This is a genomic window from Pseudomonas sp. FG98 (assembly GCF_057808595.1).
In genome coordinates this window covers 1-56,893 of sequence record NZ_JBMDIJ010000020.1, presented here as the reverse complement: position 1 = coordinate 56,893, position 56,893 = coordinate 1, and the positions used below count along the sequence as shown (strand labels likewise).

51 protein-coding genes (1 of these 51 cut by a window edge) are annotated in these 56,893 nt (G+C 64.2%); 15 read left to right on the top strand and 36 right to left on the bottom strand.

Annotated features, from left to right (window positions below):
• Positions 1-759 carry the 3' portion of a Y-family DNA polymerase gene (locus ACODSK_RS14980; protein ID WP_489017130.1) on the top strand. It extends 660 nt beyond the left edge of the window, so 759 of the gene's 1,419 nt are visible here — the last part of the coding sequence; its start codon lies off the left edge, out of view; its stop codon occupies positions 757-759.
• Complete coding sequence (locus ACODSK_RS14975) at positions 735-3,833, top strand: error-prone DNA polymerase (RefSeq protein WP_489017166.1); 3,099 nt, start codon at positions 735-737, stop codon at positions 3,831-3,833. Before ACODSK_RS14980 ends, ACODSK_RS14975 begins: the two co-directional genes overlap by 25 nt.
• Before the next feature lie 3 nt (positions 3,834-3,836).
• On the opposite strand, the gene ACODSK_RS14970 is transcribed toward ACODSK_RS14975, so the two are convergent.
• A complete protein-coding gene (locus ACODSK_RS14970; protein WP_489017128.1) occupies positions 3,837-4,658 on the bottom strand; it encodes an aldo/keto reductase in 822 nt (273 codons plus the stop codon).
• A gap of 121 nt (positions 4,659-4,779) precedes the next feature.
• Complete coding sequence (locus ACODSK_RS14965; RefSeq protein WP_489017126.1) at positions 4,780-5,688, bottom strand: LysR substrate-binding domain-containing protein; 909 nt, start codon at positions 5,686-5,688, stop codon at positions 4,780-4,782.
• A 107-nt stretch (positions 5,689-5,795) separates the two neighbouring features.
• On the opposite strand from ACODSK_RS14965, the gene ACODSK_RS14960 reads away from it, so the two are divergent.
• Together ACODSK_RS14960 and ACODSK_RS14955 are read left to right on the top strand one after the other, a co-directional pair.
• Entirely contained in the window at positions 5,796-6,494 is a 699-nt protein-coding gene (locus ACODSK_RS14960) for a CoA transferase subunit A (protein WP_489017125.1), read from the top strand.
• A gap of 32 nt (positions 6,495-6,526) precedes the next feature.
• Complete coding sequence (locus ACODSK_RS14955; RefSeq protein ID WP_489017123.1) at positions 6,527-7,183, top strand: CoA transferase subunit B; 657 nt, start codon at positions 6,527-6,529, stop codon at positions 7,181-7,183.
• Positions 7,184-7,411: 228 nt separating this feature from the next.
• Here ACODSK_RS14955 and ACODSK_RS14950 read toward each other — a convergent pair whose 3' ends face one another.
• A complete protein-coding gene (locus ACODSK_RS14950) occupies positions 7,412-8,338 on the bottom strand; it encodes a LysR family transcriptional regulator (RefSeq protein ID WP_489017122.1) in 927 nt (308 codons plus the stop codon).
• Between the two features lie 140 nt (positions 8,339-8,478).
• Between ACODSK_RS14950 and ACODSK_RS14945 the strand changes: the two genes are divergently transcribed.
• Positions 8,479-9,708 (top strand): acyl-CoA dehydrogenase, encoded by a 1,230-nt coding sequence (locus ACODSK_RS14945; RefSeq protein ID WP_489017120.1) that lies wholly within the window; start codon positions 8,479-8,481, stop codon positions 9,706-9,708.
• 119 nt (positions 9,709-9,827) lie between these two features.
• Here the strand turns inward: ACODSK_RS14945 and ACODSK_RS14940 are convergent, their stop codons facing one another.
• The 3 genes from ACODSK_RS14940 to xthA form a co-directional block, all read right to left on the bottom strand.
• Positions 9,828-10,823 (bottom strand): TerC family protein, encoded by a 996-nt coding sequence (locus ACODSK_RS14940; protein ID WP_489017119.1) that lies wholly within the window; start codon positions 10,821-10,823, stop codon positions 9,828-9,830.
• Positions 10,824-10,975: 152 nt separating this feature from the next.
• Entirely contained in the window at positions 10,976-12,265 is a 1,290-nt protein-coding gene (locus tag ACODSK_RS14935; RefSeq protein WP_489017118.1) for a substrate-binding domain-containing protein, read from the bottom strand.
• 186 nt (positions 12,266-12,451) lie between these two features.
• Entirely contained in the window at positions 12,452-13,264 is an 813-nt protein-coding gene (xthA, locus tag ACODSK_RS14930) for an exodeoxyribonuclease III (protein ID WP_489017117.1), read from the bottom strand.
• Between the two features lie 369 nt (positions 13,265-13,633).
• On the opposite strand from xthA, the gene ACODSK_RS14925 reads away from it, so the two are divergent.
• From ACODSK_RS14925 to ACODSK_RS14915, 3 genes are read left to right on the top strand one after another with little or no spacing between them, the layout of a single operon-like run.
• On the top strand, positions 13,634-14,284 hold the full coding sequence (locus tag ACODSK_RS14925; protein WP_489017116.1) for a GNAT family N-acetyltransferase: 651 nt from the start codon (positions 13,634-13,636) through the stop codon (positions 14,282-14,284).
• A 55-nt stretch (positions 14,285-14,339) separates the two neighbouring features.
• Positions 14,340-16,082 carry an autotransporter assembly complex protein TamA gene (locus ACODSK_RS14920; RefSeq protein WP_489017114.1) on the top strand — a complete coding sequence of 581 codons (1,743 nt, stop codon included), beginning with the start codon at positions 14,340-14,342 and terminating at the stop codon, positions 16,080-16,082.
• The gene (locus tag ACODSK_RS14915) at positions 16,079-19,759 is read left to right on the top strand and encodes a translocation/assembly module TamB domain-containing protein (protein WP_489017113.1); all 3,681 of its coding nucleotides are present in this window, start codon (positions 16,079-16,081) and stop codon (positions 19,757-19,759) included. Before ACODSK_RS14920 ends, ACODSK_RS14915 begins: the two co-directional genes overlap by 4 nt.
• A 1-nt stretch (position 19,760) precedes the next feature.
• Here ACODSK_RS14915 and ACODSK_RS14910 read toward each other — a convergent pair whose 3' ends face one another.
• From ACODSK_RS14910 to ACODSK_RS14895, 4 genes are all read right to left on the bottom strand, one after another.
• Positions 19,761-20,324 (bottom strand): DUF2589 domain-containing protein, encoded by a 564-nt coding sequence (locus tag ACODSK_RS14910; protein WP_489017111.1) that lies wholly within the window; start codon positions 20,322-20,324, stop codon positions 19,761-19,763.
• 81 nt (positions 20,325-20,405) lie between these two features.
• Positions 20,406-21,044 (bottom strand): DUF2589 domain-containing protein, encoded by a 639-nt coding sequence (locus tag ACODSK_RS14905; RefSeq protein WP_489017109.1) that lies wholly within the window; start codon positions 21,042-21,044, stop codon positions 20,406-20,408.
• A gap of 75 nt (positions 21,045-21,119) precedes the next feature.
• The gene (locus ACODSK_RS14900) at positions 21,120-21,500 is read right to left on the bottom strand and encodes a Mor transcription activator family protein (RefSeq protein WP_489017108.1); all 381 of its coding nucleotides are present in this window, start codon (positions 21,498-21,500) and stop codon (positions 21,120-21,122) included.
• Between the two features lie 298 nt (positions 21,501-21,798).
• Entirely contained in the window at positions 21,799-22,257 is a 459-nt protein-coding gene (locus tag ACODSK_RS14895) for a hypothetical protein (RefSeq protein ID WP_489017106.1), read from the bottom strand.
• A 165-nt stretch (positions 22,258-22,422) separates the two neighbouring features.
• Between ACODSK_RS14895 and ACODSK_RS14890 the strand changes: the two genes are divergently transcribed.
• Positions 22,423-22,611, top strand: coding sequence for a hypothetical protein (locus ACODSK_RS14890; protein WP_009401013.1), 189 nt, complete (start codon positions 22,423-22,425; stop codon positions 22,609-22,611).
• A gap of 41 nt (positions 22,612-22,652) precedes the next feature.
• Here ACODSK_RS14890 and ACODSK_RS14885 read toward each other — a convergent pair whose 3' ends face one another.
• Complete coding sequence (locus ACODSK_RS14885; RefSeq protein ID WP_489017104.1) at positions 22,653-22,994, bottom strand: fe2+ zn2+ uptake regulation protein; 342 nt, start codon at positions 22,992-22,994, stop codon at positions 22,653-22,655.
• A gap of 263 nt (positions 22,995-23,257) precedes the next feature.
• Between ACODSK_RS14885 and pvdQ the strand changes: the two genes are divergently transcribed.
• Positions 23,258-25,567 carry a bifunctional acylase PvdQ gene (pvdQ, locus tag ACODSK_RS14880; protein ID WP_489017102.1) on the top strand — a complete coding sequence of 770 codons (2,310 nt, stop codon included), beginning with the start codon at positions 23,258-23,260 and terminating at the stop codon, positions 25,565-25,567.
• Here pvdQ and trhP read toward each other — a convergent pair.
• Positions 25,557-26,873, bottom strand: a complete 1,317-nt coding sequence (gene trhP / locus ACODSK_RS14875; RefSeq protein ID WP_489017100.1) for a prephenate-dependent tRNA uridine(34) hydroxylase TrhP — start codon at positions 26,871-26,873, stop codon at positions 25,557-25,559. The genes pvdQ and trhP overlap by 11 nt on opposite strands.
• Before the next feature lie 254 nt (positions 26,874-27,127).
• Between trhP and ACODSK_RS14870 the strand changes: the two genes are divergently transcribed.
• Complete coding sequence (locus ACODSK_RS14870; protein ID WP_489017099.1) at positions 27,128-28,192, top strand: AI-2E family transporter; 1,065 nt, start codon at positions 27,128-27,130, stop codon at positions 28,190-28,192.
• An 18-nt stretch (positions 28,193-28,210) separates the two neighbouring features.
• Here the strand turns inward: ACODSK_RS14870 and ACODSK_RS14865 are convergent, their stop codons facing one another.
• Positions 28,211-30,286: a TonB-dependent receptor family protein gene (locus ACODSK_RS14865; RefSeq protein WP_489017097.1), complete on the bottom strand. Its 2,076-nt coding sequence runs from the start codon at positions 30,284-30,286 to the stop codon at positions 28,211-28,213.
• Between the two features lie 214 nt (positions 30,287-30,500).
• Between ACODSK_RS14865 and ACODSK_RS14860 the strand changes: the two genes are divergently transcribed.
• Genes ACODSK_RS14860 through ACODSK_RS14850 form a run of 3 tightly spaced genes read left to right on the top strand, consistent with a single transcriptional unit; the run spans position 30,501 to position 31,502 of the window.
• Positions 30,501-30,791, top strand: a complete 291-nt coding sequence (locus ACODSK_RS14860; RefSeq protein WP_489017096.1) for a helix-turn-helix domain-containing protein — start codon at positions 30,501-30,503, stop codon at positions 30,789-30,791.
• Positions 30,778-31,155: a head completion/stabilization protein gene (locus ACODSK_RS14855; protein ID WP_489017094.1), complete on the top strand. Its 378-nt coding sequence runs from the start codon at positions 30,778-30,780 to the stop codon at positions 31,153-31,155. Before ACODSK_RS14860 ends, ACODSK_RS14855 begins: the two co-directional genes overlap by 14 nt.
• Positions 31,152-31,502, top strand: coding sequence for a putative holin (locus ACODSK_RS14850; RefSeq protein ID WP_489017092.1), 351 nt, complete (start codon positions 31,152-31,154; stop codon positions 31,500-31,502). The genes ACODSK_RS14855 and ACODSK_RS14850 overlap by 4 nt, the downstream gene beginning before the upstream one ends.
• Here the strand turns inward: ACODSK_RS14850 and ACODSK_RS14845 are convergent.
• Positions 31,497-31,880, bottom strand: a complete 384-nt coding sequence (locus tag ACODSK_RS14845; protein WP_489017091.1) for a helix-turn-helix domain-containing protein — start codon at positions 31,878-31,880, stop codon at positions 31,497-31,499. The two genes, ACODSK_RS14850 and ACODSK_RS14845, sit on opposite strands and share 6 nt — an antisense overlap.
• 287 nt (positions 31,881-32,167) lie before the next feature.
• On the opposite strand from ACODSK_RS14845, the gene ACODSK_RS14840 reads away from it, so the two are divergent.
• On the top strand, positions 32,168-32,446 hold the full coding sequence (locus ACODSK_RS14840) for an Ogr/Delta-like zinc finger protein (protein ID WP_489017090.1): 279 nt from the start codon (positions 32,168-32,170) through the stop codon (positions 32,444-32,446).
• 123 nt (positions 32,447-32,569) lie between these two features.
• Here the strand turns inward: ACODSK_RS14840 and nuoN are convergent, their stop codons facing one another.
• The 22 genes from nuoN to ACODSK_RS14730 all read right to left on the bottom strand — a co-directional run bounded on the left by nuoN (position 32,570) and on the right by ACODSK_RS14730 (position 56,812).
• Entirely contained in the window at positions 32,570-34,039 is a 1,470-nt protein-coding gene (gene nuoN / locus ACODSK_RS14835) for an NADH-quinone oxidoreductase subunit NuoN (RefSeq protein ID WP_489017088.1), read from the bottom strand.
• Positions 34,040-34,046: 7 nt separating this feature from the next.
• Positions 34,047-35,579: an NADH-quinone oxidoreductase subunit M gene (nuoM, locus tag ACODSK_RS14830; protein ID WP_489017086.1), complete on the bottom strand. Its 1,533-nt coding sequence runs from the start codon at positions 35,577-35,579 to the stop codon at positions 34,047-34,049.
• A 39-nt stretch (positions 35,580-35,618) separates the two neighbouring features.
• Positions 35,619-37,472 (bottom strand): NADH-quinone oxidoreductase subunit L, encoded by a 1,854-nt coding sequence (nuoL, locus tag ACODSK_RS14825; RefSeq protein ID WP_489017085.1) that lies wholly within the window; start codon positions 37,470-37,472, stop codon positions 35,619-35,621.
• Entirely contained in the window at positions 37,469-37,777 is a 309-nt protein-coding gene (gene nuoK, locus ACODSK_RS14820; protein WP_476743321.1) for an NADH-quinone oxidoreductase subunit NuoK, read from the bottom strand. The genes nuoL and nuoK overlap by 4 nt, the downstream gene beginning before the upstream one ends.
• A gap of 4 nt (positions 37,778-37,781) precedes the next feature.
• Positions 37,782-38,282, bottom strand: a complete 501-nt coding sequence (gene nuoJ, locus ACODSK_RS14815) for an NADH-quinone oxidoreductase subunit J (protein WP_489017084.1) — start codon at positions 38,280-38,282, stop codon at positions 37,782-37,784.
• A gap of 9 nt (positions 38,283-38,291) precedes the next feature.
• Positions 38,292-38,840 carry an NADH-quinone oxidoreductase subunit NuoI gene (nuoI, locus tag ACODSK_RS14810; RefSeq protein WP_042125483.1) on the bottom strand — a complete coding sequence of 183 codons (549 nt, stop codon included), beginning with the start codon at positions 38,838-38,840 and terminating at the stop codon, positions 38,292-38,294.
• An 11-nt stretch (positions 38,841-38,851) separates the two neighbouring features.
• On the bottom strand, positions 38,852-39,859 hold the full coding sequence (nuoH, locus tag ACODSK_RS14805) for an NADH-quinone oxidoreductase subunit NuoH (protein WP_489017082.1): 1,008 nt from the start codon (positions 39,857-39,859) through the stop codon (positions 38,852-38,854).
• Positions 39,856-42,570, bottom strand: a complete 2,715-nt coding sequence (gene nuoG, locus ACODSK_RS14800; protein WP_489017081.1) for an NADH-quinone oxidoreductase subunit NuoG — start codon at positions 42,568-42,570, stop codon at positions 39,856-39,858. Before nuoG ends, nuoH begins: the two co-directional genes overlap by 4 nt.
• Before the next feature lie 133 nt (positions 42,571-42,703).
• Positions 42,704-44,068 (bottom strand): NADH-quinone oxidoreductase subunit NuoF, encoded by a 1,365-nt coding sequence (gene nuoF, locus ACODSK_RS14795; protein WP_489017079.1) that lies wholly within the window; start codon positions 44,066-44,068, stop codon positions 42,704-42,706.
• Positions 44,065-44,562, bottom strand: a complete 498-nt coding sequence (nuoE, locus tag ACODSK_RS14790) for an NADH-quinone oxidoreductase subunit NuoE (RefSeq protein ID WP_042125476.1) — start codon at positions 44,560-44,562, stop codon at positions 44,065-44,067. Before nuoE ends, nuoF begins: the two co-directional genes overlap by 4 nt.
• Positions 44,563-44,564: 2 nt before the next feature.
• Positions 44,565-46,346 carry an NADH-quinone oxidoreductase subunit C/D gene (nuoC, locus tag ACODSK_RS14785; protein WP_489017078.1) on the bottom strand — a complete coding sequence of 594 codons (1,782 nt, stop codon included), beginning with the start codon at positions 46,344-46,346 and terminating at the stop codon, positions 44,565-44,567.
• 77 nt (positions 46,347-46,423) lie between these two features.
• Positions 46,424-47,101 carry an NADH-quinone oxidoreductase subunit B gene (locus tag ACODSK_RS14780; protein WP_330077033.1) on the bottom strand — a complete coding sequence of 226 codons (678 nt, stop codon included), beginning with the start codon at positions 47,099-47,101 and terminating at the stop codon, positions 46,424-46,426.
• A 10-nt stretch (positions 47,102-47,111) separates the two neighbouring features.
• Positions 47,112-47,525 carry an NADH-quinone oxidoreductase subunit A gene (locus ACODSK_RS14775; RefSeq protein WP_009400986.1) on the bottom strand — a complete coding sequence of 138 codons (414 nt, stop codon included), beginning with the start codon at positions 47,523-47,525 and terminating at the stop codon, positions 47,112-47,114.
• 356 nt (positions 47,526-47,881) lie between these two features.
• Positions 47,882-48,547 (bottom strand): lysoplasmalogenase, encoded by a 666-nt coding sequence (locus tag ACODSK_RS14770; RefSeq protein WP_489017076.1) that lies wholly within the window; start codon positions 48,545-48,547, stop codon positions 47,882-47,884.
• A gap of 147 nt (positions 48,548-48,694) precedes the next feature.
• A complete protein-coding gene (gene aceA, locus ACODSK_RS14765; protein WP_075803220.1) occupies positions 48,695-50,020 on the bottom strand; it encodes an isocitrate lyase in 1,326 nt (441 codons plus the stop codon).
• A 527-nt stretch (positions 50,021-50,547) separates the two neighbouring features.
• On the bottom strand, positions 50,548-51,282 hold the full coding sequence (locus tag ACODSK_RS14760; RefSeq protein ID WP_489017074.1) for a secretin N-terminal domain-containing protein: 735 nt from the start codon (positions 51,280-51,282) through the stop codon (positions 50,548-50,550).
• A 141-nt stretch (positions 51,283-51,423) separates the two neighbouring features.
• Entirely contained in the window at positions 51,424-51,855 is a 432-nt protein-coding gene (locus tag ACODSK_RS14755; RefSeq protein WP_489017072.1) for a GNAT family N-acetyltransferase, read from the bottom strand.
• On the bottom strand, positions 51,848-53,017 hold the full coding sequence (locus tag ACODSK_RS14750; RefSeq protein ID WP_489017070.1) for a ribosomal protein uL16 3-hydroxylase: 1,170 nt from the start codon (positions 53,015-53,017) through the stop codon (positions 51,848-51,850). Before ACODSK_RS14750 ends, ACODSK_RS14755 begins: the two co-directional genes overlap by 8 nt.
• Before the next feature lie 82 nt (positions 53,018-53,099).
• Positions 53,100-54,470, bottom strand: coding sequence for an adenylosuccinate lyase (gene purB / locus ACODSK_RS14745; protein WP_489017068.1), 1,371 nt, complete (start codon positions 54,468-54,470; stop codon positions 53,100-53,102).
• An 89-nt stretch (positions 54,471-54,559) separates the two neighbouring features.
• Entirely contained in the window at positions 54,560-55,180 is a 621-nt protein-coding gene (gene hflD, locus ACODSK_RS14740) for a high frequency lysogenization protein HflD (protein WP_489017067.1), read from the bottom strand.
• Positions 55,177-56,301, bottom strand: a complete 1,125-nt coding sequence (mnmA, locus tag ACODSK_RS14735) for a tRNA 2-thiouridine(34) synthase MnmA (protein ID WP_489017065.1) — start codon at positions 56,299-56,301, stop codon at positions 55,177-55,179. Before mnmA ends, hflD begins: the two co-directional genes overlap by 4 nt.
• A 70-nt stretch (positions 56,302-56,371) precedes the next feature.
• Positions 56,372-56,812 carry an NUDIX hydrolase gene (locus tag ACODSK_RS14730; RefSeq protein ID WP_489017064.1) on the bottom strand — a complete coding sequence of 147 codons (441 nt, stop codon included), beginning with the start codon at positions 56,810-56,812 and terminating at the stop codon, positions 56,372-56,374.
• Between the last annotated feature and the right edge of the window lie 81 nt (positions 56,813-56,893).

Here is a 56,893-nt window from a genome sequence, read left to right as displayed (position 1 = left end):
CTCGGCCTGCGTGCCATGGCCCTGGATTGTTACCTGCCGCCGGATCGCTTCGAGGCGCGCCTGGAGCTGAATTTCGATGTGGAGTCCAATCAGGCGCTGCTGTTCCCGTTGCGGCGGATGATCGACGATCTGGCTGCCTTTCTCGCCGGCCGCGATGCCGGAGTACAGCGCTTCAGCCTGTTCCTGGAGCATGCCGAGGGCGCCGACAGCCTGCTGCAGATCGGCCTGCTGGCGGCCGAGCGTGATGCCGGGCGGCTGCTGGAGCTGGCCCGTGGTCGCCTCGAACAGTTGAGCCTGCGCGCAGCGGTGCGCAACCTGCGCCTCGTTGCCGAGGAGTTGCCGGCCTTCGTGCCCCTGGCCGGCGAGTTGTTCTCGGCCCGGGCCCAGCAACAGCAGGGCTGGGAGCAGTTGCGCGAGCGCCTGCGTGCGCGCCTGGGCGATGAGGCTGTGCGCAGCGTCGGCGTGGTGGCCGATCACCGCCCGGAATGCGCCTGGCGCAGCGCCGAGGTCGCGGCGGCCTCCGTTGCCTGCCCGGCACCGCGCCCCGGCTGGTTGCTGGAGCAGCCCCGAGCCCTGCCGCTGGAGGGCCTGCGCCTGCTGGCCGGACCGGAGCGTATCGAGTCCGGCTGGTGGGACGGCGGTGATGTACGCCGCGACTACTACCTGGTGGAAACCATTGCTGGCCAGCGCGGCTGGGCCTATCGCCAGCTGGGCGAGCCCAGGGATGGCCCGCTCTGGCTGCAAGGCTGGTTTGCATGAGCGGCTATGCCGAGTTGCACTGCCTGTCGAACTTCAGTTTCCAGCGCGGTGCCTCCAGTGCCCTGGAGCTGTTCGGTCGGGCGAAACAGCAGGGTTACAAGGCCCTGGCGATTACCGACGAATGCACCCTGGCCGGTATCGTCCGGGCCTGGCAGGCGGCGGGCGAGGTCAAGCTGCCGCTGATCGTCGGCAGCGAAATACGCGTGGAAAACGGCCCGAAGCTGGTGCTGCTGGTGGAAAACCTCAAGGGCTACCAGCGTTTGTGCGGGCTGATCACCAAGGCCCGCCGGCGGGCGGAAAAAGGCCATTACCAGGTGCTGGCGGACGACTTCGAGCCGGGTATGGATGGCCTGCTGGCGTTGTGGGTTCCCGATAGCACGGACGATCCGGCGCCCGGCCGCTGGCTGCGGGACATCTTCGGCGAACGCCTGTGGCTGGCGGTCCACCTGCATCACGGGCATGACGACCGCCAGCGCCTGCACGACCTGCTGGCCCTGGCCGGAGAGCTGGATATTCGCCCGGTAGCCTGCGGCGACGTGCATATGCACAGCCGCGGGCGGCGGGCCTTGCAGGACTGCATGACCGCTATCCGCCATCACACCACGGTCGCCGAGGCCGGGCACCGCCTGTTTGCCAATGGCGAGCGCCACCTGCGCAGCGTCGAGCAACTGGCTGCGCTGTACCCGGCGGCCTTGCTGGAAGAAACCACGCGGATCGCCGCGCGCTGCACCTTCGAGCTCAAGCGCGATATCAACTACCAGTACCCTCACGAGATCGTGCCGCCGCAGCACAATGCCGCCAGTTGGCTGCGTGAATTGTGCGAGCGGCGCATTCCCCGGCGCTGGCCGGCGGGTATCAGCGAAGACAACCGCAAGGCGCTGGAACACGAACTGGAGCTGATCACCGATCTGCACTACGAGTCCTACTTCCTCACGGTCTACGACATCGTCAATTTCGCCCGCGGGCAGGGCATCCTCTGTCAGGGCCGCGGTTCGGCGGCCAACTCGGTGGTGTGCTTCGTGCTGGGCATCACCGAGCTCGACCCGGCCCGCAGCAACCTGCTGTTCGAGCGCTTTCTTTCCCGCGAGCGCGACGAGCCGCCGGATATCGACGTGGATTTCGAGCACGACCGCCGCGAAGAAGTCCTGCAATACGTGTTCAATCGCTATGGCCGCCATCGCGCCGCATTGACCGCAGTGGTCAGCAGCTATCACGCCTCCGGCGCGGTGCGCGATATCGGCCGGGTGCTGGGCCTGCCGCCGGACCAACTGGGCGCCTTGTCCGATTGCTGCGGGCGCTGGAGCGACCGGGTACCGTCCGCCGAGCGCCTGGTGGAAGCCGGCTTCGACCCGGACAGCCCCTTGCTGCATCGGGTGCTGACCCTGACCGGCGAACTGATGGGTTTTCCCCGGCATCTGTCCCAGCACCCGGGTGGTTTCGTGATCAGCGAGCAGCCGCTGGATACCCTGGTACCGGTAGAAAACGCCGCCATGGACGAGCGCACGGTGATCCAGTGGGACAAGGATGACCTCGACATGATGGGCCTGCTCAAGGTCGATGTGCTGGCCTTGGGCATGCTCAGCGCCCTGCGCCGCTGTTTCGATCTTTATCACCGGCACCGCGGCCAGCGCCTGACCATCGCCAGCATCCCGGCCGATGACGAACCGACCTACGACATGATCTGCCGCGCCGACACCATCGGCGTGTTCCAGATCGAGTCGCGGGCGCAGATGGCCATGTTGCCTCGCCTGCGTCCACGCGAGTTCTACGACCTGGTGATCCAGGTGGCGATCGTGCGGCCGGGGCCGATCCAGGGCGATATGGTCCATCCCTATCTGCGCAGGCGAAACGGGGAAGAAGAGGTGGTCTATCCCTCGGAGAAGCTCAGGGCGGTGTTCGAACGGACTCTTGGTGTACCGCTGTTCCAGGAGCAGGTCATGTCCCTGGCCATCGTCGCCGCCGACTTCACCCCCGGCGAGGCCGACGAACTGCGCCGCTCCATGGCCGCCTGGAAGCGCCACGGCGGCCTCGACCCGCACCGCGAGCGGCTGACCCAGGGCATGCTGCGCAACGGCTACGAGCTGGAATTCGCCGAGCGCATCTTCGAACAGATCAAGGGCTTCGGCAGCTACGGCTTCCCCGAGTCCCACGCCGCCAGTTTCGCCCTGCTGACCTACGCCAGTTGCTGGCTCAAGTGCCATGAGCCGGCGATCTTCGCCTGCGCCCTGATCAACAGCTGGCCCATGGGCTTCTACAGCCCGGACCAGATCCTCCAGGACGCGCGCCGCCATCACATCGAGATCCGTCCGGTGGATGTCCATCACAGTCATTGGGATTGCACCCTGGAGGCGGGCGAGGGCGGGGCGCTGGCCCTGCGCATCGGCCTGCGGCAGATCCGTGGGTTTCGCGAGGAGGATGCCTTGCGCCTGGGGCGGGTGCGCGACGTGCGGGTATTTCGCGATGTCAGTGACTTGTGCCTGCGCGCCGAACTCGACGGCCGTGCCCGCGACCTGCTGGCCGATGCCGGCGCCCTGGCGGCACTGGCCGGGCACCGTTACCAGGCGCGTTGGGAAGTGGCGGCGGTGCAGGCGCAACTGCCACTGTTCGCCGCCGTCGAGCCGACGCCGGAAGTGGCGGTGGCCTTGCCGGCACCGAGCGTGGGCGAAGACCTGTTCGCCGACTACGACACCGTCGGCACTACCCTCGGCCCCCATCCGCTGAGCCTGCTGCGTCGACGCTTGGCCGGCCTGGGCTGCCGCAGTTCACGGGCGCTGGACGATGTCGCCCATGGCGACAGCATCAGCGTGGCCGGGCTGGTGGTCGGCCGGCAGCGGCCGCAGACCGCCAGCGGCGTGACCTTCGTCACCCTGGAAGACGAGTTCGGCATGCTCAATGTGGTGGTCTGGCGCGACCTGGCCGAGCGCCAGCGCAGGGTTCTGGTGGGCTCGCGCCTGATGCAGGTGCGCGGCAAGCTGGAATTCGCCGATGGCGTGCGCCATCTGATCGCCCGGCGCCTGGAGGATCTCAGCCCGCTATTGAGCGGGCTGGATGTGCGCAGCAGGGACTTTCACTGAGGCTCAGACCATCGCCAGGCGCTGCTTGCGGGTCGGCGCGGGGAAGGCCTGGTCGAGGGCCAGCAGGTCCTGGTCGTCCAGCACCAGCTTGCCTGCGGCAGCATTGAGCTGCACATGGCGGGGCTCCACGGCCTTGGGAATGGCGATCACACCGTCGTCACGGGTGACCCAGGCCAGGCTGACCTGGGCCGGGGTCACGCCATGGCGTTCGGCGATTTGCGCCAGGACCGGGTGGCGCAGCAGGCGCCCGGCCTGGGCCAGCGGGCAGTAGGCCATGACCGGTACCCCGTGATCGCGGCACCAGGGCAGCAGGTCGAATTCGATGCCGCGCTGCTCCGGGTTGTACAGCACCTGGTTGGTGGCGCAGGCCGGGTTGGCCAGTTCGTCCATGTCGGCGGTATCGAAGTTCGACACGCCCCAGCGCCCGATCTTGCCGGCCTCGCGCAGGCGCTCGAAGGCGTCTACGGTTTCCTCCAGCGGGTACTGGCCGCGCCAGTGCAGCAGGTAGAGATCGATGTGCTCCGTGCCGAGGCGTTGCAGGCTGCGTTCGCAGGCGGCGATGGCACCCTTGCGGCTGGCGTTGTGCGGATAGACCTTGCTGACCAGGAAGACCTGATCGCGACGGCCTTGCAGGGCTTCGCCGACCACTTCCTCGGCGCCGCCTTCGGCATACATCTCCGCGGTGTCGATCAGGGTCAGGCCGAGATCGATGCCTTGCTGCAGGGCGGCGACTTCGCGTCGGCGCAGGCCCGGGTCCTCGCCCATGTACCAGGTGCCTTGGCCAATCACCGGGACCTGGTGGTTGCCGAGTGTTGTCTTCTTCATCTATGAACTCCTCCTGAATTTTTTGTGCTGCTGATGGCCTTATCGCCAGCAATGCTGGCTCCCACAAGGACTGCATGCAGCTCCAAACCTGTGGGAGCTGGCGTTGCCAGCGATGAGGCCATCAGCCACACCACAAATCACAACCGGGATCGGTCACTTCCGCCACCAGCACATCCAGCACCGCCTGCGCCGCTGCCGACAGCTTGTGATCCGCCAGCATCATCACGCCGATCCTGCGCTCCACCACCGGCTCCACCAGCGCCACGCACTGTGCGCCCAGCTCGCGCATCTGGCCGATGCACAACGCCGGCACCGCACTGACCCCCAGCCCGTTGGCGACCATCCGGCCAATGGTAGACAACTGATGGCTTTCGAAGGCCACCGCCAGCTTGCCGTGCTCCGCCGCCACATGCCGTTCCAGTAGCAGGCGCACCGCCGACGGCCGTTGCAGGGCGATGAAGTCTTCGCCCAGCAGCTCCTTCCAGCTCACCTGCGCCTGTGTGGCCAGCGGCGAATCCTTGGGCACCACGGCGACGAAACGGTCGAGGTACAGCGGGTGGAACAGCAGGGGCTCGCTGGCCTCGGGCTCGAAACCGATGCCCAGTTCGACCCGTCGGTGCCGCACCAGCTCCAGCACCTGTTCGTTGATCACGTCATGCACCGTGACGTTCACCCGCGGGTAACGCTGGCGAAAACGCTTGAGCACCGGTGGCAGCAGGTTGCCGGCAAAGGCCGGCATGGCGGCGACGGACACCCGGCCCAGTTGCAGAGTGAAGCGCTGGCGCAGCAGCTCTTCGGTGTTTTCCCAGTCGGCCAGCAGTTGCCGGGCCAGGGGCAGCAGCACTTCGCCCTCCGGGGTCAGGCTGACGCTGCGCGTGGTGCGGCTGAGCAGGGCGCCGCCGAGCTGTTCTTCAAGGCTCTTGATGGTCAGGCTCAGGGCCGGCTGCGACAGGTGCAGGTGCTCGCCGGCCTGGGCGAAGCTCTGGTAGGTGGCGACGGCGACGAAGGCCCGCAGTTGCTTGAGGTTCATGGGATTGTTTTGAATTCCAAATCAATCGATGAGAAAAACAAAATTAACAAATTAGTCGTCAGGGAGGAAGATCCGCTCAGCCCTACAACGACAACAAGGCGGATCACATGGCCGGACTGGACAAGCGCGTAGCAACCTATGAACAGGCCCTCGAAGGCCTGACCGACAACATGACGGTACTGGCCGGCGGCTTTGGCCTGTGCGGCATCCCCGAGAACCTGATCGCCGAGATCAAGCGCCGCGGTGTAACCGGCCTGACCGTGGTCTCCAACAACTGCGGCGTCGACGGCTTCGGCCTCGGTGTGCTGCTGGAAGACCGGCAGATCCGCAAGATGGTCGCCTCCTACGTTGGCGAGAACGCCGAATTCGAACGCCAGTTGCTCAGCGGCGAGCTGGAAGTGGAACTCACCCCGCAAGGCACCCTGGCCGAGAAGATGCGCGCCGGCGGCGCCGGGATCCCGGCCTTCTACACCGCCACCGGCTACGGCACTCCGGTCGCCGACGGCAAGGAAGTACGCCAGTTCAACGGCCGCCACTACATCCTCGAAGAAGCCATCACCGGTGACTTCGCCATCGTCAAGGGCTGGAAAGCCGACCACTACGGCAACGTGGTCTATCGCAACACCGCGCAGAACTTCAACCCGCTGGCCGCCACCGCCGGCAAGATCACCGTGGTCGAGGTCGAGGAAATCGTCGAGCCGGGCGTGCTGCTGCCGAGCGAGATCCACACTCCGGGCATCTATGTCGACCGGGTCATCGTCGGCACCTTCGAGAAGCGCATCGAAAAGCGCACCGTCAAAGCCTGACCCGTCCCCAGAACAACAAAGAGATCCTGACCATGGCACTTACCCGCGAACAAATGGCCCAGCGCGTCGCCCGCGAACTCAAGGACGGCTACTACGTCAACCTCGGCATCGGCATCCCGACCCTGGTGGCCAACTATGTCCCGGCGGACATGGACGTGATGCTGCAATCGGAAAACGGCCTGCTGGGCATGGGCGAATTCCCCACCGAAGCACTGATCGACGCCGACATGATCAACGCCGGCAAACAGACCGTGACCGCCCGTCGTGGCGCGTCGATCTTCAACTCCGCCGAGTCCTTCGCGATGATCCGCGGCGGCCATGTCGACCTCACCGTGCTCGGTGCCTTCGAAGTGGACGTGGAGGGCAACATCGCCTCCTGGATGATCCCCGGCAAGCTGGTCAAGGGCATGGGTGGGGCGATGGACCTGGTGGCCGGTGCCGAGAACATCATCGTCACCATGACCCACGCCTCCAAGGACGGCGAATCCAAGCTGCTGCCGCGCTGCAGCCTGCCGCTGACCGGTGCTGGCTGCATCCGCAAGGTGCTGACCGACCTGGCCTACCTGGAGATCGACAACGGTGCCTTCATCCTCAAGGAAACCGCGCCGGGAGTGAGCGTCGAGGAAATCATCGCCAAGACCGCGGGCAAGCTGATCGTGGCTGATGATGTGAAGGAAATGACCTTCTGATTTTGTGGTGGCCCTGGGGGCCTCATCGCTGGCAACGCCAGCTCCCACAAATTTATGTGTCGACCGGTGGGCCTGAGTACGACACATGACCCTGTGGGAGCTGGCGTTGCCAGCGATGAGTCCCTCAAGGCCACCACACCTCTGAGTAACAACACAATCGCGGAGCCCATTCAGGACAAGGAACCACGCACTCCCTGTCCTGGACCGGCCCCGCGATTGCCTTTCCGCCTACTGCTTCGCCTCCCGCTCATCCTGCGCCACCACTGCCTGGCACAACTCGATCATCTGCTCGCGCATCCAGCGGTTCGCCGGGTCCTGATCGGTGCTTTCATGCCAGTACAGGTGGGTTTCCAGCGGCGGCACGTCGTTCACCGGCAGGCGCACGTAGTTGAGCTGGTGACGGCGGGCGAAACGCTCCGGCACGGTCATCACCATGTCGGTCTGCTGCAGCACCTGCGAGGCCATCAGGTAATGCTGCGAACGCAGGGCGATACGCCGTTGCAGACCCATCTTGCCCAGGGCCAGGTCGACATAGCCCAGGCCGTTGCGTCGGCTGGAGATATGGATATGGGTCATGCCCATGTACTCATCGAGGCTGATCTTGTCCTTGGCCAGCGGGTGGCCCTGGCGCAGGGCGCAGACGTACTGGTCCTGCATCAGCTTGACGTGGCGCACCTGCGGGTCAGTGTTGAGCGGTGCGTCGACGGCAAAATCCAGGCGCCCGGCGGCCAGTTCCTTGGTGGTTTCGCGGCGCTTGCACAGGAAGCTCTCGATCACCACCGCCGGCGCCAGGCGGCGCAGGCGCTGGAACAGCGGTGGCAGGATCACCGCCTCGGTGAGGTCGGTCATGCTGATGCGGAAGGTCTTGTTCGCCTGCAACGGGTTGAAGATGCGGCTTTCCTGCACCGACACCCGCAGCAGCGACAGGGCGTTGCGCACCGGGCCGATGATGTTCTGCGCCATGGGCGTCGGCACCATGCCCTGGGCGGTGCGCACGAACAGCGGATCGTTGAAGGTTTCGCGCAGCCGGGCGAGGGCGTTGGACACCGCCGGCTGGGTGATGCCGACGATCTGCCCGGCACGGGTCAGGTTGGCTTCGGTATAGATCGCATCGAAAACGATGAACAGATTCAGGTCGACCTTGTTCAGGTTCATGGGCACCGCTCTTGTTGGTGTTATCGGCCCGATCATATATCGGTTATGAATGTTTATACACGCCGAAAATAGACTAGGTGGATTTTGGCCGGTGATCTAGCATCCATCACCAGATCCCTTTCCCGAAGAAGGTACTGCTCATGGATTTCGCCTACACACCCAAGGTCCAGGCCCTGCGCGAGCGCGTCACGGCGTTCATGGACGCCTATGTCTATCCCGCGGAAGCGGTGTTCGAGCAACAGGTCGCCGAGGGTGATCGCTGGCAGCCGACGGCGATCATGGAAGAGTTGAAGAACAAGGCGAAAGCCGAGGGCCTGTGGAACCTGTTCCTACCCGAGTCGGAGCTGGGCGCCGGCCTGACCAACCTGGAATACGCGCCGCTGGCGGAAATCATGGGCCGCTCGCTGCTCGGGCCGGAGCCGTTCAACTGCTCGGCGCCGGACACCGGCAACATGGAAGTGCTGGTGCGCTACGGCAGCGAGGAGCAGAAGCGCCAGTGGCTGGAGCCGCTGCTGCGTGGCGATATCCGCTCCGCCTTCGCCATGACCGAGCCGGACGTGGCTTCGTCCGACGCCACCAACATGGCCGCCCGTGCCGAGCGTGACGGCGACGAGTGGGTGATCAACGGGCGCAAGTGGTGGACCTCCGGTGCCTGCGACCCGCGCTGCAAGGTGATGATCTTCATGGGCCTGAGCAACCCGGACAACCCGCGGCACCAGCAGCATTCGATGATCCTCGTGCCCACCGATGCCCCCGGGGTGAAGATCGTCCGCCCATTGCCGGTGTTCGGTTACGACGATGCCCCCCACGGCCATGCCGAGGTGCTGTTCGAGAATGTGCGGGTGCCTTACGAGAACGTGATCCTCGGCGAGGGCCGCGGCTTTGAGATCGCCCAGGGGCGCCTCGGCCCTGGCCGGATCCACCACTGCATGCGCTCCATCGGCATGGCCGAGCGGGCGCTGGAATTGATGTGCAAGCGTTCGGTCGAGCGCACCGCCTTCGGCCGGCCGCTGGCACGCCTGGGCGGCAATATCGACAAGATCGCCGATTCGCGCATGGAGATCGACATGGCCCGGCTGCTGACCCTGAAGGCGGCGTTCATGATGGACACCGTGGGCAACAAGATTGCCCGCAGCGAAATCGCCCAGATCAAGGTGGTCGCGCCCAACGTAGCGCTGAAGGTGATCGACCGGGCGATCCAGATCCATGGCGGCGCCGGTGTTTCCGGGGACTTCCCGCTGGCCTACATGTACGCCATGCAGCGCACCCTGCGCCTGGCCGATGGCCCGGATGAGGTGCACCGGGCGGCGATCGGCAAGTACGAGATCGGCAAGTATGTGCCGAAGGAGATGCTGCGTAGCGGCCATTGATACCTAGGCTTGTAGCAATCCCTGTGGGAGCTGGCTTGCCAGCGATTGCTGTGGTGAATTCACTATTGCAATCGCTGCGGTTCGGCGCCCCGACAAGCCAGCTCCCACAGGTTCGGTGATCAGCTTTCTTTCTGCGGTACTTTTTCATCCCGGGTCTTGAACAGCGACAACACCACCCCACCCACCAACAAACCGAAGGTCACCCCCAGCGACACCAGCGCCGGGATCTTGCCGATGAAGCCGTGCAGGAAGATTTTCCCGCCAATGAAGATCAGCACCAGCGCCAGCGCGTATTTCAGGTAGACGAAACGATGCATCAGCGCCGCCAGGGCGAAGTACAGCGCCCGTAGCCCAAGGATGGCGAAGATGTTCGACGTGTAGACGATGAACGGGTCCTGGGTGATGGAGAAGATCGCCGGCACGCTGTCCACGGCGAACACCAGGTCGGCCAGTTCGATCAGCACCAGGGCCAGGAACAGCGGCGTGGCATAGAGAATCGCCTTCGACCCGCCCGGCGGCGTCAGACGCACGAAGAAATGCGCGTCGTGCAGGCGGTCGGTGACCCGCACATGCTTCTTGATAAAGCGGATCAGCGGATTGTTGGCCAGGTCCGGATGGGCGTCCTCGCGGCTGAACAGCATCTTCACCCCGGTGATCAGCAGGAAGGCGCCGAACACATAGAGGATCCAGTCGAACTCCTTCACCAGCGCGCTGCCGACGCCGATCATGATCGCCCGCAGCACCACCACGCCGAGAATCCCCCAGAACAGCACGCGGTGCTGGTAGCGCCGGGGAATGCCGAAGAAGCCGAAGATCATCGCCATGACGAAGACGTTGTCCATCGACAGCGACTGTTCCACCAGCAAACCGGTGTAGAACTCCAGGGCGCTTTGCGCGCCGAGTTCGTACCAGATCCAGCCGCCGAACATCAGGCCGACGCTGAAGTAGCCGGCATACAGCAGCAGGCTTTCGCGCATTTCGATTTCGCGCTGGTCGCGGTGCAGCACCCCGAGGTCGAAGACCAGCAGGGCGATGACGATGGTGACGAAAGCCAGCCAGAGCAGGCTGCTGGTGCCGAGGAATTCGGCATTGATGAAATCATGCAGAGCTGTCATGAGCCCCTCCCAATGTCGTGGAAGTGACTCCGACATGGCGGTCGAATGACCGTCAGAGGGGCCCGGCGTCACAAGATTCAGCCTAGTCGGCGAATGGCACGGGGCTGGGGGGAGAGCGTTACAAAGTCTTACAGCGTGAAGCGAAATTTCCTTCAGTACACCCAGGCTTCGACCCGGCGATTGCGAATCCGCCCCTGGGTATCGGTATTGGCCGCCACCGGCAGCTCGGCGCCGAGGCCGAGCACTTCGCGCAGGGTCACGCCCTCCCTGGCCAGCTCGCGGCGCACTGCCATGGCTCGCAGTCGCGACAGCAGGTCGGCCCGTCGGGCGTCGTCCTTGGCGTCACCGAAGCCCACCAGCACCAGCTTGCCGTCGAGCTTGCGGGTCTGCCTGAGGTAATCGACCAGGCGCCGGATATCGCGCAGGGCCTTGTTGTCCAGGGTTGCGCTGCCTTCCTGGAAACGGAAGTTGAGCGACAGGCGCCGCGCCTCGCTGGACAACTGGCGATAGCTCGGTGGCATGTCCGCCTGGGGCGCTTCATCGATGGTGCGTACGCGCTGGTCGATGAAGCCATTGCTGGCGACGATGGCCTGGCCGCGCGGGCTTTGGGTGAAGTCGAGCAGGGCGTGGGCGAGGGGATTGCCGGAGGAGGGCGGCAGGTAGAAATACAGGCGGCGCGACAGCGGATAGTCCTCGCTGGCGATCTGCTCGGGGCTCGGCAGCATGGGCCGCGAGGCACCGTCGGCGATGGCCAGGACCCGCGCACCATGCACGGTGCTCAGGCTGCTGAAACCGATGGCCTGGCGGTCGTTGCGCACGGCTGCGCTCAGTTCCTCGCCGGACTCGAAGCGTCGGGTGTTGTCGGCCAGGGGCTGGTGATGCGGGTCGAGCACCAGGCTCTTGAAGGTTTCCCAGGTGCCGGAGCGGTCGTCGCGGGCATACAGATTGATGGCCCCGCCGCCGACGCCGAGCTGTTCCCAGGTGCTGACCTGGCCGGAAAAGATCTTCGCCAGTTGCTCGATGGTCAGTTGCGGCAGGGGGTTGTCCGGGTGCACCAGTACGGCGACCCCGTCCAGGCCGATCACCTGCTCGGCGTCGGCGCTGGTCAAGTCGCCCAGGGCCTGGAGCTCGGTTCTTTCGCTGTCCTTGATTTGCCGCGAGGCGGCGGCGAGGTCGGCGTTGCCAGCCTTGAGTGCGGCGAATCCGGTGCTGCTGCCGTGGGCGGCGATGTCCACCTGGATATCGCCGGCGCTGATGCGCACCTCGTTGGCCTGGTCGCCTGGCTCGCTATGGATCGCCCCGATGCCCCGGCTTTCCAGCAGCCCGCGCACCAAGGCCGGGGCCAGGGTTGCGCCGATGGTGTTGGAACCCTGGATGCGCAGGGTATCGGCCAGCGCCAGGGGTGTGAGCAGGATGAGCAGCAGGGTACAGGGGCGGATCATTGCCGGCGGGCACTCTCGAATGGACGAAGGTGGCGGCAGATTAAGACAGAAAGATGAAATAAAAATGACGGATGTGGCGCAGATCCTTGTGGGAGCTGGCTTGCCAGCGATGAGGCCAGATCATGCGACATCGCTGTTTCTGCTGGCCCTATCGCTGGCAAGCCAGCTCCCACAAGGTTTGTGTTGTCAGCTCAATTCCAGCCAGATCGGCGCATGGTCCGAAGGCTTTTCCATACCCCGCAGTTCATAGTCGACCCCGGCCGCCTTGACCCGTGGCAGCAGAGCATCGGAGGTCATGATCAGGTCGATGCGCAGGCCGCGCTTGGGCTCGTCCTCGAAACCGCGGCTGCGGTAGTCGAACCAGCTGAACTGGTCGACCACTTCCGGGTGCAGGTGGCGGAAGCTGTCGGTCAGGCCCCAGCCCTTCAGCCTGGCCATCCACTCGCGCTCTTCCGGCAGGAAGCTGCACTTGCCGGTCTTCAGCCAGCGCTTGGCGTTGTCGGCGCCGATGCCGATATCGCAGTCTTCCGGGGAAATGTTCACGTCGCCCATGACGATCAGCGGCTGGTCGTTCTTGAACTCGCTTTCCAGCAGGGTCTGCAGGTCGGCGTAGAAGCGCTGCTTGGCCGGGAACTTGGTCGGGTGGTCGCGGCTTTCGCCCTGGGGGAAATAGCCGTTCATGATGGTCACCGGGTTGCCCTGGTCATCGGCGAAGGTGCCCCAGATAAAGCGGCGCTGGGCGTCTTCCTCGTCGGTGGAAAAGCCCTTCACCAGGCTCAGCGGCTCCTTGCGCGAAAGCAGGGCGACGCCGTAATGGCCTTTCTGCCCGTGGTAATGCACGTGGTAGCCGAGGGCCTGGACGTCGGCCAGCGGGAACTGATCGTCGGAGACCTTGGTTTCCTGCAGGCCGATCACATCCGGCTGGTGCTTGTCGATCAACGCCGCCAATTGATGCGGCCGGGCGCGCAGGCCGTTGATGTTGAACGAGACGATCTTCATGGGAAGGACAATCCTGAGGAAAAGGCAGGATGCTAGCTGACTGTCGGCTTGTGGGCCAGTCCTGGGCGTCCTGTGATGTTCTTGAGGTCCCCATCGCCGGCAACGCCGGCTCCCACAGGTTTCCGGTCAGCCGCATGATCCAGGTCCGACATGGAAACCTGTGGGAGCTGGCATTGCCAGCGATGAGGCCACCAGCTTCGACAGATCAGTCCGAGAAAATGTGTAGATATTCATGCAGCGATGAGGCCCGACCTTTCACCACCTGCCTCCCTGATTCCCCTTCTATACTCCCACCCCATCAGGAAGGAACGTTGGCGCAACCCACCCCTCAAAAGGCCATGCCCAACCGCCATCAGGAGACCCGCGACCATGCCCGAATCGACCCCCGCACCCGCCGAAGTGCGCTTGCTCGACGGCGGCTATAGCCGCGAGGCCCGTTCGCTGCTGTATCACGCCTACCGCCACGAGCCCACCTACGGCTATCTGTTCGAAGCCGAACGCCCGGGCTTCGACCAGCGGGTCCGGGCCCTGGTCCGCGAGCGGGTGCGTCAGCATTTTCTCCAGGACCTGCCCGCCATCGGCCTGCTGGTGGACGACCGCCTGATCGGTATCGCCCTGATCTCCCCACCGGTACGCCGCCTGGGCGTGACCGAGAGCTGGGCCTGGCGCATGCGCATGGTGCTGTCCGCCGGTTTCCGCTGCACCCGGCGCTATCTCGAGTACCGCGCCGCGTTCCTCGCCTGCCTGCCGGGCGACGCCGTGCATATCCTGCCGCTGCTGGGCATCCACCCGCAGTTCCAGGGCCAGCACTACGGCGAGCAACTGCTGGCGGCGGTGCATGACTGGTGCGCCGAGGACGAAAGTTCCCGCGGCGTGGTGCTGGATACCGGCAACGAACATTACCTGGCGTTCTACCGCCGCCAGGGCTACCTGGAGATCGGCGAAGTGGCCGTCGGGCCGATCCGCGAGCATGTGTTCTTTCACCCCGCACCGCAGAGGATCGACCGGGCCAGGGCCTGAGCCAGACGGTTTTCGGCATGCAAGCCGTCATCCCGCTCTGGTAGCATCCGTTCCCATGACGTATTCAGGACGCTTTTCCCTGGGTTTGATCCTGTGCCTGGCCAGCAGTCTCGCGGCCGCGGCGCAGAGTGAACTGGTTATCCGCATCAAACCCGCCAACACCGCACTCAAGGCCAATGTCGAGGGCTATATCGGAAGCCTCGGCGAGCGCGACGAAGAGGCGCTGCTGCGCTTCAGCCGTGGCGCCGAGGAGCAGGCGCGCAAGGCCGCCCAGGCCCTGGGCTACTACCAGGCGCAGATCGACAGCGAGGTGCTGCCACCGCGCGACGACGACAAGGGCCCGCGCCTGCGCCTGACCATCGAGCCCGGCGAGCCGGTGCACCTGCGCAATGTCACCGTGCGCATCGACGGCCCCGCCAACCAGCTCAAGGCCTTTCGCATTCCCGACAGCAAGGCGCTGCGCAGTGGCGAAGTGCTCAATCATGGTCACTACGAGGACGCCAAGCGGCTGATCCAGAACCAGGCCTCGCGCTACGGCTTCTTCAAGGGCCGCTTCACCCGCAATCGCCTGTCGGTGGACCCGGCTGCCGGGGTCGCCGATATCGAACTGGTCTACGACAGCGGTCCGCGCTATAGCCTGGGCAAGGTGAAGTTCGACGGCGATTCGCCGTTCGACGAAGACCTGCTGCAACGCATGGTGCCGTTCAAGGAAGGCATCCCCTACGATTCCGAACTGATCGCCGAACTCAACAACGCCCTGCAATCCAGTGGCTATTTCGAGGGCGTCAGGGTCGATGCCGCGCCAACTGCCGCGGTCGGCCAGAGCATTCCGGTGGCTGTCGATGTGCAGGCGCGCAAACCGCGGACCATGGGCCTCGGCCTGGGTTACTCGACCGACGTCGGGCCGCGCATCAAGGCCAACTGGACCCGCCATTGGGTCAACCCGCAGGGCCACAGCTACGGCATTGAAAGCGAACTGTCGGCGCCGCGGCAGAACATCGGCCTGTGGTACGACGTGCCCCTCGATCCGCCGCTGACCGACAAGCTGCGCTACGCCGGCGGCTATCAATACGAAGAGATCGCCGGCACCGACACCCTGAGCAAGCTGCTTACCGTCGGCCCGGAATGGCACAGCAAGCTGCCCAGCGGCTGGCAGCGGGTGCTGTCGCTGAAATGGCAACGCGAGGAATATCGCCTGGGCGATGACTCCGGGCTGAGCACCCTGCTGATGCCGGGGGTCAGCTACAGCTACCTGCGCAGCGACAATCGCATCGACCCGCACAACGGTTACCGCCTGCAATTCGACGCGCGGGTGGCCAAGGAAGGGCTGCTGTCGGACACCAACCTGCTCAACGGCACGGTACTGGTGAAGGGCCTGACCACCCTGGCCGACAAGCACCGTTTCCTCGCCCGTGCCCAGTTCGGCGGCAGCGCCACCAACGGCTACAAATCCATCCCGCCGTCGCTGCGCTTCTTCGCCGGTGGCGACCAGAGCGTGCGCGGCTACGACTACCAGACCCTGTCGCCGACCAACAGCGATGGCGACCGCATCGGTGGCCGCTACATGGTCGCGGCCAGCGCCGAGTACCAGTACCAGGTGGCCGACAAATGGCGGGTGGCGACCTTCGTCGACCAGGGCAACTCCTTCAACAATCTCGAACTGCCCAGCCTCAAGACCGGCGTCGGCTTCGGCGTGCGCTGGATTTCCCCGGTGGGTCCGTTGCGCCTCGACCTGGCCAAGGCGCTGGATGATGACGGCGGGATTCGACTGCACTTCTCGATGGGACCGGAACTGTGAAACGGGTAGCGAAATGGAGTGCGATCAGCCTGTTCGCCGTGGTGGTCGTGCTGGTCCTCGCCGTGGGCCTGGTACTGGGCACGCAGGCCGGCAGCCGTTGGGCCCTGGGCCTGGTGCCCGGTTTGCAGGTGGAGGGTTTCCAGGGACGCCTGGCCGGTCTCTGGCAGGCTGAAAAGCTGGTCTGGCAATCCGGCGGGGATCGTGTCGAGCTGACCGCGCCGCTGCTGGAATGGACCCCGGGCTGCTTGCTGCGCCGCACCCTGTGCGTGGACAAGCTGCATGCCGCGCAGATCGACCTGGCCTTCGCCCCGACCGAAACCGACCCGGACAGCGGTCCGCTGAAGCTGCCGGACCTCGACCTGCCGCTGGCCATCGAACTGGGTGAAGTACAGGTCGGCCTTCTGCGCCTGGATGGCGCGGAGCAACTGAGTGGCCTGACCCTGGCTGCCCACTGGACCCGCGAGGGCCTGAAGATTGACAGCCTCGATCTCAAGCGCGAAGACCTGCACCTGACCCTGCAAGGCCTGCTGCAACCCAGCGGCGACTGGCCATTGCAGGCCGAAGGGCAGGTGCAACTGCCGCCGGTGGATGGCCAGGCCTGGCAACTGGCGTTGCAGGTGAAGGGTGATCTGCAGAAGAGCCTCGATCTACAGGCTGACAGCAGCGGTTACCTGCAAGGTCGCTTGAGCGGTCAGTTGCAGCCGCTGGCGGACAACCTGCCGGCACAGATCCATCTGAGCGCCAGTGACTTCAAGGCCGCTGCCAGCCTGCCGGACACCCTGTTGTTCCAGCAGTTCGAACTCACCGCCCACGGCGACCTCAAGTCCGGCTACCAGTTGGTCGGTGCCGGTAATCTTGCCGCGCAGGACGGCCCGATCGCCCTGGCCCTGCGTGGCCGGGTCGACGCCAAGGGCGCCGAGGTGGCGGGTCTGGACCTGACCGCCACGCCTGAGCAGCGCCTGGCACTGACCGCCAGCGCCAATTGGGAACAAGCCCTGACCGCTACGGCCACCCTCGACTGGCAGGATTTCCCCTGGTTGCGCCTGTATCCGCTGGAAGAGGCACCGCAGGTGGTACTGCACCGCCTCAAGGCCCAGGTGCAGTACCGCGATGGCAACTACCAGGGGGATTTCAGTGGCGATCTCGATGGTCCCGCCGGCGCTTTCAAGCTGGCCAGCCCGTTCAAGGGTGACCTGGGGCAGATCAGCCTGCCGCAGTTGGTGCTGGAGGCGGGGCAGGGCAAGGCCGGCGGTAGTGTCAGCGTGGCGTTCGCCGATGGCGTGGCCTGGGACGCGGCACTGGACCTGGCCAATCTCGATCCGGCCTACTGGCTCAAGGAAATGCCCGGGACCCTGGCCGGTGCGCTGCGCAGCAAGGGCGAACTGAAGAACGAAAAGCTGTCGTTGAACGCCGACCTCGATCTCAAGGGGCGCCTGCGTGGGCAGCCGGCAGTCTTGCAACTCAAGGCCGAAGGGGCCGGCGAGCAGTGGACCCTGGGCACCTTGCAGGTGCGCCTGGGGGACAACCAGATCAACGGCAGCGGCAGCCTGCAACAGCGCCTGGCCGGGCAGATCGACCTGAACCTGACGCGCCTCGGCCAGCTCTGGCCGCAACTGCAAGGGCAGGTCAAGGGCCGGGTGGATGTTTCCGGCACCCTCAAGGCGCCGCAAGGCCAGTTGAAACTGCAAGGTACGCAACTGGCCCAGGGGGAAAACCGTCTGCAAAACCTGAGTCTCGATGCGCGTCTCGATGGCGCGCAGAAAGCCCTGATCGAACTGAGCGCCAGCGGCATCCGTGCCGGTGAAACCGCTCTGGGCACGTTGACCGCCAAAGGCCAGGGCGATATCCGCCAGCAGCAGTTGCAACTTGCCCTGGATGGCCCGCAACTCAAGCTCGACCTCGGCCTGGACGGGCAACTGGACCAGAACAAGGGCGACTGGCGCGGACGCCTGGCCAAGGGTGAGATCCAGGCCGGCGGCCAGGACTGGCGCTTGCAGGCGCCGGCCACCCTGCAGCGCCTGGCCAACGGCCAGATCGACTTCGGCGCCCATTGCTGGCGCTCCGGCCCGGCCAGCCTGTGCGGAGATCCGCAACGCCTGGCGCCGGAGCCGCGGATTCGCTATCACCTCAAGCAGTTCCCACTGGACAGCCTGGCGCAATGGCTGCCGAAGGACTTCGCCTGGCAGGGGCAGCTCAACGCCGATATCAACCTCGACCTGCCGGCCAGCGGCCCCAAGGGCACGGTGCAGGTGGATGCCAGTGGCGGCACCTTGCGTATTCGCGAGAAGGGCCAATGGATCGATTTCCCCTACCAGGCCCTGCGCCTGGATAGCACCCTGGGCCCGCGCCGGGTCGATACCCGCGTGGACTTCCGTGGCGGTCGCCTGGGCGAACTGAGCCTCAACGCGAGGATCGATCCACTGGCGCGCAACAAGCCGGTCAGCGGCGATTTCAACCTGAGCGGCCTGGACCTGGCGGTGGCGCGCCCCTTCGTACCCATGGTCGAGCGCCTGGCCGGACAGTTGAATGGCAATGGCCGCATCTCCGGCACCCTGCTGGCGCCGCAGGTGAATGGCAGCCTGGTGCTGTCGGGCGGCGAGGTGGCGGGGGCCGAGCTGCCCATCGGCCTGCGTGACCTGACGGTGCGCGCGCTGATCGCCGGCGAGCAGGTGCAGTTGAATGGCGACTGGAAAAGCGGCGAGCAGGGCCAGGGCCGGCTGAGCGGCCAGATCGGCTGGGGTCAGGCGCTGGCGGTGGACCTGGCGTTGCAGGGTCAGCGCTTGCCGGTCAACGTCGAGCCCTATGCCGCGCTGGAGGTGGCACCGGATCTGAAGATCAGCCTGCAGGGCGAGCGCCTGGCGGTCAGCGGCAAGGTGCTGGTACCGAAAGGCAGCATCACCGTGCGCGAGCTGCCGCCGTCGACGGTCAAGGTCTCCGACGACACGGTGATCGTCGGGCACCAGACCGAGGAGGGTAAAGCGCCGATGCAGGTGGCCATGGACATCGACGTCCAGGTCGGCCAGGACAAGCTGGCCTTCAGCGGTTTTGGCCTGACCGCCAATCTGCTCGGCCATGTGCATATCGGTGACAACCTCGATACCCGTGGCGAGCTCAGCCTGGCCGATGGTCGTTACCGTGCCTACGGTCAGCGCCTGACCATCCGCCGCGCACGCCTGATGTTCGCCGGCCCCATCGACCAGCCGTACCTGGATATCGAAGCGATCCGCAAGACCGATGACGTCACCGCCGGCATCCGCCTTACCGGCAGCGCCGAGCAACCGACGACCACGGTGTTCTCCGAGCCGGCGATGAGCCAGGAGCAGGCGCTGTCCTACCTGGTACTTGGGCGTCCGCTGAGTACCACTGGCGAAGACAACAACATGCTGGCGCAGGCGGCGCTGGGCCTGGGGCTGGCGGGCAGTGCGGGGATCACCGGCAGCCTGGCGTCGAGCCTGGGTATCGACGACTTCCAGCTGGATACCGAAGGCAGCGGGCAGAGCACTGCGGTGGTGGCCAGTGGCAACCTGACCGAGAAACTGAGCCTGCGCTATGGCGTGGGGGTGTTCGAGCCGGCCAATACCATCGCCTTGCGCTATCTGCTGAGCAAGCGCCTGTACCTGGAAGCGGCCAGCGGCGTGGCCAGCTCCCTGGATCTGTTCTACAAGCGGGATTTCTGAGTCAGCGTACGGTGGCGGCGTCGATGAATTCGTTGCCGGAGGGAGGCGTTACGTCAGGTGGGGTGGGGCCGCGCAGTGGCGAGATCAGGTTGGTGTATTCCTCGATCAGCCGGTTCAGCGCCTCGGGCGGCTCGCAGGCCTGGAACTGCATGCGGATCTGCACTTCGTCCGGATCGCGCGCCTCGCCTTGACGGCGGTTCTGCTGGCCGACCTTGACGAAGAAGCGCTGGTGCGCGGAATCGCTGCACTGGCCGGCGGCGGGGCGGGTGTTCTGGATCTTCACCGACAGGTCCACCTGCATCCGTTCCAGCGCCAGGCCCCTTGGCGCCACCAGGGCAATCAGCGGGATCTTCAGGGTGTGCCGGTCATCCATGGCCACTTCGACCATCTTCGCCTTCATTGGCGCGCCCAATTGCTCGCTGTCGTAATCGAAGAACTGATCGAACAGCTTGATGTACTGCTGCGCGATCAGGCCGGTGGTGGCGGAGGCGGCTTCCTGCAGGCCGCGGGTGATATCGCAGAGGTCACTGGTGGCGATGGGTTCCTTGGGAGGCGTCTGGTCCACGGGCGGCGTTCCTTATCGAGTGACAGGTTGCCCCGCCCATGGCGGGCGGGGCGTTAGGCTGGGTTCGGATGGGGCGGGCGCTCAACCGGCGGCGGGCGGGCTGGCGGGATCCGGAAGCGCGTTGTCGGTCGGCGGGGAGTCCGGGTTGCTCGCCTCGCTGTCCGGCAGGGTGATGGGCTTGGTGGCGGCCTCGGTGAGATAGTCGATGACGCGCATCAGGGCTTCCGGCGGATCCTGGCGGGCGACCCGGGTGCTGATGGCGTAGCGCGCACGGGTATCGGTCTTGCGGGTCTGTGCCGACTTGTGGCTGACCTGGCCGCGTACCTCGACCTTGAACGGGCCCCAGCCCAGGGAAGCACCGAACTCGGCGGATGCGGCGGTTTCGCTGGTGTCTTCGGCAGACTGGCTGATGGTCAGCTCGAAATCGATGGTGCCTTCCTCGATCACGATGTTCGGGTGAGTGATCGCGGCCAGCAGCGGGATATGCATCTTGCGCGACATGGTGCCCTTGTAGACACCCTGCTGGTCGACGATGGCCTCGTCATAGTCGAACTGGATGGAGACCGCCTTGCCGTCCTTGATGCACACGCCCAGGAGGAAGTCCGCGTAGCTTTTGCTGGCGGTGACCTGGGCCTGGATCATGGCTTGCAGAGGACCGGAAATCATCCGGTCCAGAGGCAGTGCGTTGATTACCGAGCCAATAAGGCTTTTGTCGATCATTCAAGAATTCCTTGTCTTGAGTGCGCGGGATTGCGCGGTGATGACGGGCTCCGGCGGGGGGCCGTCATCGTTGTTTCAGCGCGAGTGCGCCTCCTGGCGACGGATGTTGCCGATCTGGCGCAGGCTCAGGCCGTATTTGTTGGCCAGTACGCTGCGTGACAGGCCGTTGGAGCTTTCCTCCTGGATCTGCTGGTTGCGCAACTGGCGGTTGAAGTGGTCGCACTTGGGAATTTCCAGGGCCATGCCGGCATAGCGCTTGATCAGGGCTTCCAGGGCGTCGGCCGGGAGGATCTCGGCCAGCGACGTGCGTTCGCGATGCTTGGGGATGTATTTGGGACGCCCGCCGTAGATGTGGGTCAGGCGGTAGGCGTGTTCGATGCCGATGCACTCGATGAGCATCTGCAGGGACTGAGGGAGCTGCTCGATGTCTATTCGCTTCAGGTCACATGGTTGCATGGTGACTTCCTTGTTTTTCTAGCGTGAGCAAAAGGGTCGCTGTATGGGCCAGGCGAGGCTTGAGCGCTGTGCGGGATGGGTAGCGGGCACTGGGCTGGCCAGGTGGCGTGGGACCGATTCTCGACCAGCCGTAGAGTGGTCGCTAGGCAGCAAGCAGGTCAGGAGCGGTAGCCCGGAGGTCAAAGCGCTGTAAGTTTTGTAGTCACGCAAAGTAGGCAGAAAGTCTCTGACGTACCTTCAGCCCTTGTTTTTCCACGCGCCCTCCGATTTGACGGGCGCGTGGTTGGTCAAGGCTGACTCAAGGGCAAGGTTGGCTGAGCAGCAGGCTGACCTGACCCATCCACGGTGCTGGGTTGCCGTCGATCCGCTCCGGCAGGGTGCGCCAGTCGACCGACAGGCACAGGGCGCCGAGTGGGCGACCGTTGTCATTGCCGAGCACCAGCGGCTGGAAGTCGCGCCGGTAGCGCACGCGGGTGGCCTTTTCGGCGTGGGCGGACTGCGGATTGGCCAGGGTGGCGCGGGTCAGTTCATCGATGCGTGGCTGGGGCAGGGTGAAATGCGCGGCGTTCCCCGGGGACAGATGCCCCGCCTCGCGGCTGCGCTGCCAAAGCTGCTGCCACTGGCTGCTGCCGGCGTGCTGGGCAAGGGTGGAGGCCAGGGCGATCAGTTCGGCCTGACTGCGCTTTTCGGTTTCCAGCGCCTGGGCGCCGAGGGAGGTGGACAGCGCGAGGCTGCCGAGGAGGATACGCAAGGACATGGCATCGAGGGCTCGCTGAGAATGGGCCTGGGCCCGGAGCCGTGCATGGTTTCAGCTGCCGTTGGACGAAAAAACCGGGAAAACATCCTCTGGCGAAGGGCTGCGATGTATCATGGCGCCCGGCCAGTTATCGGCCTTTACCATCGCTGTCGCAAGGATTTTCCAATGACTCAAGGGCAACGCCTGAAATACTCGATCCTGATGACCCTGGTCTTGCTGGCCGCCATGCTGGGCCTGTCGTGGCTGCAGAAGCAGGGTGTGATCACCGAGCAGATGTTCCAGTACATCGCCATGGGCCTGGCGGTGGTTTTCGTGGTCATCAACGGGATTCTGCGGCGCAAGGTCAAACCCTGACGGGGATGAACAGGGCGGCCGGCGGATCGCCGGCCGGTCGCTCAACGTGACGGTGCCTGTTCCAGTACGGCGCGGGCCTGCGGGTTGAGGCTGTAGCATTTGTCGCTGCCCATGTTGATCACGCCTTCGACGCAAAGGCGCTTGAGCACTTCGCGCACACTGAGGAATGACAGCGGGATATCGAGTTTCTCCAGTTGGCTGTGGATGCCCCGCACGCCAATGGCGCGTCCCTCGCGATCGGCCATGTGCAAGGCGTCGATCACCTTGAGGCGGATCAGGCTGGTGCGCAGGCCGAATACCCGCAGCAATTCGCGGATCTGTTCATTGCCGGCGCGTTCCTCGGTTTCCGGGGACTCGTTCTTGACCTGTAGTGTGGCGTTCATCTTTCGTCTGTAGCGAAGTGGCTGGGGTGGTTGCGGTTGCTGGTTGTACATATGAAAAACTCCCTTTCCAGAGCTTGTCTGTCCTGCGTTCAAATGACGCTCCCAATCTATAAGACGAATGAGAACGACAAATCTGCAACTTTCGCGGAAAAAAAATCCGTCTTCCTACCTGTAACGAAGCAGCCACCCCTTTACCGTAAATTTTTCATCTGAACTTCGTTCTTTCAGGATGCCCTCAATATCCTGATCCGGCAGGAGTTCCAGTGATCGCCATTTCTTCTCCCAGCAAACTCTGCCTGGCCATGCTGCTGGCCGGTGTCGGCCTGTGTGCCCAGGCCCGGGACAATCCCGGGGAAATTTCCGCCGAGATCCGTCGCACCAGCTTCGGCGTGCCGCATATCCTCGCCCGCGACGACCGTGGCATCGGCTATGGCATCGGCTATGTCTACGGCCAGGACAACCTGTGCCTGCTGGCCAATGAAGTGGTCACGGTCAACGGCCAGCGCTCGCGCTACTTCGGGCCGCAGCAGCGCACCCTGGAGCAGCGCAAGAACCTCGCCAGCGACCTGTTCTTCACCTGGTTGAACACGCCGCAGGCGGTTTCCGCCTTCTGGCAGGCCCAGCCGGCGCCGATCCAGGCGCTGCTGGAAGGTTATGCCCAAGGGTTCAACCGCGCCCTGGCCGAGCGCCGCGAACAAGGATTGCCCGCCGAGTGCCAGCAAGCCGAATGGCTACGGCCGATCACCGCCTTCGATCTGGTCAAGCTGACCCGCCGTTTGCTGGTGGAGGGCGGGGTCGGCCAGTTTGCCGACGCCGTGGCCGGGGCCACGCCGCCGAATGTGGTCGCCCGGCATGACCCGCAGGACTTCCGCATCGCCCTGGAAAACCAGCAGCGCTTTGCCCTTGAGCGTGGCAGCAACGCCGTGGCCCTGGGCAGCGAGCGCTCGGCCTCCGGGCGCGGGATGCTTCTGGCCAACCCGCATTTCCCCTGGAATGGCGGCATGCGCTTCTACCAGATGCACCTGACCATTCCCGGCCAGCTCGATGTGATGGGCGCGGCGCTGCCGGGCCTGCCGGTGGTGAATATCGGTTTCAACCGCCACCTGGCCTGGACCCACACCGTGGATGCCTCGCGGCATTTCACCCTGCATCGCCTGCAACTGGACCCCAAGGACCCGACCCGCTACCTGTTCGACGGCCAGTCGTTGCCGATGGACCGCCAGCAACTCAAGGTCACGGTCAAGGACGACAACGGGCAATTGCGCGAGATCAGCCGCGAGCTGTTCAGCACCCGTTTCGGTCCGGTGGTGCAGTGGCCTGGGCGTCTGGACTGGACGTCGAGCGTCGCCTTCAGCGTGCAGGACGCCAACCTCGGCAACACCCGTGTATTGCAGCAGTGGCATGCCCTCAACCAGGCCGACAGCCTGGCCGCGCTGCAGGCCTCGGTGCAGCAGTTGCAGGGCATCCCCTGGGTCAACACCCTGGCCACCGATGCCAGTGGCCAGGCCCTGTACCTGAACCAGTCCGTGGTGCCCTACGTCGATGCCGAGTTGCTGGGCCGTTGCAGCGACCCCAAGGTCGGCCTGGAAACCATCGTCCTCGACGGCTCGCGCAGCGCCTGCGACTGGAAGGTCGATCCGCGCGCCGTGCAGCCGGGCATCTTCCCGGCGCAGATGCAGCCGCAGTTGAGTCGTGAGGACTTTGTCCAGCACGCCAACGACACGGCCTGGCTGGTCAACCCGGCGCAGCCGCTGACCGGCTTCTCGCCCTTGATCAGTCGCGACGGAATCCCCCTCGGCCCACGTGCACGCTTTGCTCTGACCCGCCTGGAGCAGCCGGGCAAGCTGGCGGCCGAGGACCTGAAGCAGATGGTGATGGGCGACCAGGTCTATCTGGCTGACGTGCTGCTGCCGGACCTGCTCAAGTGGTGCGCCGGGGTTGGCGATGATGCCCGCCTGAAAGCCGTGTGCGACGCCTTGGGCAAATGGGACGGTCACGCCAATCTGGACAGCGGCCTGGGCCTGGTGCATTTCCAGATCATCGTCCAGACGCTGCAGGAGAAGGGCGGTTTCTGGCGGGTGGCCTTCAATCCCGCCGACCCGCTGTACACCCCGCGCGGCCTGGCCTGGGAACGTGCCGCCGTGGCGAAGATGCTGCGCGAGGCGGCACTGGCTTCGGCGGCACGGGTGGCCGGGGCCGACGACTCGCTGCGCTGGGGCCAGATCCAGCAGGCGGCGGATGGCACGCCGATTCACGGTGGTCCGGCCAATCTCGGGGTCTACAACGCGATCCAGAGCGTCGACGCGGCGCCGGGCAAGCGCCGGGTGGTCAGCGGCACCAGCTACCTGCAACTGGTGACCTTCGACGACCAGGGTCCGAAGGCCGAGGGCCTGCTGGTGTTCTCCCAGTCCAGCGAGGCCGCGTCGCCCCACGGCAGCGACCAGACCCGCGCCTTCTCGGCCAAGGAATGGCACCCGACGCCGTTCACCGAGGCGCAGATCAAGGCCGATCCGCAGTACCGCTCCCAGGTGATCCGCGAGCCTTTGCCGGCGTCGGCTTCCGTCAGCCGTTGACGTCGCGCATCAGCAGGCCGTAGGCCAGGTCTGCCTGCTCGGGTACGGGCAGGTAGACCACATGGCCGTCCCCGGGCGCGACCTCCAGCGGCTTGCCCTGGCGATCGCGCAACTGGGTCAGGTCGAAATGGAAGTTGCCGCCCGGGGTCATCAATTCCAGATGATCGCCAATCGCGAAACGGTTCTTCACCTGGACCTCCGCCAGCCCGTCGACCCGCTCGCCGGTCAGCTCGCCAACGAACTGCTGGCGGTCCGACACCGAATTGCCGCGCTGGTAGTTCTGGTACTCGTCGTGCACATGGCGGCGCAGGAAACCCTCGGTGTAGCCGCGCTGGGCCAGGGATTCCAGGTCGAGCATCAGCGAGCGGTCGAAGTCGCGACCGGCCGCCGCGTCGTCGATGGCCTGGCGGTACACCTGGGTGGTCCGCGCGCAGTAGAAGTGCGACTTGGTCCGCCCCTCGATCTTCAGCGAATGCACGCCCATCCCGGCCAGGCGCTCGACGTGCTGCACCGCGCGCAGGTCCTTGGCGTTCATGATGTAGGTGCCGTGCTCGTCTTCGAAGGCCGGCATGTCTTCGTCGGGGCGATTGCTTTCCTGCAACAGGAACACCTGCTCGGTGGGGGCGCCGATGCCCAGGGTCGGCTCCGGCTCGAAGCTGCGCACGATCTCGCCGGTTTCGTTCTCGGTCGCCTCGCTGGCGCTGTATTTCCAGCGGCAGGCGTTGGTGCAGCTGCCCTGGTTGGCGTCGCGGCGATTGAGGTAGCCGGATAGCAGGCAGCGTCCGGAGTAGGCCATGCACAGCGCGCCATGGACGAAGACTTCCAGCTCCATGTCCGGCACCTGGCGGCGGATCTCCTCGATCTCCTCCAGGGACAGCTCGCGGGACAGGATCACCCGGGTCAGGCCCAGGCTCTTCCAGAACATCACGCTGGCCCAGTTCACCGTATTGGCCTGTACCGACAGGTGGATCGGCATCTGCGGGAAATGCTGGCGCACCAGCATGATCAGGCCGGGATCGGACATGATCAGCGCATCCGGAGCCATGGCGATCACCGGCTCCAGGTCCTTGAGGAAGGTTTTCAGCTTGGCGTTGTGCGGGGCGATGTTGACCACCACGTAGAAGCGTTTGCCCTGGGCCTGGGCTTCCTTGATGCCGAGGGCCAGGTTGGCGTGGTCGAACTCGTTGTTGCGCACCCGCAGGCTGTAGCGCGGCTGCCCGGCGTAGACCGCGTCGGCGCCGTAGGCGAAGGCGTAGCGCATGTTCTTCAGGGTGCCGGCGGGGGCGAGCAGTTCGGGTTTGGTCATGGTCGGGGCACTTGGGCAAAAGGCGGGGATGCTACGGCAGGGCGGGCAGCGATTTATTGATCTGGAGCAATGGCACTTTCTGCGTGACGCACAGCACTAATGGTTAGCGTTGTATTGACCATGACATGGGTGTCGTTGCTGCTGGCTTCATCGCTGGCAAGCCAGCTCCCACAGTGTCTGCGGCGACACTAATCCTGTGGGAGCTGGCTTGCCAGCGATGAGGCCGTCAGCAACGCCGGATAAAAAGGGCTGAAATGAGCGAAACCGCATTGCAGAAAAAGACCCTCATCGGGTTGCTGGTCCTGGTGACAGTGGCCTTTGGCTGGATCCTCCTGCCGTACTACGGCGCGGTGTTCTGGGCCGTCATCCTCGGTGTGCTGTTCGCACCGATGCAGCGCCGCCTGCTGCTGCGCCTGAACCAGCGCCGCGGCCTGGCGGCCGGGCTGACCCTGCTGACCTGCCTGCTGATCGTGGTGTTGCCGGTGATCATCGTCAGCGGCCTGCTGGTCCAGGAGGGCAGCCTGATCTACAAGCGCATCGAAAGCGGCGACCTGGATATCGCCGGCTATATCGAGCGTTTCAAGGATGTGCTGCCGCCAATCATCCAGCATGGCCTGGAGCGCCTGGGCATCGGTGATCTGGAAGGCCTGCGCGACAAGGTCACCAAGGGCGCGGTGGAGGGCAGTCAGTTCTTTGCCAGCCAGGCCTACAGCTTCGGTCAGAGCACCTTCGACCTGTTGGTGAGTCTCGGGGTGATGCTCTACCTGCTGTTCTTCTTCCTGCGCGACGGTCCGGAACTGGTGCGGCGCATTCGCCAGGCCGTCCCCCTGGCCGAGCAGCAGAAGCGCCGGCTGCAACTGAAGTTCAATCGGGTGGTGCGGGCCACGGTGAAGGGCAACCTGCTGGTGGCGATCGCCCAGGGCGCGCTGGGCGGCCTGATCTTCTGGGTGCTGGATGTGCCGAGCCCGTTGCTGTGGGCGGTGCTGATGGCGTTCCTGTCGCTGCTGCCGGCAGTGGGGGCGGGGATCGTCTGGGGTCCGGTGGCGGTGTATTTCCTGTTCAGCGGCGCGATCTGGCAGGGCGTGGTACTGACGGTGTTCGGCGTCTGCGTGATCGGCCTGGTGGACAACCTGCTGCGCCCGTTGCTGGTGGGCAAGGACACGCGCCTGCCGGATTACCTGATCCTGGTCTCGACCCTCGGCGGTCTGGCGGTGTTCGGCCTCAACGGCTTCGTTATCGGACCGTTGATCGCGGCGCTGTTCGTGTCCAGTTGGGGGATCTTCACCAGCACCCGGCCCCAGGTGCAATTGCCGCCTTGAGGCCGTGTGCCGCAGCGATCAGCGGAAGGTCCAGGACACCCCGGTGTAGACCCCGAAACCTTCCCCCGGCACCGAGCGCGCCACGTCCGCGCCGTTGTCGTTGTAGCCCGGCACGACGATGGCGGCGTAGCGCTTGTTGGTCAGGTTGCGCAGGTCGATCCAGGTCTGCCAGTCGCCCTTCGGCGCGTTGTAGCCGAAGGAGGCGCCGAGGATCGCATAGGCGTCGGCGTCGTAGCTGTTGGCGTAGTCGACCTGGACCTTGGAGGCCATGGTGGTGTTCAGCGCGGCGTAGAAGCCGCGGGGCAGGTCGAAGCGCAGCTCGCCCTGGTAGTAGTGCATCGGGATGCCCGGCAGGCGGTTGTCGCCGAAGGTCGGGTCATCACGGTAGCGGAAGTCATTGAAGGTATAGGCCTGGCGCAGGGACAGGCGGCCGACGTCGCCGCGTTCCCAGAGCGTGCTTTCCAGGCCGGCCTCGATGCCCTGGTGGATGGTCGGGCTGGCGTTGACTTCGCTGCGGAACAGCGGCTGGGTTTCCACCATCAGCAGTTCGTTGTGCAGCGCCGAGTAATACCAGGTGAGGTCCCAGCGGCCCACGGCGGAGTCGCCGCGCGCGCCGAGTTCCAGGGTGGTGGCGGACTGGTTCTTCAGCTCGATCGGCTGGTATTGGGTCGGCGCACTCCAGATCAGCGACCAAGGGTGTGGCGGTTCCACCGAGCGGCTGATGTTGCCGTACAGCTGCAGGCTCGGGCTCAGGTCGTAGCGCAGGCCCAAACGCGGGGCGTAGTCCCAGTCGTTCATGCTGACCTTGCCGCCCGGGCCTGAGGTGACCGTGCTGTAGGTCACATCGCTTTCCCGCCGGGTATAGATCGCCGCCAGGCCGCTCGTCAGCCACAGGTCGGGGATCAGTTCCAGTTCATTGCCGATATGCAGGACGGTGTCCGAGCCTTGGTAGGAAAAGTCACGGGTCTTGGCCCCGACGATATCGTTCACCCGCGAATACTGCGAAGCACCGCTATTGGGCAGGTGCTTGGTAGTACGCCAGCCGATGGTGGTCTTGCTGTCGTGACCGAACAGGGTATGGCGGCGCTGGTAATCCAGGGTACCGCTGACATCGGTGTAGGCCACCTTCAGACGCATCGGACCTTCGCGCAGATCCATCGGAAAGTCGTGGTAGACCAGGCCGGCGACCAGCTGCGAATCATCGTCGAGGTAGAAGGTGGTCTTGTTCGCCAGCCAGGTCGCGCCGGGTTGCGGACGGCTGTCGTTGCGGCTCAGGTAGCCGGGGTTGGCATCCCGCGGGTGGTGCTTGATCTGCTCCTTGGTCAGGCGACCGGCCAGGTCGTTCTCGGTTTCCCGGTAGCGCAGGTAGAAGCGGGTTTCCAGGTTCGGGTTGAAGCGGTAGCCGACATTCGCCGCAACGCCCTTGCTGCTGCCGCTGCTGTGGTCCTGGTAGCCGTCGTACTCGCTATCGGTGAGGGCAACGTAGTAGTCCAGGTCGCCGAGCACCTGGCCCGAGCTGATATGGCGTTTCTGGTAGCCGCGACTGCCGAGTTCGTAGCGCAGTTGCAGGGGCGCGGCGTCTCGGCCGGTGTGGGTCACGTAATCGATGGCGCCGCCCAGGGCCAGGGCGCCGCGGTCAAAACCGTTGGCCCCGCGCAGCACCTCCGCACGGCTCAGCCACAGTGGCTCGAACAGTTCGTAGGGCGTACCGCCGGGGCCGGTCAGGGGCAGGCCGTCGAACATCACGTAGGTCCCGGAACCGTGGGCACCTGGTGCGCGGTTGATGCCGGAGCCGCGGATCGACAGGCGGATGCCATCGTTGCCGGCGGACTGGGCGAACACACCGGGCTGGTAGGCCAGCACATCCTGGTTGCTGGCGACACGGCCCTGGGCGACCCGCTGCATGTCCACCAGGTTGGTGCCACCCGGCACCTCCTTCAGGCGTTCCCGCGCGGCCTGCTGGTCATCCTGCTCCTGTTCCTGAATCAGTACCTGGCCGAGGTCGAGGGTATCGGTGGTCTGGGCAGTCGCGCCGTTGGCAAGGGCAAGACCAAGCAGGTACAGGGATGAACGCAGGGACAGCGGTGACGGCATCGTACGACTCCAACGGGTTTTGTCTGGCGGCAATGTGAGATCAGACGAACGAAAGGCCCGCTAAATCACCACTTTCTGAGTGAAGAGGTCCAGCAGTTTTGTAGGCATGTTGGTTACAAGGAGTGCGACTGGTCTGACATGCGGGGCCGTCCGTATCGTTTGCTCATCGTCAAACGAGCCGGGGCGTTCCCGGATCCCGTACCGGAGAATGACCATGCCTTCACATACCGCCGCCATCCCGACACCTGTCGCCATGGACCCGCCGTCGCTGACCCGTCGTGAGGAAGAGGTGCTGTACTGGTGCTCCTGCGGCAAGACTTCCTGGGAAATCTCGCAGATCCTCGCCTGCAAGGAATCAACGGTGAATTTTCACGTCGGCAATGTGCTGCGCAAGCTGTCGGTGAATTCCCGTGTCTCGGCAGTGATCAAGGCACTGCGCTACGGCATTCTCCATGCCCATGGCGGGGCACCGCGAGTGACGGGAGCTGCCGATGCGGGCCATTGACCAGCGGCTGACACCCTGCAGCGACGAGCGTCGCTTCCTGGTGGACAGCGACCCTTTCTGGCCGGTGATCGATTTGCACCTGTTGCGTGAGCAACTGCGCTTGGGCGCCGAAATCAGTGCGGCACGCCTGGAGGTCTGTGCGCGAGTTGCTGCGGCGAAAGTGGCCAGGCAGTTCTGTGCGGGGCGCCGGGCGATGCGCGGGCAGGGCTATCGCACGTTGCTCGACCTGGCGGCCCGGGGCGAGTGTTCCGAACTGGCCCGGTCGTACTGGCGGGCGTTGAAGGAAGCGACCCGCTTCGAACTGGACACCGGCCTGACCGAGGTCGAGTGCGTCGACGCAGCAGGGGAGGACTGTCAACGATGAGCGATCCTACGACGTCGACTCTTTCCACCTTGTTCATCGGCCTGGGGCTTGCCGCTGCATTGCCCTCGGTGGACGGCGATGTGGTGTTTGGGGCGGTACTGGGGGCCTGGCTGGTGGCCAGCACCCGGGGTTTCCTGAAAGCCTGGCAACGTATCGGGTCGCTGTTGCTGTCGGCGGGGGTGGGCTATCTGTTCACGCCGCTGATGCGTTCGATCGGCCCCTTTCTTTCGGGGGGCGAGGCGGCCTTCATCGGGGCGGTGGTGGTCATCCCGATCGTGATCAAGGTGATGATCTGGCTGGATGGGGCGGATCTGCGCGACATCATCCAGCGCTGGCGTGGCTCATGAGTCCGGCTTGTGCTGTTGGGGTAGCAGGCTGCTGATTTCCTCGACCTGCTGTTCCAGCTTGCGCAAGCGCTGTTTTTCCTCGATGGCCGAGGCAATTGCGCGTTGGTCCTGTGGGCTAAGCAGGCGCAGTTCGGTAATCAGCCGGGTTTCCCAGTCCGGGTCGGCACAGGGGCTTACATTCTGGTGGGCGTGAGCGCGCAGGCGCGGACCCTCGCCGACCAGCAGCCAGTCGAGGGAAATACCGTACTGGTTGGCCAGGTCTACGCATATTGCGTATGGAATGCTGTCGCGGCCCTTCCAACTGCTGACAGTCTGCGGACTGACCCCGAGAGACGCTGATAGCCCGGAGTCGGTGGTTGACTGAGTCACCAGCTTCATGCGGGCAAGTACCTCAGAAAATCCATTAATACTCATAACGAGTAATCCTGTCGGGTGCTTGATATAATGTTCGGCAAAAAATATGCAGATCGCATTGTCTCTCTTTGCAACATCGAGCACTACTCGTATGGGGAAATTAAAAGTAGGAAATTTCCAGATTAATCATAGGAAATTTCCCTCATTTGAATATTTTTGAGCTTACAGGAGATTGGAATAGGAATGAATTACCGACATAGACGCGCTGTGCGCTGCTTCCGGGTCCTGGTGCCGATGGCAAGGAGTCAGCAGTGAGTACTTACAAGCTCGTCTGCCCACACTGCAAAAGCCGGATGCGTATTCGTACCAGTGAAGGGCGGCACATCTTCCTGCGGGTGGCCTACCTGCAGTGCACCACCGAAGCTTGTGGCTGGTCGGTGCGGGCCGAGTTCGAAATGACCCATGAGTTGTCGCCCAGCGGGATGCCCAACCCCGAGGTTTATTTGCCGAGCGCCGACGGCGAGCTGCGTCGCGCCGCCTTGCCAGCAGTGACCGGCGTCATGCCGATGCAGGAGGGCGTGGCCCTCTGATCGGGGCCGGGTCGTTGGAGAAGGGATGCTCGTTTATCGTTGGAAGCGGGTCGGTTGCAACCTGACCAGACCCCGGAAAAAAAACACCCCGCCGAAGCGGGGTGTCTTGTTTCAGCGGCTAGCTCAGCTGATCAGTTGCAGACCAGCGTGTTGCACCAGGTCCAGCAGCGGCTGCGGGTAGACGCCGAGGACGAAGGCGAGGATGGCGATGGCCAGCAGCATGACGCCACCGGTGCGCTGTTCCCAGTTGAACGGTGCATCGTGGCGACGCAGGTTCGGCTCGATCAGGTACAGGGTGACCATGACGCGCAGGTAGTAGAACACGCCGATGGCGCTACCCAGCACCAGGGCGCCGGTCAGCCACCACAGTTGCGACTCGACGCCGGTAGCGATGATGTAGAACTTGCCGATGAAGCCGGCGGTCAGCGGGATACCGGCCAGGGACAGCATCATCACGGTCAGTACTGCGGTCAGGTACGGACGGCGCCAGAACAGGCCGCGGTACTCGTACAGGGCATCCGCGTCACGGCCGTTGTACGGCGAGGACATCAGGGTGATCACGCCGAAGGCGCCGAGGCTGGTGATCACGTAGGTGACCAGGTACACGCCGATGGCTTCCAGGGCCAGGCCCTTGCTGGCCACCAGGGCGATCAGCAGGTAGCCGAAGTGGGCGATCGACGAGTAACCGAGCAGTCGCTTGAGGTTGCTCTGGGTCAGGGCCAGCAGGTTGCCGACCAGGATCGAGGCGACGGCGATCACCGACAGCACGGTGGTCAGCACGCCGCTGCTGGCGGCAGGGGAGAGCATGAACAGGCGCACCACCACGGCGAACACCGCGACCTTGCTGGCGGTGGCCAGGAACGCAGCCACCGGCGCCGGAGCACCTTCGTACACGTCCGGGGTCCACAGGTGGAACGGTACCAGCGACAGCTTGAAGGCCAGGCCGACCAGCATCATGCCCAGGCCCAGCTGGGCCATCAGGCTAGGCATGCTGGTTGCGGCCAGGGCCTTGCCGATGGCGTCGAAGGCCAGGCTGCCGGCGTCGGCGTAGAGCAGGGCCATGCCGAACAGCAGGAAGGCGGAACCGGCGGCCGACAGCACCATGTACTTGATGCCGGCTTCCAGCGAGCGCTTGTTGAAGAAGGCGTACGCCACCAGGCCGTAGACCGGTACCGAGAGCAGCTCCAGGCCGATGAACAGGCCGGCCAGGTGTTGCGCGCAGACCAGTACCAGGCCACCGAGGGCAGCCATCAGGATCAGCAGGTACAGCTCTTCGCGGTTGCCCGGGTAGCCGGAGCCGCCATCACCCAGGTAGGCGTGGGCGAGGGTGACGCAGGCCAGGGTGGCGACCAGGATCAGCGCCATGTACAGGCAGGCGAACTTGTCGATGGTCAGCAGCGGGGTGACCGCCAGGGGTACGATTTTCAGGACCGGCAGGATCGACAGCAGGGCCAGGTTCAGGCCCACGGTCGACAGCAGGAAGGTTTGCGAGTGGTTGCGGCGCCAGGCGATCGCCAGCATCACCACGACAACGGTGATGGTGGTGATCAGCAGTGGCGCAAGCGCGATAAAGTGTTGAATCGTCAGGTCCATAGCGCTCTTACCGGGCCGAAGCGAGTTGAGTGAAGGCGGAGCCGAGCCACTGCTGCACACCGCTCATGGTGGCGGCGGAGGTGTCGAGGAACGGCTGCGGGTAGACGCCCAGCACGATCAGCAGGACCGCCAGGCCCAGCACCATGATCATTTCGCGGCTGTCCATGCCGGCCAGGACTTCTTCCGACTTGGCCGGGCCGAAGTAGGCACGGTGGATCATGATCAGCGAGTAGACCGAACCGAATACCAGGCCGGAGGTGGCGATGACGGTGACCCATGGGGCACTGACGAAGCTGCCGATCAGGATCAGGAACTCGCCGACGAAGTTGCCGGTACCCGGCAGGCCGAGGGAGGCTGCGGCGAAGAACAGGCTGATGGCCGGCAGGTAGGCAATGCGGTGCCACAGGCCGCCCATCTGGCGCATGTCACGGGTGTGCAGGCGCTCGTACAGCTGGCCGCTGAGGATAAACAGCGCGGCAGCCGACAGACCGTGGGCCAGCATCTGGATCACCGCGCCTTGCAGGGCCTGCTGGCTGCCGGAGTAGATGCCGATCAGCACGAAGCCCATGTGCGACACGCTGGAGAACGCGATCAGGCGCTTGATGTCGGTCTGGGCGAAGGCCAGGAAGGCACCGTAGAAGATGCCGATCAGGCCCAGGGTCATGGCGATCGGCGCGAACTCCGCCGAGGCATTCGGGAACAGTGGCAGGGCGAAGCGCAGCAGGCCGTAGGCCGCAGTCTTCAGCAGGATACCGGCGAGGTCGACGGAACCGGCGGTCGGTGCCTGGGCGTGAGCGTCAGGCAGCCAGGAGTGGAACGGTACCACCGGCAGCTTCACCGCGAAGGCGATGAAGAAGCCCAGCATCAGCAGGTACTCGGTACCGGCTGGCAGCTCGGCCTTCAGCAACTGGCTGTAGTCGAAGGTGATCACGCCGGTGTTGTTGAAGTTGACCAGCACCAGGCCAAGGATCGCCACCAGCATGATCAGGCCGCTGGCCTGGGTGAAGATGAAGAACTTGGTCGCTGCGTAGATCCGGGTCTTCTTGCCGTCGGAGGAGCTGTGACCCCAGAGCGCGATGAGGAAATACATCGGCACCAGCATCATTTCCCAGAAGAAGAAGAACAGGAACAGATCGAGGGCGAGGAACACGCCGACCACGCCGCCGAGGATCCACATCAGGTTGAGGTGGAAGAAGCCGACGTGGCGCTGGATCTCTTTCCACGAGCAGAGCACGGACAGCACACCGAGCAGGCCGGTGAGCAGGATCATCAGCAGCGACAGGCCGTCGAGGGCCAGGTGGACGCTGATGCCGAAGCGCTCGATCCAGAGGAACTTGAATTCTGCGGCCCAGTGCGGTTCGGCACCAGGCGCAGGGGCGAGGGTGTAGTCCCCGTTGGCCCACAGCCAGAGGCCGATACCAAGCAGGAGGGACATGGTCAGCAGCGCGATCCAGCGTGGCAGGGTGGCGCCGAAGCGCTCACCCAGCCAGCACAGCAGGCCGCCGATGAAGGGGATCAGGATCAGCCAAGGCAAAATCATGACGGGCTCAATTCCTTTCGCAAAGTCGCAAGGTTCATATCAGACCGCAGCCATCAAAACAGCGCCGAGTACCAGCACGGCACCGACGGCGATCGAAGCGGTGTACCAGCGCAGCTGACCGGTTTCGGTCTTGCTCATGGCGGCGTGGCCGCCACGGGCCATGCGCGGGATCAGGCCGATGGTGCGGTCCACCGGGTCCTTGCGCAGGATGTGGCTGATCAGCAGGTAAGGCTTGACGAACAGCTTGTCGTAGATCCAGTCGAAGCCCCAGGCGGCGAACCACCAGGCCGAGAGCAGGCGACCGATGCCGCTGTTGGCGACGGCCGTGACGAAGCGACGCTTGCCGAGGAACAGCAGGGCCGACAGCAGGATACCGGCGATGGCGATGGCGCCCGAGGCGATTTCCAGGCTGTGCTTGGCTTCGCCGCCGGCATGGCCCGCGCTTTCCGGCAGGACGCCGGCCAGCGGTGGGTGGATCCAGGCACCGACGAAGGTCGACAGGACGATCAGCACGCCCAGCGGCAGCCAGTGGGAAATACCGTGGCCGGCATGGGCTTCGGTCTTGGCTTCGCCGTGGAAGGCGATGAAGATCAGGCGGAAGGTGTACAGCGAGGTCATGAAGGCACCGACCAGGCCGGCGTACAGCAGGCCGGTGTTACCGCTGGCGAAGGCTTCCCAGAGGATTTCGTCCTTGGAATAGAAGCCCACGGTGACCAGCGGCAGGGCCGCCAGGGCCGCACCACCGACCACGAAGCTGGCGTAGGCCAGCGGCAGTTTCTTCCACAGGCCGCCCATCTTGAAGATGTTCTGCTCGTGGTGGCAGGCAACGATCACCGCACCGGAAGCAAGGAACAGCAGGGCCTTGAAGAAGGCGTGGGTCATCAGGTGGAAGATCGCCGCATCCCAGGCACCGACGCCCAGGGCGAGGAACATGTAGCCGATCTGGCTCATGGTCGAGTAGGCGAGGATACGCTTGATGTCGGTCTGTACCAGGGCAGCGAAGCCGGCCAGGACCAGGGTTACGCCGCCGACCACGCCGACCAGGTGCAGTACGTCCGGTGCCAGCAGGAACAGGCCGTGGGTACGAGCGATCAGGTAGACGCCAGCGGTAACCATGGTTGCGGCGTGGATCAGTGCCGAAACCGGGGTCGGACCGGCCATCGCGTCGGCCAGCCAGGTCTGCAGCGGCAGCTGGGCGGATTTACCGACCGCACCACCGAGCAGCATCAGGGTCGCCAGGACCATCCAGGTGTCGCCCGCCTGGAACTTCTGCGGGGCCAGCACCAGCAGTTCCTGGATGTTCAGGGTGCCGAGCTGCTGGAACAGGATGAACAGGCCGATGGCCATGAACACGTCGCCGATACGGGTGACGATGAAGGCTTTCAGTGCCGCGTTACCGTTGTTGCGGTTGCTGTAGTAGAAACCGATCAACAGGTACGAGCACAGGCCCACGCCTTCCCAACCGAAGTAGATGAACAGCAGGTTGTCGCCCAGGATCAGGAACAACATGCTGGCAATGAACAGGTTGGTGTAGGAGAAGAAGCGCGAGTAGCCCGCTTCACCGCGCATGTACCAGGAGGCGAACAGGTGGATCAGGAAGCCGACGCCGACCACCACGCCAAGCATGGTCACCGACAGGCCGTCCAGGTGCAGGGTGAAGGTCGGGGCGAAGCCGTCGACCGACATCCACGTCCACAGCAGTTGCGAGTACACGCCGTTTTCCGGTGGCGCGACGTTGAACTGGAAGATCACCCAGGCGGCGACGATCGCCGACAGGCCGATCGAGCCGACACCGATCAGCGCCGAGAGGTTCTCCGAGAAGCGACCACGGGAGAACGACAGCAGCAGGAAGCCGATCAGGGGGAATACGAAAGTCAGGAAGAGAAGGTTCATCCGCGCATCTCACTGGCTGCATCGATATCGAGAGTGTGGAAGCGGCGATACAGCTGCAGCAGGATCGCCAGGCCGATACTGGCCTCGGCGGCTGCCAGGCTGATCACCAGGATGAACATCACCTGTCCATCCGGCTGGCCCCAGCGGGCGCCCGCGACGATGAACGCCAGTGCCGAGGCGTTCATCATGATTTCCAGACTCATGAGCACGAAGAGAATGTTGCGGCGGACCATCAGGCCGACCAGACCGAGACTGAACAGGATGCCGGCGACAGCCAGGCCGTGTTCCAACGGGATTGCAGGCATGTGATTACTCCTTCGCCTCGTTGCGGCCGACGTGGAAGGCCGTGACCGCCGCAGCGAGCAGCAGCATGGAGGCCAGTTCGACCACCAGCAGGTACGGACCGAACAGGCTGATGCCGACCGCCTTGGCGTCGACGGTGGTGTGACCGATGGCTGCGCCGCTCTGGGTGCTGAACAGCACGTAGAGCAGTTCGGCCAGCAGCAGCGCGGCCAGCGCGACCGGCCCGGCCCAGATACCGGGGGTCAGCCAGCCACGCTCCTGGGCGACCGAAGCCGGGCCCAGGTTGAGCATCATCACCACGAAGACGAACAGCACCATGATGGCACCGGCGTAGGCGATCACTTCCAGGGCGCCGGCGAACGGCGCGCCGAGGGCGAAGAAGGTCATCGCCACGGCGATCAGGGAGATGATCAGGTAGAGCAGGGCGTGCACGGGGTTGGTGTTGGTGATCACCCGCAGGGTGGACACCACGGCAACGCCGGATGCGAAATAGAAAGCGAATTCCATCTTTCTTCCTTAAGGGAGCAAGCTCTTCACGTTGATCGGCTCGGCTTCGTTCTGCGCGGCGCCTTTCGGCTTGCCGGCAACGGCCATACCTGCAACACGGTAGAAGTTGTAGTCGGGATTCTTGCCGGGGCCGGAGATCAGCAGATCTTCTTTCTCGTACACCAGGTCCTGACGTTTGAACTCGGCCATTTCGAAATCCGGGGTGAGCTGGATAGCGGTGGTCGGGCAGGCTTCCTCGCAGAGGCCGCAGAAAATGCAGCGCGAGAAGTTGATGCGGAAGAACTCCGGGTACCAGCGTCCGTCATCGGTCTCGGCTTTCTGCAGCGAGATGCAACCCACCGGGCAGGCCACGGCGCACAGGTTGCACGCTACGCAGCGCTCTTCGCCATCGGGGTCGCGGGTCAGGACGATACGGCCACGGTAGCGTGGCGGCAGGTAGACCGGCTCTTCCGGGTATTGCAGGGTGTCGCGCTTGCGGAACCCGTGGGAGAACACCATCACCAGGCTGCGCAGCTGGGTGCCGGTGCCTTTAACGATGTCGCCAATATATTTGAACATGGGTCAGATCCTCACTGGGCCGCAACAGCTGGCGTGTTGAGCAACACGATCGCAGCGGTCACCAGCAAATTGAGCAGGGTCAGCGGCAGGCAGAACTTCCAGCTGAAGTCCATCACCTGGTCATAGCGCGGGCGCGGGATCGAGGCGCGCAGCAGGATGAACAGCATGATGAAGAAGCCGGTCTTCAGGGCGAACCAGATGAACGGGATCTGCGGCAGGATATCGAACGGACCGTGCCAGCCACCGAAGAACAGGGTTACCAGCAGCGCCGACACCAGGATGATGCCGATGTACTCGCCGACGAAGAACATGCCCCATTTCATGCCGGCATATTCGATGTGGTAGCCGTCGGCCAGTTCCTGTTCCGCTTCCGGCTGGTCGAATGGGTGACGGTGAGTCACGGCCACGCCAGCGATGAAGAAGGTACAGAAGCCGAAGAACTGCGGAATGATGAACCACAGGTTCTGCGCCTGGTACTCGACGATGTCGCGCATGTTGAACGAACCGACCTGAACCACCACGCCCATCAGCGCCAGGCCCATGAACACTTCATAGGACACGGTCTGGGCCGAGGCCCGCAGGCTGCCGAGCAGGGCGTACTTGTTGTTCGACGACCAGCCGGCGAACAGTACGGCGTACACCGACAGACCCGCCATGGCGAAGAAGAACAGCAGGCCGATGTTCAGGTCCGCGACACCCCAGGTCGGGGTGATCGGGATGATCACGAAGGCGATCAGCAGGGCGCTCATGGCCACCACGGGTGCCAGGGTGAAGATCATGCGGTCGACGAAGGGCGGGTTCCAGTCTTCCTTGAAGAACATTTTCAGCATGTCGGCAGCGATCTGGAACATGCCGAACGGGCCGACGCGGTTCGGACCGTAACGGTCCTGCCACCAGCCCAGCAGGCGCCGCTCGACGAAGCTGAGCAGCGCGCCGCAGACCACCACCGCGAGCAGGACCACGATGGCCTTGACGACGGCGATGATCACATCGATCACTTCGGGGGTGAACCAGCTCATTGTGCTGCCTCCTGCAGGCCTTCGACGGATGCACCGAAGATGGCTGGCGGAATACCGGCCAGGCCTTTCGGCAGCGCGACCAGGCCAGCGCCCAGTTCTTCATTGATACGCAGCGGCAGGCGCAGGGTCTGGCCGGCTACGTTCAGGCTGAGCAGGGCACCTTCGTTGACGCCCAGGCGGTCGGCTTCCGACTTGGCCAGCGCGACGTAAGGCTGCGGGATGCGTTCCTGTACCGGGGCGGCGCGGGAAGAGTTCTCCTCGCTGCCGAACAGGTGGTAGAACGGCACCGCCTGCCAGGTGCCACGGGCCGGGGCGAAGGCGCCCGGTACGGCGGCGAACCAGTTCAGGCGATCGCCCTGGGACTCGATCAGGCGGGTGCCCGGGTCGCCTGCACGCAGGTGGCCACCGACCTCGTCCTGGAACTTGTTCCAGGCTTGCGGCGAGTTCCAGCCCGGCGACCAGGCGAACGGCACTTGCGAGCGCGGTTCGGCGGAGCCGGAGTAGCCTTCCATGGAGAAGGCGAAGGCGCTGTCCTTGTCCTGCGGGGTACGCGGCTCGTGCACGCTGATGTTGGCGCGCATGGCGGTACGACCGGAGTAGCGCAGCGGTTCGCGGGCCATTTTCATGCCCTTGATACGGAACGCGGCGGACGGTGCGGCATTGACGATGCCGGCCAGTTGCGGCGCGGCAGCGGCGGTGGCGCTGGTGACGTGGTCCAGCTGGGTCCAGTCCACCGGCTTGTTGAGCAGGGTCGCACGCAGGGCGTGCAGCCAGCGCCAGCCCTCATGGACCAGGTTGCTGCTGTCCAGGTAGGTCGGATCGAACACCTGGAAGAAGCGCTGGGCGCGACCTTCCTGGCTGACCAGGGTACCGTCGCCTTCGGCGAACGAAGCAGCCGGCAGTACCAGGTGGGCACGGTCGGTGGTCGCGGTCTTGGAGTGATCGGCAACGATGATCACCTTGGCGGCGGCGAACGCGGCATCGACCTTGGCGGCCGGTACGCGGGCGTACAGGTCGTTTTCCAGTACGACGATGGCGTCGGCCTTGCCGGAGATCACGGCGTCCAGAGCGGCATCGACGGAATCGCCACCGAGCATGGCCATGCCGATGCTGTTGGCTTCCGGTACCACCAGGCTCAGGGAGCCGGCTTTCTCGCGCAGTTTCAGGGCCTTGGCGATGTTCGCCGCGGCTTCGATCAGGGCTTTCTCGCCGAGCGAGCCACCGGAAACGATCAGAGGGCGCTTGGCGGCGACCAGGGCATCGGCGATGCGCTTGGCCAGTTCCAGGGCTTCGGGGTCCAGGCCTTCGACGGCCGGGGCGCTTGGGTCGATGGCGTGGGCCACGGCGAAACCGATACGGGCCAGGTCGGCCGGGGCGGCGTGCACGCATTCCTCGGCGACGTCATCCAGCTTGGTTTCGGCCAGGCTGGCGATGAACAGCGGGTACAGCGCGTGCTGGCCGATGTTCTTCACCGCGGCGTCGAGCCACGGCTGGACTTTCATCGCTTCGGCCATGGCCTCGGCCTTGCCCTTGGTGGCCTGGCGCACGGCCAGGGCGACGCGGGCAGCGGTCTGGGTCAGGTCTTCACCGAGGACGAACACGGCGTCGTGGTCTTCGATGTCGCGCAGGGTAGGCACCGGCAGCGGGCTGTCGTTCAGCACTTGCAGGACCAGGCGCACGCGCTCCAGTTCAGCGGCTTCCATACCCGAGTAGAAGTGCTCGGCACCGACCAGCTCGCGCAGGCCGTAGTTGCTTTCCAGGCTGGCGCGGGGCGAGCCGATACCGACGATGTTGCGGCCGCGCAGCAGGTCGGCGGCCTTGTCCAGGGCGGCGTCCAGGCTCAGCTTGGAGCCGTCGGCCAGCAGCGGCTGGCGCGGACGGTCGGTGCGGTTGACGTAGCCGTAGCCGAAGCGGCCGCGGTCACACAGGAAGTACTGGTTGACCGAGCCGTTGAAGCGGTTTTCGATCCGGCGCAGTTCGCCGTAACGCTCACCGGGGCTGATGTTGCAGCCGCTGGAGCAGCCATGGCAGATGCTCGGGGCAAACTGCATGTCCCACTTGCGGTTGTAGCGCTCGGAGTGGGTCTTGTCGGTGAACACACCGGTCGGGCAGACCTCGGTCAGGTTGCCGGAGAACTCGCTCTCCAGGGCACCGTCCTCGACGCGGCCGAAGTAGACGTTGTCGTGGGCACCGTAGACGCCCAGGTCGGTACCGCCGGCGTAGTCCTTGTAGTAGCGCACGCAGCGATAGCAGGCGATGCAGCGGTTCATCTCGTGGGCGATGAACGGGCCGAGTTCCTGGTTCTGGTGGGTACGCTTGGTGAAACGGTAGCGGCGCTCGTTGTGGCCGGTCATTACCGTCATGTCCTGCAGGTGGCAGTGACCGCCTTCCTCGCAGACCGGGCAGTCGTGCGGGTGGTTGGTCATCAGCCATTCGACGACGCTGGCGCGGAACGCCTTGGATTCGTCATCGTCGATGGAAATCCAGGTGCCGTCGGAGGCAGGGGTCATGCAGGACATGACGATACGACCACGGGTGTCGTTCTCGTCGGTGTACTGCTTGACCGCGCACTGCCGGCAGGCGCCGACGCTACCGAGCGCCGGGTGCCAGCAGAAATAAGGGATGTCGAGGCCGAGCGACAGACAGGCCTGTAACAGGTTGTCTGCACCGTTGACTTCGAGCGCTTTGCCGTCTACGTGGATAGTGGCCATGGTTCAAAGTTCTTCGTTGGCCCGCGTGAGCGGGTGTGGCTAATGGAAATCGGTGTGCCCGCGGCTCGCGCGAATCATTCGGGCGAGCCTGCGTGGCTGGCGGAGAGCACGGACCCTCCGCTTTTTCATCTTGTTATGCGCCGACCACAATCGGCTTCGCCAGGTTCGGGCGCAGGGTGTCACCAGCGGCTGCTGGGGCGACACCGGCCTCGAACTCGGGACGGAAGTATTTGATGGCACTGCCCAGCGGCTCGACGGCACCCGGTGCGTGAGCACAGAAGGTACGGCCAGGGCCGAGGAAGTTGACCAGCTGCAGCAGGGTGTCGATGTCCTCGCGCTTGCCCTGGCCTTTTTCCAGGGCGCGCAGCATTTTCACGCTCCATGGCAGGCCGTCGCGGCATGGGGTGCACCAGCCGCAGGATTCGCGGGCGAAGAACTCTTCCATGTTGCGCAGCAGGGAAACCATGCTGATGCTGTCGTCCACCGCCATGGCCAGGCCGGTACCCATCCGGGTGCCAACCTTGGCGATGCCGCCGGCGTACATCTGGGCGTCGAGGTGCTCGGGGAGCAGGAAACCGGTACCGGCGCCGCCTGGCTGCCAGCACTTGAGCTTGTAGCCGTCGCGCATGCCGCCGGCGTAGTCCTCGAACAGCTCGCGGGCGGTGACGCCGAATGGCAGCTCCCACAGGCCCGGGTTCTTCACCTTGCCGGAGAAGCCCATCAGCTTGGTGCCGTGGTCTTCGCTGCCTTCGCGGGCCAGCGACTTGTACCAGTCGACGCCGCCATCGACGATGGCCGGCACGTTGCACAGGGTCTCGACGTTGTTGACGCAGGTCGGCTTGCCCCAGACGCCGACGGCGGCAGGGAAGGGCGGCTTGGAGCGCGGGTTGGCGCGGCGGCCTTCCAGCGAGTTGATCAGTGCGGTTTCTTCACCGCAGATGTAGCGGCCGGCACCGGTGTGCACGAACAGCTCGAAATCGAAACCGCTGCCGAGGATGTTCTTGCCCAGCAGGCCGGCGGCCTTGGCTTCATCGATGGCGCGGTTGAGGTTGCGGGCGGCAGTGGTGTATTCGCCACGCAGGAAGATGTAGCCGCGGTAGGCCTTGAGGGCGCGGGCGCTGATCAGCATGCCCTCGACCAGCAGATGGGGCTGTTGCTCCATCAGCATGCGGTCCTTCCAGGTGTTCGGTTCCATTTCGTCCGCGTTGCACAGCAGGTAGCGGATGTTCATGGATTCGTCTTTCGGCATCAGGCCCCACTTCACGCCAGTGGGGAAGCCCGCGCCACCACGGCCCTTGAGGCCGGAGTCCTTGACGGTCTGGACGATATCGTCCTGGGACATCTGCGAGAACGCCTTGCGCGCGGCGGCGTAGCCGTTCTTGGCCTGGTACTCGTCGAGCCAGATCGGCTCGCCGTCGTCACGCAGGCGCCAGGTCAGCGGATGGGTCTCGGCGTTGCGCGCGATGCGGTTGGCCGGGCCGAAGGAAGTGATGGTCATACGTAACCCTCCAGCAATTTGGCAACACCGGCCGGCTGCACGTCACCGAAGGTGTCGTCGTCGATCATCAGGGCCGGGGCCTTGTCGCAGTTGCCCAGGCAGCACACCGGCAGCAGGGTGAAGCGGCCGTCCGGGGTGGTCTGGCCGAGGCCGATGCCCAGTTCGCTCTGGATCTGGCCGACCACGGATTCGTGGCCGCCGATGTAGCAGACCATGCTGTCGCACACGCGGATGATGTGGCGACCGACCGGCTGGCGGAAGATCTGGCTATAGAAGGTGGCCACGCCTTCGACGTCGCTGGCCGGGATGCCGAGGATCTCGCCGATGGCATGGATGGCGCCGTCCGGCACCCAGCCGCGCTGCTTCTGGACGATCTTCAGGGCTTCGATGGACGCCGCGCGCGGGTCCTCGTAGTGATGCATCTCGTGCTCGATGGCCGAGCGCTCGGTTTCGCTCAGGGCGAAACGGTCGGTTTGGATAAGCGTGCTGTTCATGCTTAGCGGTCCACGTCAGCCATAACGAAGTCGATACTGCCCAGGTACGCGATGAGGTCCGCGACCATGCTGCCGCGGATCACCGAAGGGATCTGCTGCAGGTGCGGGTAGCTCGGCGTGCGAATCCGGGTGCGGTAGCTCATGGTGCCGCCGTCGCTCGTCAGGTAGTAACTGTTGATGCCCTTGGTCGCCTCGATCATCTGGAAGGATTCGTTGGCCGGCATGACCGGGCCCCACGAAACCTGCAGGAAGTGGGTGATCAGGGTTTCGATGTGCTGCAGGGTGCGCTCTTTCGGCGGCGGCGTGGTCAGCGGGTGATCCGCCTTGTACGGGCCTTCCGGCATGTTGCGCAGGCACTGGTCGATGATGCGGATACTCTGGCGCATCTCCTCGACACGGACCATGCAGCGATCGTAGGCATCGCCGTTGTGGGCCAGCGGTACTTCGAACTCGAAGTTCTCGTAGCCGGAATAAGGACGGGCCTTGCGCAGGTCGAAGTCGAGGCCGGTGGAACGCAGGCCGGCACCGGTGACGCCCCAGGCCAGGGCTTCCTTGGTGTTGTACTGGGCAACGCCGATGGTGCGGCCCTTGAGGATGCTGTTCTGCAGGGCAGCCTTGGTGTACTCGTCGAGGCGCTTGGGCAGCCATTCGACGAAGTCCTTGACCAGCTTGTCCCAGCCGCGTGGCAGGTCGTGGGCGACGCCACCGATGCGGTACCAGGCCGGGTGCAGGCGGAAACCGGTGATGGCTTCGATCACGGTGTAGGCGCGCTGACGGTCGGTGAAGGTGAAGAACACCGGGGTCATGGCGCCGACGTCCTGGATGTAGGTACCCAGGAACAGCAGGTGACTGGTGATACGGAAGAACTCGGCCAGCATCACGCGGATGGTGTCGACTTTCTGCGGAACCTTGATCCCGGCCAGTTTCTCGACCGCGAGCACGTACGGCAGGTTGTTCATCACGCCGCCGAGGTAGTCGATGCGGTCGGTGTACGGGATGAAGCTGTGCCAGGACTGACGCTCGGCCATCTTCTCGGCACCACGGTGGTGGTAGCCGATGTCCGGGACGCAGTCGACGATCTCTTCACCGTCCAGCTGCAGGACGATACGGAAGGCACCGTGGGCGGACGGGTGGTTGGGGCCGAGGTTGAGGAACATGTAGTCCTCGTTCGCGCCCTGGCGCTTCATGCCCCAGGCTTCCGGATTGAAGCGCGCGGCTTCTTCTTCCAGTTGCTGCTTGGCAAGGTTCAGGGTGAACGGATCGAACTCGGTGGCGCGGGCCGGGAAGTCCTTGCGCAGGGGGTGACCTTCCCAGGTCGGCGGCATCATGATCCGGGTCAGGTGCGGGTGGCCCGGGAAGTCGATGCCGAACATGTCCCAGACTTCGCGCTCGTACCAGTTGGCGTTCGGCCAGATACCGGTGACGGTCGGCACGCTCAGGTCGGTTTCGCTGAGGGAAACCTTGATCATCACGTCGCTGTTACGTTCCACCGAGAGCAGGTGGTAGAACACGGTGAAGTCGGCACCCGGCAGGCCGCGGCGCTGGGTGCGCAGGCGCTCGTCGACACCATGCAGGTCGTACAGCATGCTGTACGGCTTGGCGACGTTGCGCAGGAAGGTGAGGATCTCGATCAGGCGGGCGCGGTCAACCCACAGCACCGGCATGCCGGTACGGGTGTCCTGGGCGGTGAACGCCTCGGCGCCAAAACGGTTGTGCAGTTCGACGACCACATCCTGGTCGTCAGCCTTGTAAGGCGGAATATAAATAGCGGTGTCCGCTGTCATGGTCTCGGTCGCTTTCGGTCAACGTAGAGAATGAAGCCAGGCCGCCGGTTCCTGGGAACGGGCGGCAGGTCGCTGGATCAGACTTCGTCGGGGCTGCGCAGGTTGGTCACCTGCATACGCTGTTCACGGCGCAGATCTTTCTGGGCCGGCATCTCGGCGCGGTACACGCCTTGATCGCCGACGACCCAGGAAAGAGGGCGTCGCTCCTGGCCAATCGATTCCTGCAACAGCATCAGGCCTTGCAGGAATGCTTCAGGGCGAGGCGGGCAGCCGGGTACGTAGACATCCACGGGGAGGAACTTGTCGACCCCCTGGACGACCGAGTAGATGTCGTACATGCCGCCGGAGTTGGCGCACGAACCCATGGAAATGACCCACTTCGGCTCCAGCATCTGCTCGTACAGGCGCTGGATGATCGGCGCCATCTTGATGAAGCAGGTGCCGGCGACGACCATGAAGTCGGCCTGACGCGGGGATGCCCGGATCACTTCGGCGCCGAAACGGGCGATGTCGTGCGGCGCGGTGAACGCCGTGGTCATCTCCACGTAGCAGCAGGACAGGCCGAAGTTGTATGGCCACAGGGAGTTCTTGCGACCCCAGTTGACCGCGCCACTCAAGACATCTTCGAGCTTGCCCATGAAGATGTTCTTGTGGACCTGGTCCTCTAGCAGCGAATCGGAGACGGTTTCCCGTTCTCCGATTGGATACTGCTCGTTGGGCGCATCCGGATCGATTCTGGTGAGATTGTATTGCATTGCCAAAGCCTCATTGTTTCAGCTTCGCTTGCCGCTTGCGGCGACCCACGGGAGCCCAATCGAGCGCCCCGACCCGCCAAAGGTAGACAAGACCTGCCAACAGAATTGCTATGAAAACGAGAGCTTCGACGAATCCGGTCCAGCCGCTTTCGCGGACGGACACAGACCATGCAAAGAGAAAGAGGGCTTCGATATCGAAGATCACGAACAGCATCGCGACCAGATAGAATTTGGCCGACAGGCGCAGACGAGCGCCGCCGGTAGGCAGCATGCCGGATTCGAATGGTTCGTTCTTGCTGCGACCCCAGGCCTTGCTACCGAGCAGGCTGGACAGGCCGAGCATGAAGGCGCAGAGGCCGACGACACCCAACAGGAAAATGGCGAAACCCCAGTTGTGGGCGATCAGTCCGGTCGAATCGGGCATGCTGAGAATCCTTAACAGAGCACGTGGTCTCTGAGCGTAAAAAGAGTTTAGAGCAGTGACGATATGTCGCAGCGGGATCTATCGCGCTGATTTTATGGGTAAACCTGGTGCAAGTAAAATTTCTCCGGCAAATTTATTCGTAGGATTAAGAACAAAAATCTTTCGTAAGTGCCTGTAGCCCTTGTATTTCGGGCATTGGCCGCGGTTTCGTTAATTATGTTTCTTGCAGTATGTAAAGAATCGCAAGTTTCGAAATGATAATTAATATCATTTGACGATCTCCTGTTATTCCTACTGTTCAAGTCAACTAAGAAGTTCATCGACTTTCTTCCTGCAAGTTATTTGCAACCTGCGTTCTAGACGCTTTTGTTCGCTGGCGTTGCGGCCTGGGTCAAAGGTTCGGTGAATCCTTGTTGCCGGTGCGCCGAGGCGGCTATGGCCCACTGGCCGAGCCAGTAGAGCAGAATGATCAGGTAAGGCGCGGCGGCAAACGGGCTGACGAAGCGATCGATGCCGATCAGGCTGTCCGAGAGCACGAAGCTGACTGCGCCGATGGCTGCCAGGCCGGCGCAGGCGAGGGCGCGCCAAAGCATGGCGCTGATGACCAGCGCATAGGCCGCTACCGGTATCAGCAGATCCCCCAGGCCATTCCAGGCCAGCACGCCGAACAGGACGCTGCCACAGGCAGCTGCGATCAGCAGCGCGCCAGGTGCGCTTCTGTGGGTGTGGTCGAGGTAGGCGCGCAGGTAGGCGAGGTGGGCGCAGAAGAAGGCGGCCAGGCCGATGACGAACAGGTCGGCGGGCCAGGCCAGCGCCAGGTCGCCAAGAATGGAAAAGCCAAGGCCGGTCAGGATCCAGCGCCGGTAGGTCCCTTGGGGTGCGCTGGCGATCCAGAGCATAAGGGTCAGCACTGGTAGTGGCTTGGCTGCGAAGGCAAGCCAGGTGTTGGCGCTAGCCGTTGCATATATATAGAGGGCGCCGCCGATCACGGCGAGGCTGCAAAGCGTGGCGGAGCGGGGCATGGCCGGTCCTTGTCCGTTGGCGTGCAGCAAGCATAGCCAAAGTATTACGCCTTGCCGGGTATTGTCGGGGATGAAAAAGCCGCGGCCCGGAACCCCATCACAGGTTCCGGGCCGCGGGTGTCACCCGAATGTCACCGATCGGTCAGATCAGTGGAACTGCTCTTCTTCGGTGGAGCCGGTGAGGGCGGTAACCGAAGATTTGCCACCCTGGATCACGGTGGTCATGTCGTCGAAGTAGCCGGTGCCGACTTCCTGCTGGTGGGCAACGAAGGTGTAGCCCTTCGAAGCGTCAGCGAACTCCTGCTCCTGCAGCTTGACGTAGGCGGTCATGTCGTTGCGGGCGTAGTCGTGCGCCAGGTTGAACATGCCGTGCCACATGTTGTGGATACCGGCCAGGGTAATGAACTGGTGCTTGTAGCCCATGGCCGACAGCTCGCGCTGGAACTTGGCGATGGTCGCGTCGTCCAGGTTCTTCTTCCAGTTGAAGGAAGGCGAGCAGTTGTAGGACAGGATCTGGTCCGGGTATTCCTTCTTGATCGCTTCGGCGAAGCGACGGGCTTCGTCCAGGTCCGGCTTGGCGGTTTCGCACCAGATCAGGTCGGCGTACGGGGCGTAGGCCAGGCCGCGGGCGATGGCCTGGTCGAGGCCGGCGCGCACCTTGTAGAAGCCTTCCGGAGTACGGTCACCCACCACGAACGGCTGGTCGTACGGGTCGCAGTCGCTGGTCAGCAGGTCAGCGGCGTTGGCGTCGGTACGGGCCAGAATGATGGTCGGTACGCCGGCAACGTCGGCTGCCAGACGGGCAGCGGTCAGCTTCTGTACGGCTTCCTGGGTTGGAACCAGTACCTTGCCGCCCATGTGGCCGCATTTCTTCACGGAAGCCAGCTGGTCTTCGAAGTGAACGCCGGCGGCGCCTGCTTCGATCATGTTCTTCATCAGCTCGTAGGCGTTCAGTACGCCGCCGAAACCGGCTTCGGCGTCAGCCACGATGGGTGCGAAGTAGTCGACGTAGCCTTCGTCGCCAGGGTTCTTGCCGGCTTTCCACTGGATCTGGTCGGCGCGACGGAACGAGTTGTTGATGCGCTTGACCACGGTTGGAACCGAGTCCACCGGGTACAGCGACTGGTCTGGGTACATGGATTCGGCCGAGTTGTTATCGGCAGCCACTTGCCAGCCGGACAGGTAGATAGCCTGGATACCGGCCTTGACCTGTTGGACTGCCTGGCCACCGGTCAGGGCGCCCATGCAGTTGACGAAATCTTTCTCAGGGCGGAAGGACGGGTGTGCGCCCTTGGTCACCAGGTTCCACAGTTTTTCCGCACCCAGGCGAGCCAGGGTGTGCTCTGGCTGGATCGAACCACGCAGACGGACGACATCGGCAGCGGTGTAGGTACGGGTCACGCCTTTCCAGCGCGGGTTCTCGGCCCAGTCTTTTTCGAGGGCTGCAATTTGCTGTTCGCGTGTCAGTGCCATGGAAATAAACCTCGTCGCATAGGTCTTGGTGAAAATTGTTCGCTCTGTCGGCTGCGCTGTTTCTTACAGGGGCAGCACCGAATGCTCGCGGCTCAGGGACGCTGGCGTTGAATCAGTCTAGTCGGGCGAAATCGCGACGGTGAACGATGGGGCTCGGAGGAGGAGGCGAGCGGGTGCCGGCAGCTGTCGGGCAGGTTGGCTCGTGGTTGCCGTGCTGCTTCGATCAGGGTGTGCCATGTACCGTTTGATGCGCTTCCGTCCCTCGGGACAACTTCGTTCCAGTCGTAATCTCGTCCAACGCGCCTTGTGGGCTGTACAGACACGAATCGGCTTCGGGGGTAGGTTCGAAGCGCGACCCGAAGGCCCTTGCCAGGGCCCCTGATTAGCGGGAGCGGGGCCATCATGCCTCTGCGATTTGAGGTCGTCAAATGTTTTGTAGTGGTTTTTTCACTCCACTACATCTTTGGTCTAATACGACTCGTCAGTCAGTTTCAAGGCCGTTGGTCGAGGCCTTGATTTCCCTGGGGTCAGTCCAATTCGTCGACTTTTACCCGCAAAGTCATGTTTTCACCGCGCTGGGTGGAGTAGGAGAGGGCCGAGGCAGAGCGTTCGGCCTGACTTTGACCATTGACCCCCGCCAGGGTGATCCATTCGCCCAGCTTGCCGGTGACCTTTGTGTCGGTGCTTTGTACTTTCACTACATCGGGACGTTCCTGGCTCATGCGGTCATTGTTGGTGCTGATGGCCAGGTGAACGGTTTCACCCGAGACGCTGGCGGTGACATAGAACCCCTGGGTGACGTTGCGGTACTCGGTCTGGCTCTGCAGGCGGCCGTAGCTGTCGGTCTGGGTGCTGGTGACAGGAATACTCTGGCCGACCTGGATCAGCGCCGGAGTACCTTCGCTGGCCTGGACCTGCTGCAAGCCGCCCTCGCGATTGGCGGTGCCGTAGCGAATGATCCGGGTGTTGCCACGGTTGTCCTGGAAGTTGCTGTCGTTGTTGTCGACGCTGATCAGCAGGCGCTTGGGCGCGGTATCAAGATCGCGGAGCAGGGTGCGAAGTTCGTCGATCTTGCCGGGTTCGGCCTTGACGATAAGCTTGTTTTCGAAGGCGCTGACGGTGCCGTCCTTGCCGATGAAGGACTGGGCGGTGGGGAGGATTTCCGCGCTGGTGCGGTGGTTCAGGGGGAGTACTTCGGTGGCGGCTGCAGCGCTGAGGCTGAGCGACAGAAGCAGGGAGGCAAGCAGGGGGCGTAGCGACATGTCCATGGTCTCCGCGGGTGGAGTGGACATGATGGCAAAGATTGTTTGCGCTCGGGAGGATTTGCTGTGGTTTTGCGGGCCTCATCGCTGGCAAGCCAGCTCCCACGAGCTTTGTGGGAGCTGGCTTGCCAGCGATCAAGGTCACAGCGGTTTAGAGTCGCGAACCATGTCTACATGGGGAATCCCGGCTTCCAGGAACTCCTCGCTGACCACCCGGAACCCGAGGCGCTCGTAGAACGCCGTGGCATGCACCTGCGCCGTCAGCATCTGCTGGCTCAGGTCGCGGTTCTGGGCTTCGATGATCGCGGCCTGCATCAGTGCATCGCCGACCTTCAGTCCGCGCCAGTCCTTGAGCACCGAGACCCGGCCGATCTGGCCGTCCTGCAGCAGGCGGGCGGTGCCGATGGCGTAGTCATCCTCGACGGCGAGGAAGTGGATGGCCTCGTTGTCGTCCGAATCCCATTCCAGCTCTGGTGGCACGTTCTGCTCGGCGATGAACACCGCCTCACGGATACGGCGGATATCCGCATTGTCCTTCTGCCAGTCGGCCAGGCGGACCTTGATCTTATTCATTGGCGAACCCCAGGCTTCCTTGCTTGACCAGTTGGCAGACCAGTTCCAGGCCGACTTCGTCGCCCAGCCACTCGCCCAGATTCTCGATATGCAGAGCGTCGGCGGAGCAGATCAGTTTCAGCAGCTCGCGCAGGTTGCCCGGCAGCAGGCGGCTCTGGCCGCTGGCGAACAGCAGCAGGTTGTCGTCCACTTCCGACCAGGCCAGGCGCGCGCTCGGGTTGCGGATGATGATCGCGCCCTGTTCCAGGCTGTCGACCAGCTCTTCTTCGTTGAGCTCTTCGCCGCTGACCAGTTCCGGGTAGCGTGGCTCGGTCATGAACTGGCCGAACCAGGTCAGCAGCAGGCGCTCGTCGCCCATGTGCTCGTTGAGCAGGGACTTCAGGCGGCCCAGCGCGTCGTGCTGGATCTGGTGCGGGTCGTCGCTGACCGGCTGGGCGTCGGCGTCGCTGTAGCGCTCTTCGTCAGTGAGGAACTGGCCGAGGAAGTCGGTGAAGTGGGTCAGCACTTCAGCGGCGCTCGGGGCGCGGAAGCCGACCGAGTAGGTCAGGCAGTTGTCTTCGGCGATGCCATAGTGGGCCAGGCGCGGTGGCAGGTAGAGCATGTCGCCGGGTTCCAGGACCCATTCGTCGCTCTGCTCGAAGTCGGCGAGGATGCGCAGGTCGGCGTGTTCCAGCAGCGGGCTTTCGCTGTTGCACATCTGTCCGACTTTCCACTTGCGCTTGCCGTGGCCCTGGAGCAGGAACACGTCGTAGTTGTCGAAGTGCGGGCCGACGCTGCCGCCGGGCGCTGCGAAGCTGATCATCACGTCATCGATGCGCCAGCTTGGCAGGAAGCGGAAGTGTTCGAGCAGTTCGGCGACTTCCGGGACGAACTGGTCGACCGACTGCACCAGCAGGGTCCAGTCACGCTCCGGCAGGGTGCCGAAGGTGTCTTCGTTGAACGGGCCGCGGCGCAGTTCCCACGGGGTTTCGCCGTGTTCGAGGACCAGGCGCGACTCGACTTCTTCTTCCAGGGCGAGGCCGGCCAGTTCGTCGGCATCGATGGGGCTTTCGAAATCGGTAAAGGCCTGACGGACCAGCAACGGTTTTTTCTGCCAGTAGTCGCGCATGAACTGGCGCGCGGTCAAACCGCCGAGAAGCTGCAGTGGGGTATCAGGATTCATGGTTAACCTATTGAAAAAAGACAATTTTCTTTCAGGAATAAAAACGCCCGGCTCGGCCGGGCGTTAAAACGCGGGTCGCAGATCAGACGCGCTTGGCTTGCTCCGCTGCGTTACCGATGTAGCTGGCAGGGGTCAGCTTCTTCAGCTCTTCGCGAGCGTCGGCAGGCATGTCCAGGCCATCGATGAAAGTCTGCAGCGCTTCAGGGCTGATGCCCTTGCCACGGGTCAGCTCCTTGAGCTTCTCGTAGGGGTTTTCGATGTTGTAGCGGCGCATCACGGTCTGGATCGGCTCGGCCAGGACTTCCCAGCAAGCGTCCAGGTCGTCGGCGATGCGGCTGGTGTTGATTTCCAGCTTGCCGATGCCTTTCAGGCTGGCTTCGTAGGCAATCACGCTGTGGGCGAAGCCGACACCGAGGTTGCGCAGCACGGTGGAGTCGGTCAGGTCACGCTGCCAGCGCGAGACCGGCAGTTTGCTGGCCAGGTGCTGGAACAGAGCGTTGGCGATGCCCAGGTTGCCTTCGGAGTTTTCGAAGTCGATCGGGTTGACCTTGTGCGGCATGGTCGAGGAGCCGATTTCGCCGGCAACGGTCTTCTGCTTGAAGTAGCCCAGCGAGATGTACCCCCAGACATCACGGTCGAAGTCGATGAGGATGGTGTTGAAGCGGGCGATGGCGTCGAACAGCTCGGCGATGTAGTCGTGCGGCTCGATCTGCGTGGTGTACGGGTTGAACACCAGGCCCAGCTCGTCTTCGATGAAGGCGCGGGCGTTGGCTTCCCAGTCGATCTGCGGGTAGGCCGACAGGTGGGCGTTGTAGTTACCTACGGCGCCGTTGATCTTGCCCAGCAGCGGCACGGCGGCGACCTGGGCGATCTGGCGCTCCAGGCGGTAGACGACGTTGGCCAGTTCCTTGCCCAGGGTGGTCGGCGAGGCGGGCTGGCCGTGGGTGCGCGACAGCATCGGCACTTCGGCGAAGCGGTGGGCCAGTTCGCGGATCGACTGGGCGATCTGGCGCATCAGTGGCAGCAGGACGTTGTCACGGCCTTCGCGCAGCATCAGGGCGTGGGACAGGTTGTTGATGTCCTCGCTGGTGCAGGCGAAGTGGATGAATTCGCTGACCTTGGCCAGTTCCGGCAGTTTGGCCGCCTGCTCCTTGAGCAGGTATTCGATCGCCTTGACGTCGTGGTTGGTGGTGCGCTCGATTTCCTTGACGCGCTCGGCGTGCTCAAGGGCGAACTCATCGGCCAGGCCGTTGAGCAGGGCGTTGGCTTCGGCGGAGAAGGCCGGGACTTCGGCGATCTGCGGGTGGGCAGCCAGGCGCTGCAGCCAGCGGACTTCGACCAGGGCGCGGAAACGGATCAGGCCGTATTCGCTGAAGATGGGGCGCAAGGCCTGGGTTTTGCCGGCGTAGCGGCCGTCTACAGGGGAAACCGCGGTGAGCGAAGAGAGCTGCATGGCGTGTTCTCGGACAGTCAGGCTTTTAAGAGGGCGCATATCATACATGAAAATCGCGCCCGGGTCGGGTGGCTGACAAAAGGTATTTGTCAGCCGCGAAGCATCGGGTAGAGCTCGCGCAGGAGCTTGCGGCGGCTGAACACCAGCTGCCAGCGGTGTCCGCCGAGCTGGCGCCAGAGGCGCGCGGCGCGGATGCCGGCAAGCAGCAGGGCGCGGATCTTCGACGCGTTGTTGGTTTGTTGCAGATGGCGCATGTCGCCGTGGACCTGGATGCGTTGGCGCAGGGTGCTCAGGGTGTCCTGGTACAGCGCGCCACTGGAAGCGATCACGTTGTCGTGGACCAGGCCGAAATGATCGGCCTGGGACTGGATCTGTGGCAGGCGGTTGCCGATGGTCTCCAGCATGTCGCCGCGCTTGGCCAACTGGCGTTCCAGGCCGAGCATCGACAGGGCATAGCGCAGCGGTTCGCGCTGCAGGCTGCCGGGGTCGCGCTCCAGGGCGCTGGCCAGGGCGCGGTAGCCATCGCGCAGGTTCAGGTCGTCGCCGCCGAAGACTTCCAGGGTGTCCTTGGGGTCGCGGACCAGCAGGCTACCGAGCATGCAGCCGATATCGGCCTCGCTGGCGCTGCCGGTACGGGCGATGCGGTCCACCAGTACGGCGGCCTGGAATACGCCGCCGAGGGCAATCAATTGCTCCTGGGTCTGGGTCATGCGCGAGCGCTCCACGGCTCGGCGATCTCGATCACGCCGCCGCCGAGGCAGACTTCACCGTCGTAGAACACCACGGACTGGCCGGGGGTTACCGCGCGCTGCGGCTCGTCGAAGGTGGCGCGGTAGCCGTTCCCGGTGCGTTCCAGGGTGCAGTCCTGGTCGCTCTGGCGGTAGCGCACCTTGGCGGTCAGGCGGCGTGGCATGGAGAGGTCGATCGGGTTGACCCAGAAGATTTCCGAGGCGAGCAGGGCGCGGGAGAACAGCCAGGGGTGTTCGTTGCCCTGGCCGACTACCAGCACGTTGCGCGCGAGGTCCTTTTCCAGCACGTACCACGGCTCGTCGCCGGCGTCCTTGAGGCCGCCGATGCCGAGGCCCTGGCGCTGGCCGATGGTGTGGTACATCAGGCCGTGGTGGCGGCCGATGACTTCGCCGTCGGTGGTCTGGATTTCGCCGGGCTGGGCCGGCAGGTATTGCTTGAGGAAGTCGCTGAAGCGGCGCTCGCCGATAAAGCAGATGCCGGTGGAGTCCTTCTTCTTCGCCGTGGCCAGACCGTGTTTCTCGGCGATGGCGCGGACTTCCGGCTTCTCCAGTTCGCCCACCGGGAACAGGGTGCGGGCGATCTGCTCGCCGCCGACGGCGTGGAGGAAGTAGCTCTGGTCCTTGTTCGGGTCCAGGCCCTTGAGCAGTTCGGTGCGGTCGTCGATATCGCGGCGGCGCACGTAGTGGCCGGTGGCGATCAGGTCGGCGCCGAGGGACAGGGCGTAGTCGAGGAAGGCCTTGAACTTGATTTCCCGGTTGCACAGGATGTCCGGGTTGGGCGTGCGGCCGGCCTTGTATTCCTCGAGGAAGTGCTCGAAGACGTTGTCCCAGTACTCGGCAGCGAAGTTGGCGGTGTGCAGCTTGATGCCGATGCGGTCGCACACGGCCTGGGCGTCGGCCAGGTCTTCGCGGGCGGTGCAGTACTCGGTGCCGTCGTCCTCTTCCCAGTTCTTCATGAACAGGCCTTCCACCTGGTAGCCCTGCTCCATCAGCAGGAGGGCGGAAACGGAAGAATCCACGCCGCCGGACATGCCGACGATCACGCGGGTCTTTTCGGGGTCTTGGAGAGCTGGCTCGGACATGGGTATGGGTGCGTATCTGGAAAAAGACGACGATTCTATCAGGCTGCGCCCGGCAAGGCTAAAGGCGCGCTCAGTTGCGGATCAGGTCCAGGCTGTGCAGCGGCCCGCCCAGGTAATCCTCGATGCATTGCGGTACCAGCTCGCTGCGCCAGCGCTGCGGGTCGGCGAGGAGTTCTTCGCGGGTCATCCATACGGCGCGGACGATATCGCTGTCCAGGGCGCGGTTGGCATGGTGCCTGACGGGTTTTGCGGCGAAGCAGATGCGCTGGTAGGTCACGCCGTTGCTCGGGGCAGTGTAGAGGTAGATGCCGACCACGCCGGTCAGCTCGACGTCCCAGGCGGTTTCTTCGAGGGTTTCCCGTAGTGCGGCCTGGAGCAGGGTTTCGTTGGCTTCGAGGTGGCCGGCGGGCTGGTTGAAGACGTGCTTGCCGGCCTTGAACTCCTCGACGAAGAGGAAGCGGCCCTGGTCTTCGACGACGGTGGCGACGGTGATGTGGGGTTGCCAGGTCATGCTGGGTTCCTTTTTGGTGTTCTGGCTACGCGAGCCCTGTGGGAGCGGGTTCACCGGGACGCCGGACCGCCGCGATTACGA

Coding starts and splice junctions, on each gene's coding strand:
- ACODSK_RS14945 (WP_489017120.1), top strand. CDS start 8,479: ATGGATTTCGCCTACACACCCAAGGTCCAGGCCCTGCGCGAGCGCGTC.
- ACODSK_RS14970 (WP_489017128.1), bottom strand. CDS start 4,658: ATGAAGAAGACAACACTCGGCAACCACCAGGTCCCGGTGATTGGCCAA.
- aceA (WP_075803220.1), bottom strand. CDS start 50,020: ATGGCACTGACACGCGAACAGCAAATTGCAGCCCTCGAAAAAGACTGG.
- ACODSK_RS14870 (WP_489017099.1), top strand. CDS start 27,128: ATGAGCGAAACCGCATTGCAGAAAAAGACCCTCATCGGGTTGCTGGTC.
- ACODSK_RS14865 (WP_489017097.1), bottom strand. CDS start 30,286: ATGCCGTCACCGCTGTCCCTGCGTTCATCCCTGTACCTGCTTGGTCTT.
- nuoI (WP_042125483.1), bottom strand. CDS start 38,840: ATGTTCAAATATATTGGCGACATCGTTAAAGGCACCGGCACCCAGCTG.
- nuoN (WP_489017088.1), bottom strand. CDS start 34,039: ATGGACCTGACGATTCAACACTTTATCGCGCTTGCGCCACTGCTGATC.
- ACODSK_RS14920 (WP_489017114.1), top strand. CDS start 14,340: ATGACGTATTCAGGACGCTTTTCCCTGGGTTTGATCCTGTGCCTGGCC.
- ACODSK_RS14850 (WP_489017092.1), top strand. CDS start 31,152: ATGAGCGATCCTACGACGTCGACTCTTTCCACCTTGTTCATCGGCCTG.
- ACODSK_RS14960 (WP_489017125.1), top strand. CDS start 5,796: ATGGCCGGACTGGACAAGCGCGTAGCAACCTATGAACAGGCCCTCGAA.
- ACODSK_RS14845 (WP_489017091.1), bottom strand. CDS start 31,880: ATGAAGCTGGTGACTCAGTCAACCACCGACTCCGGGCTATCAGCGTCT.
- ACODSK_RS14775 (WP_009400986.1), bottom strand. CDS start 47,525: ATGCCCGATTCGACCGGACTGATCGCCCACAACTGGGGTTTCGCCATT.
- hflD (WP_489017067.1), bottom strand. CDS start 55,180: ATGACCCAGACCCAGGAGCAATTGATTGCCCTCGGCGGCGTATTCCAG.
- ACODSK_RS14895 (WP_489017106.1), bottom strand. CDS start 22,257: ATGTCCTTGCGTATCCTCCTCGGCAGCCTCGCGCTGTCCACCTCCCTC.
- ACODSK_RS14955 (WP_489017123.1), top strand. CDS start 6,527: ATGGCACTTACCCGCGAACAAATGGCCCAGCGCGTCGCCCGCGAACTC.
- nuoG (WP_489017081.1), bottom strand. CDS start 42,570: ATGGCCACTATCCACGTAGACGGCAAAGCGCTCGAAGTCAACGGTGCA.
- xthA (WP_489017117.1), bottom strand. CDS start 13,264: ATGAAGATCGTCTCGTTCAACATCAACGGCCTGCGCGCCCGGCCGCAT.
- ACODSK_RS14760 (WP_489017074.1), bottom strand. CDS start 51,282: ATGTCGCTACGCCCCCTGCTTGCCTCCCTGCTTCTGTCGCTCAGCCTC.
- nuoH (WP_489017082.1), bottom strand. CDS start 39,859: ATGAGCTGGTTCACCCCCGAAGTGATCGATGTGATCATCGCCGTCGTC.
- nuoF (WP_489017079.1), bottom strand. CDS start 44,068: ATGACCATCACTTCCTTCGGCCCGGCCAACCGCATCGCGCGCAACGCC.
- trhP (WP_489017100.1), bottom strand. CDS start 26,873: ATGACCAAACCCGAACTGCTCGCCCCCGCCGGCACCCTGAAGAACATG.
- nuoJ (WP_489017084.1), bottom strand. CDS start 38,282: ATGGAATTCGCTTTCTATTTCGCATCCGGCGTTGCCGTGGTGTCCACC.
- ACODSK_RS14750 (WP_489017070.1), bottom strand. CDS start 53,017: ATGAATCCTGATACCCCACTGCAGCTTCTCGGCGGTTTGACCGCGCGC.
- nuoK (WP_476743321.1), bottom strand. CDS start 37,777: ATGCCTGCAATCCCGTTGGAACACGGCCTGGCTGTCGCCGGCATCCTG.
- mnmA (WP_489017065.1), bottom strand. CDS start 56,301: ATGTCCGAGCCAGCTCTCCAAGACCCCGAAAAGACCCGCGTGATCGTC.
- ACODSK_RS14925 (WP_489017116.1), top strand. CDS start 13,634: ATGCCCGAATCGACCCCCGCACCCGCCGAAGTGCGCTTGCTCGACGGC.
- ACODSK_RS14890 (WP_009401013.1), top strand. CDS start 22,423: ATGACTCAAGGGCAACGCCTGAAATACTCGATCCTGATGACCCTGGTC.
- purB (WP_489017068.1), bottom strand. CDS start 54,470: ATGCAGCTCTCTTCGCTCACCGCGGTTTCCCCTGTAGACGGCCGCTAC.
- ACODSK_RS14730 (WP_489017064.1), bottom strand. CDS start 56,812: ATGACCTGGCAACCCCACATCACCGTCGCCACCGTCGTCGAAGACCAG.
- ACODSK_RS14855 (WP_489017094.1), top strand. CDS start 30,778: ATGCGGGCCATTGACCAGCGGCTGACACCCTGCAGCGACGAGCGTCGC.
- nuoE (WP_042125476.1), bottom strand. CDS start 44,562: ATGAACAGCACGCTTATCCAAACCGACCGTTTCGCCCTGAGCGAAACC.
- nuoM (WP_489017086.1), bottom strand. CDS start 35,579: ATGATTTTGCCTTGGCTGATCCTGATCCCCTTCATCGGCGGCCTGCTG.
- ACODSK_RS14900 (WP_489017108.1), bottom strand. CDS start 21,500: ATGCAACCATGTGACCTGAAGCGAATAGACATCGAGCAGCTCCCTCAG.
- ACODSK_RS14780 (WP_330077033.1), bottom strand. CDS start 47,101: ATGCAATACAATCTCACCAGAATCGATCCGGATGCGCCCAACGAGCAG.
- ACODSK_RS14755 (WP_489017072.1), bottom strand. CDS start 51,855: ATGAATAAGATCAAGGTCCGCCTGGCCGACTGGCAGAAGGACAATGCG.
- nuoC (WP_489017078.1), bottom strand. CDS start 46,346: ATGACAGCGGACACCGCTATTTATATTCCGCCTTACAAGGCTGACGAC.
- ACODSK_RS14885 (WP_489017104.1), bottom strand. CDS start 22,994: ATGAACGCCACACTACAGGTCAAGAACGAGTCCCCGGAAACCGAGGAA.
- ACODSK_RS14860 (WP_489017096.1), top strand. CDS start 30,501: ATGCCTTCACATACCGCCGCCATCCCGACACCTGTCGCCATGGACCCG.
- ACODSK_RS14950 (WP_489017122.1), bottom strand. CDS start 8,338: ATGAACCTGAACAAGGTCGACCTGAATCTGTTCATCGTTTTCGATGCG.
- ACODSK_RS14935 (WP_489017118.1), bottom strand. CDS start 12,265: ATGATCCGCCCCTGTACCCTGCTGCTCATCCTGCTCACACCCCTGGCG.
- nuoL (WP_489017085.1), bottom strand. CDS start 37,472: ATGAACCTTCTCTTCCTGACTTTCGTATTCCCCCTGATCGGCTTCCTG.
- ACODSK_RS14905 (WP_489017109.1), bottom strand. CDS start 21,044: ATGATCGACAAAAGCCTTATTGGCTCGGTAATCAACGCACTGCCTCTG.
- ACODSK_RS14965 (WP_489017126.1), bottom strand. CDS start 5,688: ATGAACCTCAAGCAACTGCGGGCCTTCGTCGCCGTCGCCACCTACCAG.
- ACODSK_RS14770 (WP_489017076.1), bottom strand. CDS start 48,547: ATGCCCCGCTCCGCCACGCTTTGCAGCCTCGCCGTGATCGGCGGCGCC.
- ACODSK_RS14940 (WP_489017119.1), bottom strand. CDS start 10,823: ATGACAGCTCTGCATGATTTCATCAATGCCGAATTCCTCGGCACCAGC.